Annotated in this window: 59 protein-coding genes, 1 rRNA gene and 1 riboswitch (1 of these 61 cut by a window edge); of the genes, 33 read left to right on the plus strand and 27 right to left on the minus strand. The window is 46.3% G+C overall.

Translation table 11 applies throughout. The features are described 5' to 3' along the window. Positions 1-147 (minus strand): 16S ribosomal RNA (locus tag QTO06_RS17240); the annotation flags it as partial. Between the two features lie 483 nt (positions 148-630). Then, positions 631-1,155, minus strand: a complete 525-nt coding sequence (locus QTO06_RS17245; protein ID WP_045414954.1) for a DUF3087 domain-containing protein — start codon at positions 1,153-1,155, stop codon at positions 631-633. A 158-nt stretch (positions 1,156-1,313) separates the two neighbouring features. Between QTO06_RS17245 and trmY the strand changes: the two genes are divergently transcribed. Beyond that, a complete protein-coding gene (gene trmY / locus QTO06_RS17250; RefSeq protein ID WP_005374282.1) occupies positions 1,314-1,913 on the plus strand; it encodes a tRNA (pseudouridine(54)-N(1))-methyltransferase TrmY in 600 nt (199 codons plus the stop codon). Between the two features lie 77 nt (positions 1,914-1,990). Here trmY and QTO06_RS17255 read toward each other — a convergent pair whose 3' ends face one another. Both QTO06_RS17255 and QTO06_RS17260 read right to left on the minus strand, forming a co-directional pair. Further along, positions 1,991-3,334, minus strand: coding sequence for a TldD/PmbA family protein (locus QTO06_RS17255; protein WP_331409091.1), 1,344 nt, complete (start codon positions 3,332-3,334; stop codon positions 1,991-1,993). Next, the gene (locus tag QTO06_RS17260; protein ID WP_331409093.1) at positions 3,334-4,719 is read right to left on the minus strand and encodes a TldD/PmbA family protein; all 1,386 of its coding nucleotides are present in this window, start codon (positions 4,717-4,719) and stop codon (positions 3,334-3,336) included. The genes QTO06_RS17255 and QTO06_RS17260 overlap by 1 nt, the downstream gene beginning before the upstream one ends. Positions 4,720-5,075: 356 nt before the next feature. Further along, positions 5,076-5,186, plus strand: a riboswitch (TPP riboswitch). A 104-nt stretch (positions 5,187-5,290) separates the two neighbouring features. Here QTO06_RS17260 and thiD point away from each other — a divergent pair. From thiD to QTO06_RS17310, 10 genes are all read left to right on the plus strand, one after another. Beyond that, entirely contained in the window at positions 5,291-6,178 is an 888-nt protein-coding gene (gene thiD, locus QTO06_RS17265; RefSeq protein ID WP_331409094.1) for a bifunctional hydroxymethylpyrimidine kinase/phosphomethylpyrimidine kinase, read from the plus strand. Next, positions 6,168-6,923, plus strand: coding sequence for an ABC transporter ATP-binding protein (locus QTO06_RS17270; RefSeq protein WP_331409095.1), 756 nt, complete (start codon positions 6,168-6,170; stop codon positions 6,921-6,923). Before thiD ends, QTO06_RS17270 begins: the two co-directional genes overlap by 11 nt. Further along, entirely contained in the window at positions 6,916-7,716 is an 801-nt protein-coding gene (locus tag QTO06_RS17275; protein ID WP_038894371.1) for an ABC transporter permease, read from the plus strand. Before QTO06_RS17270 ends, QTO06_RS17275 begins: the two co-directional genes overlap by 8 nt. A 47-nt stretch (positions 7,717-7,763) precedes the next feature. Continuing rightward, positions 7,764-8,714 (plus strand): ABC transporter substrate-binding protein, encoded by a 951-nt coding sequence (locus tag QTO06_RS17280; protein WP_331409096.1) that lies wholly within the window; start codon positions 7,764-7,766, stop codon positions 8,712-8,714. 54 nt (positions 8,715-8,768) lie between these two features. Then, positions 8,769-9,437 carry a thiaminase II gene (gene tenA / locus QTO06_RS17285; RefSeq protein WP_331409097.1) on the plus strand — a complete coding sequence of 223 codons (669 nt, stop codon included), beginning with the start codon at positions 8,769-8,771 and terminating at the stop codon, positions 9,435-9,437. A gap of 12 nt (positions 9,438-9,449) precedes the next feature. Further along, entirely contained in the window at positions 9,450-10,241 is a 792-nt protein-coding gene (gene thiM / locus QTO06_RS17290) for a hydroxyethylthiazole kinase (RefSeq protein WP_331409098.1), read from the plus strand. Between the two features lie 61 nt (positions 10,242-10,302). Then, positions 10,303-10,917 (plus strand): thiamine phosphate synthase, encoded by a 615-nt coding sequence (gene thiE, locus QTO06_RS17295; protein WP_331409099.1) that lies wholly within the window; start codon positions 10,303-10,305, stop codon positions 10,915-10,917. 260 nt (positions 10,918-11,177) lie between these two features. Next, positions 11,178-13,316, plus strand: coding sequence for a glycoside hydrolase family 3 protein (locus QTO06_RS17300; protein WP_331409100.1), 2,139 nt, complete (start codon positions 11,178-11,180; stop codon positions 13,314-13,316). 69 nt (positions 13,317-13,385) lie between these two features. Then, positions 13,386-14,414 (plus strand): helix-turn-helix domain-containing protein, encoded by a 1,029-nt coding sequence (locus QTO06_RS17305; RefSeq protein WP_331409101.1) that lies wholly within the window; start codon positions 13,386-13,388, stop codon positions 14,412-14,414. Between the two features lie 62 nt (positions 14,415-14,476). Further along, positions 14,477-15,202, plus strand: a complete 726-nt coding sequence (locus QTO06_RS17310; protein WP_331409102.1) for a phosphatase PAP2 family protein — start codon at positions 14,477-14,479, stop codon at positions 15,200-15,202. 77 nt (positions 15,203-15,279) lie between these two features. Here the strand turns inward: QTO06_RS17310 and QTO06_RS17315 are convergent, their stop codons facing one another. Then, positions 15,280-17,727 carry a molybdopterin guanine dinucleotide-containing S/N-oxide reductase gene (locus QTO06_RS17315; protein WP_274291713.1) on the minus strand — a complete coding sequence of 816 codons (2,448 nt, stop codon included), beginning with the start codon at positions 17,725-17,727 and terminating at the stop codon, positions 15,280-15,282. A 23-nt stretch (positions 17,728-17,750) separates the two neighbouring features. Continuing rightward, the gene (locus QTO06_RS17320) at positions 17,751-18,845 is read right to left on the minus strand and encodes a NapC/NirT family cytochrome c (protein WP_009706835.1); all 1,095 of its coding nucleotides are present in this window, start codon (positions 18,843-18,845) and stop codon (positions 17,751-17,753) included. Between the two features lie 264 nt (positions 18,846-19,109). Here QTO06_RS17320 and QTO06_RS17325 point away from each other — a divergent pair, with 264 nt between their 5' ends. From QTO06_RS17325 to QTO06_RS17350, 6 genes are all read left to right on the plus strand, one after another. Then, on the plus strand, positions 19,110-19,628 hold the full coding sequence (locus QTO06_RS17325) for a GNAT family N-acetyltransferase (protein ID WP_331409106.1): 519 nt from the start codon (positions 19,110-19,112) through the stop codon (positions 19,626-19,628). A gap of 28 nt (positions 19,629-19,656) precedes the next feature. Beyond that, positions 19,657-20,388, plus strand: a complete 732-nt coding sequence (locus tag QTO06_RS17330) for an SDR family oxidoreductase (RefSeq protein WP_331409107.1) — start codon at positions 19,657-19,659, stop codon at positions 20,386-20,388. Positions 20,389-20,397: 9 nt separating this feature from the next. Further along, positions 20,398-20,862, plus strand: a complete 465-nt coding sequence (locus QTO06_RS17335; RefSeq protein ID WP_331409108.1) for a GNAT family N-acetyltransferase — start codon at positions 20,398-20,400, stop codon at positions 20,860-20,862. A 169-nt stretch (positions 20,863-21,031) separates the two neighbouring features. Then, positions 21,032-21,502 carry an HAD family hydrolase gene (locus tag QTO06_RS17340; RefSeq protein WP_331409109.1) on the plus strand — a complete coding sequence of 157 codons (471 nt, stop codon included), beginning with the start codon at positions 21,032-21,034 and terminating at the stop codon, positions 21,500-21,502. A 60-nt stretch (positions 21,503-21,562) separates the two neighbouring features. Next, entirely contained in the window at positions 21,563-22,063 is a 501-nt protein-coding gene (locus QTO06_RS17345) for a GNAT family N-acetyltransferase (RefSeq protein WP_122069258.1), read from the plus strand. 74 nt (positions 22,064-22,137) lie between these two features. Then, positions 22,138-22,587 carry a GNAT family N-acetyltransferase gene (locus tag QTO06_RS17350; protein WP_331409110.1) on the plus strand — a complete coding sequence of 150 codons (450 nt, stop codon included), beginning with the start codon at positions 22,138-22,140 and terminating at the stop codon, positions 22,585-22,587. Between the two features lie 14 nt (positions 22,588-22,601). Here the strand turns inward: QTO06_RS17350 and QTO06_RS17355 are convergent, their stop codons facing one another. Together QTO06_RS17355 and QTO06_RS17360 are read right to left on the minus strand one after the other, a co-directional pair. Beyond that, on the minus strand, positions 22,602-23,261 hold the full coding sequence (locus tag QTO06_RS17355; protein ID WP_331409111.1) for a hypothetical protein: 660 nt from the start codon (positions 23,259-23,261) through the stop codon (positions 22,602-22,604). A gap of 69 nt (positions 23,262-23,330) precedes the next feature. Next, positions 23,331-23,774 (minus strand): c-type cytochrome, encoded by a 444-nt coding sequence (locus QTO06_RS17360; protein ID WP_020195147.1) that lies wholly within the window; start codon positions 23,772-23,774, stop codon positions 23,331-23,333. A 132-nt stretch (positions 23,775-23,906) separates the two neighbouring features. Here QTO06_RS17360 and QTO06_RS17365 point away from each other — a divergent pair, with 132 nt between their 5' ends. Beyond that, positions 23,907-24,548, plus strand: a complete 642-nt coding sequence (locus QTO06_RS17365) for a cytochrome b/b6 domain-containing protein (protein ID WP_331409112.1) — start codon at positions 23,907-23,909, stop codon at positions 24,546-24,548. Positions 24,549-24,558: 10 nt separating this feature from the next. Then, positions 24,559-24,987: a MarR family winged helix-turn-helix transcriptional regulator gene (locus QTO06_RS17370; RefSeq protein WP_005435347.1), complete on the plus strand. Its 429-nt coding sequence runs from the start codon at positions 24,559-24,561 to the stop codon at positions 24,985-24,987. A 96-nt stretch (positions 24,988-25,083) separates the two neighbouring features. Here the strand turns inward: QTO06_RS17370 and QTO06_RS17375 are convergent, their stop codons facing one another. The 3 genes from QTO06_RS17375 to QTO06_RS17385 form a co-directional block, all read right to left on the minus strand. Beyond that, positions 25,084-25,611 carry a hypothetical protein gene (locus tag QTO06_RS17375; RefSeq protein WP_038891027.1) on the minus strand — a complete coding sequence of 176 codons (528 nt, stop codon included), beginning with the start codon at positions 25,609-25,611 and terminating at the stop codon, positions 25,084-25,086. Between the two features lie 338 nt (positions 25,612-25,949). Further along, entirely contained in the window at positions 25,950-26,237 is a 288-nt protein-coding gene (locus QTO06_RS17380) for a hypothetical protein (protein ID WP_331409151.1), read from the minus strand. A gap of 62 nt (positions 26,238-26,299) precedes the next feature. Next, on the minus strand, positions 26,300-27,217 hold the full coding sequence (locus tag QTO06_RS17385; RefSeq protein WP_331409113.1) for a DMT family transporter: 918 nt from the start codon (positions 27,215-27,217) through the stop codon (positions 26,300-26,302). Positions 27,218-27,327: 110 nt separating this feature from the next. Here QTO06_RS17385 and QTO06_RS17390 point away from each other — a divergent pair, with 110 nt between their 5' ends. Continuing rightward, positions 27,328-28,764, plus strand: coding sequence for an aminotransferase-like domain-containing protein (locus tag QTO06_RS17390; protein WP_331409114.1), 1,437 nt, complete (start codon positions 27,328-27,330; stop codon positions 28,762-28,764). 112 nt (positions 28,765-28,876) lie between these two features. Here QTO06_RS17390 and QTO06_RS17395 read toward each other — a convergent pair whose 3' ends face one another. Together QTO06_RS17395 and QTO06_RS17400 are read right to left on the minus strand one after the other, a co-directional pair. Further along, complete coding sequence (locus QTO06_RS17395) at positions 28,877-30,010, minus strand: glycerate kinase (protein WP_331409115.1); 1,134 nt, start codon at positions 30,008-30,010, stop codon at positions 28,877-28,879. A gap of 148 nt (positions 30,011-30,158) precedes the next feature. Then, positions 30,159-31,292: a sugar diacid recognition domain-containing protein gene (locus QTO06_RS17400; protein ID WP_331409116.1), complete on the minus strand. Its 1,134-nt coding sequence runs from the start codon at positions 31,290-31,292 to the stop codon at positions 30,159-30,161. 237 nt (positions 31,293-31,529) lie between these two features. On the opposite strand from QTO06_RS17400, the gene QTO06_RS17405 reads away from it, so the two are divergent. Next, positions 31,530-31,703, plus strand: coding sequence for a hypothetical protein (locus QTO06_RS17405; RefSeq protein WP_009706819.1), 174 nt, complete (start codon positions 31,530-31,532; stop codon positions 31,701-31,703). Positions 31,704-31,761: 58 nt separating this feature from the next. On the opposite strand, the gene QTO06_RS17410 is transcribed toward QTO06_RS17405, so the two are convergent. Further along, on the minus strand, positions 31,762-33,450 hold the full coding sequence (locus QTO06_RS17410; protein WP_331409117.1) for an amidohydrolase: 1,689 nt from the start codon (positions 33,448-33,450) through the stop codon (positions 31,762-31,764). A gap of 130 nt (positions 33,451-33,580) precedes the next feature. Between QTO06_RS17410 and QTO06_RS17415 the strand changes: the two genes are divergently transcribed. Then, the gene (locus QTO06_RS17415) at positions 33,581-33,715 is read left to right on the plus strand and encodes a hypothetical protein (protein WP_258070912.1); all 135 of its coding nucleotides are present in this window, start codon (positions 33,581-33,583) and stop codon (positions 33,713-33,715) included. A gap of 10 nt (positions 33,716-33,725) precedes the next feature. Here the strand turns inward: QTO06_RS17415 and QTO06_RS17420 are convergent, their stop codons facing one another. Continuing rightward, entirely contained in the window at positions 33,726-34,097 is a 372-nt protein-coding gene (locus QTO06_RS17420; protein ID WP_331409118.1) for a hypothetical protein, read from the minus strand. 242 nt (positions 34,098-34,339) lie between these two features. Here QTO06_RS17420 and QTO06_RS17425 point away from each other — a divergent pair, with 242 nt between their 5' ends. The 5 genes from QTO06_RS17425 to QTO06_RS17445 all read left to right on the plus strand — a co-directional run bounded on the left by QTO06_RS17425 (position 34,340) and on the right by QTO06_RS17445 (position 39,050). Then, entirely contained in the window at positions 34,340-36,187 is a 1,848-nt protein-coding gene (locus QTO06_RS17425; protein ID WP_331409119.1) for a M3 family metallopeptidase, read from the plus strand. 61 nt (positions 36,188-36,248) lie between these two features. Beyond that, positions 36,249-36,785, plus strand: a complete 537-nt coding sequence (locus QTO06_RS17430) for a DUF924 family protein (RefSeq protein WP_331409120.1) — start codon at positions 36,249-36,251, stop codon at positions 36,783-36,785. Positions 36,786-36,934: 149 nt separating this feature from the next. Continuing rightward, complete coding sequence (locus tag QTO06_RS17435) at positions 36,935-37,252, plus strand: DUF4144 family protein (RefSeq protein ID WP_331409121.1); 318 nt, start codon at positions 36,935-36,937, stop codon at positions 37,250-37,252. A 212-nt stretch (positions 37,253-37,464) separates the two neighbouring features. Further along, on the plus strand, positions 37,465-38,403 hold the full coding sequence (locus QTO06_RS17440) for a LysR family transcriptional regulator (protein WP_331409122.1): 939 nt from the start codon (positions 37,465-37,467) through the stop codon (positions 38,401-38,403). Between the two features lie 155 nt (positions 38,404-38,558). Further along, entirely contained in the window at positions 38,559-39,050 is a 492-nt protein-coding gene (locus QTO06_RS17445) for a VOC family protein (RefSeq protein ID WP_005428296.1), read from the plus strand. A gap of 410 nt (positions 39,051-39,460) precedes the next feature. On the opposite strand, the gene QTO06_RS17450 is transcribed toward QTO06_RS17445, so the two are convergent. Together QTO06_RS17450 and QTO06_RS17455 are read right to left on the minus strand one after the other, a co-directional pair. Continuing rightward, positions 39,461-39,769 (minus strand): MliC family protein, encoded by a 309-nt coding sequence (locus QTO06_RS17450; protein ID WP_039974345.1) that lies wholly within the window; start codon positions 39,767-39,769, stop codon positions 39,461-39,463. Next, positions 39,766-40,227, minus strand: coding sequence for an ecotin family protein (locus QTO06_RS17455; RefSeq protein ID WP_038891045.1), 462 nt, complete (start codon positions 40,225-40,227; stop codon positions 39,766-39,768). Before QTO06_RS17455 ends, QTO06_RS17450 begins: the two co-directional genes overlap by 4 nt. Before the next feature lie 200 nt (positions 40,228-40,427). Here QTO06_RS17455 and QTO06_RS17460 point away from each other — a divergent pair, with 200 nt between their 5' ends. Together QTO06_RS17460 and QTO06_RS17465 are read left to right on the plus strand one after the other, a co-directional pair. Continuing rightward, positions 40,428-40,847: a VOC family protein gene (locus QTO06_RS17460; RefSeq protein ID WP_331409123.1), complete on the plus strand. Its 420-nt coding sequence runs from the start codon at positions 40,428-40,430 to the stop codon at positions 40,845-40,847. Positions 40,848-40,976: 129 nt separating this feature from the next. Further along, the gene (locus QTO06_RS17465) at positions 40,977-41,228 is read left to right on the plus strand and encodes a TIGR03643 family protein (protein WP_331409124.1); all 252 of its coding nucleotides are present in this window, start codon (positions 40,977-40,979) and stop codon (positions 41,226-41,228) included. A 30-nt stretch (positions 41,229-41,258) separates the two neighbouring features. Here QTO06_RS17465 and QTO06_RS17470 read toward each other — a convergent pair whose 3' ends face one another. From QTO06_RS17470 to QTO06_RS17485, 4 genes are all read right to left on the minus strand, one after another. Continuing rightward, positions 41,259-41,978 (minus strand): hypothetical protein, encoded by a 720-nt coding sequence (locus tag QTO06_RS17470; RefSeq protein ID WP_009706801.1) that lies wholly within the window; start codon positions 41,976-41,978, stop codon positions 41,259-41,261. Positions 41,979-42,500: 522 nt separating this feature from the next. After that, positions 42,501-45,191, minus strand: coding sequence for an alpha-glucosidase (gene ygjK / locus QTO06_RS17475; protein WP_331409126.1), 2,691 nt, complete (start codon positions 45,189-45,191; stop codon positions 42,501-42,503). 260 nt (positions 45,192-45,451) lie between these two features. Further along, on the minus strand, positions 45,452-46,219 hold the full coding sequence (locus QTO06_RS17480; RefSeq protein WP_032802841.1) for a transcriptional regulator: 768 nt from the start codon (positions 46,217-46,219) through the stop codon (positions 45,452-45,454). Between the two features lie 456 nt (positions 46,220-46,675). Beyond that, the gene (locus tag QTO06_RS17485) at positions 46,676-47,809 is read right to left on the minus strand and encodes an MBL fold metallo-hydrolase (RefSeq protein WP_331409127.1); all 1,134 of its coding nucleotides are present in this window, start codon (positions 47,807-47,809) and stop codon (positions 46,676-46,678) included. A 157-nt stretch (positions 47,810-47,966) separates the two neighbouring features. Between QTO06_RS17485 and QTO06_RS17490 the strand changes: the two genes are divergently transcribed. After that, a complete protein-coding gene (locus tag QTO06_RS17490; protein WP_331409128.1) occupies positions 47,967-48,212 on the plus strand; it encodes a Rho-binding antiterminator in 246 nt (81 codons plus the stop codon). An 86-nt stretch (positions 48,213-48,298) separates the two neighbouring features. Here the strand turns inward: QTO06_RS17490 and QTO06_RS17495 are convergent, their stop codons facing one another. The 3 genes from QTO06_RS17495 to ompW form a co-directional block, all read right to left on the minus strand. After that, entirely contained in the window at positions 48,299-49,786 is a 1,488-nt protein-coding gene (locus QTO06_RS17495; protein WP_005434843.1) for an MDR family MFS transporter, read from the minus strand. Then, positions 49,783-50,808: an HlyD family secretion protein gene (locus QTO06_RS17500; protein ID WP_331409129.1), complete on the minus strand. Its 1,026-nt coding sequence runs from the start codon at positions 50,806-50,808 to the stop codon at positions 49,783-49,785. Before QTO06_RS17500 ends, QTO06_RS17495 begins: the two co-directional genes overlap by 4 nt. A 295-nt stretch (positions 50,809-51,103) precedes the next feature. Continuing rightward, a complete protein-coding gene (gene ompW, locus QTO06_RS17505) occupies positions 51,104-51,748 on the minus strand; it encodes an outer membrane protein OmpW (RefSeq protein ID WP_255942963.1) in 645 nt (214 codons plus the stop codon). Positions 51,749-52,180: 432 nt separating this feature from the next. On the opposite strand from ompW, the gene QTO06_RS17510 reads away from it, so the two are divergent. Further along, the gene (locus tag QTO06_RS17510; protein ID WP_331409130.1) at positions 52,181-52,831 is read left to right on the plus strand and encodes a Qnr family pentapeptide repeat protein; all 651 of its coding nucleotides are present in this window, start codon (positions 52,181-52,183) and stop codon (positions 52,829-52,831) included. A gap of 8 nt (positions 52,832-52,839) precedes the next feature. Next, the gene (locus QTO06_RS17515; protein ID WP_045422009.1) at positions 52,840-53,151 is read left to right on the plus strand and encodes a cupin domain-containing protein; all 312 of its coding nucleotides are present in this window, start codon (positions 52,840-52,842) and stop codon (positions 53,149-53,151) included. Between the two features lie 111 nt (positions 53,152-53,262). Here the strand turns inward: QTO06_RS17515 and QTO06_RS17520 are convergent, their stop codons facing one another. Together QTO06_RS17520 and QTO06_RS17525 are read right to left on the minus strand one after the other, a co-directional pair. After that, entirely contained in the window at positions 53,263-53,493 is a 231-nt protein-coding gene (locus QTO06_RS17520) for a hypothetical protein (protein ID WP_038869716.1), read from the minus strand. A 5-nt stretch (positions 53,494-53,498) separates the two neighbouring features. Then, entirely contained in the window at positions 53,499-54,893 is a 1,395-nt protein-coding gene (locus QTO06_RS17525; protein ID WP_331409132.1) for an MATE family efflux transporter, read from the minus strand. A 105-nt stretch (positions 54,894-54,998) separates the two neighbouring features. On the opposite strand from QTO06_RS17525, the gene QTO06_RS17530 reads away from it, so the two are divergent. Continuing rightward, complete coding sequence (locus QTO06_RS17530; protein ID WP_331409133.1) at positions 54,999-55,889, plus strand: LysR family transcriptional regulator; 891 nt, start codon at positions 54,999-55,001, stop codon at positions 55,887-55,889. Between the two features lie 158 nt (positions 55,890-56,047). Here the strand turns inward: QTO06_RS17530 and QTO06_RS17535 are convergent, their stop codons facing one another. Then, positions 56,048-56,500, minus strand: the 3' portion of a protein-coding gene (locus QTO06_RS17535; RefSeq protein WP_331409135.1) for a hypothetical protein. The gene runs 294 nt beyond the window's last position; only the last 453 of its 747 coding nucleotides appear in the window; its start codon lies off the right edge, out of view; the stop codon is at positions 56,048-56,050.

A 56,500-nucleotide genomic window follows, 5' to 3' on the forward strand; every position in this document is an offset into this window, starting at 1 on the left:
GGGCAATTTCCTAGGCATTACTCACCCGTCCGCCGCTCGACGCCGTTATCGTTCCCCGAAGGTTCAGATAACTCGTTTCCGCTCGACTTGCATGTGTTAGGCCTGCCGCCAGCGTTCAATCTGAGCCATGATCAAACTCTTCAATTTAAGATTTTGTCGGCCCAATGAATACTGAACATTACATAAGTAATGTTTGAATTGACTGTGCTGAATCTTTCGATTCAATGGTCACTTCGTTTCATTGAAACCTAATTTGATACCGCTTTCCGTTAAGAAAGAAACATCTAATTGGATTATCATCAACGAGTGCCCACACAGATTGATAGGTCTATATTGTTAAAGAGCTTGCTTCGTAAGCTTTGCTATCGAAGCGGAGGCGTATTCTAAGGAATTAATTCTTAGTGTCAAACACTTTTTTAAATTAATTTTTAGAAGCTTTTCTTTCGCCTCATTGCCAACCGCTTTTGCGTTTCCGCTTTGCCATGACAACGGAGGCGCATTATAGGGAGATGATTTTTCTTGGCAACCCTTTTTTAGAAAAAAACTAAAAAAAAAGCGTCGAGTGATGAAATCTCACTCAAACGCTTATTTTTAGCACTTAGTTGTTAACTTAACGTAGCAAATAGGCAATCAATATGTGTCTATCCAAGCCTCTTCAAAGCTCGCGATATCCAGATCCAGTGATTGCGCCGCTTCTATTTGTTCAATTGCCTCTAATTCTTTATTTACACTGCTCATCGTCAATGTGTTGTTGTCTAACTCAAACACCTGACTTTGAGTCGTGTAGTAGAACTTAAGGATCGTCAGCGCTTTTACATCGTGCTCAGCAGAAGCAGCTTTAATGCTTTTTAGTTTGCGAAAGATCTTGTTGTGCAGCTGCTTGAGTTTCCAAACATACAACACTTCTTCCATATAAGGGCGTGTTTTGAATTGGTTCAGCAAAGACAGTGAAGTAGCTAAGGCAAGCACAACACCAATTAAGTTCCAGTGAAAGTTCCCCGTCGACTGTTCAGGTACTACATCTGTATTACCGAACAAAACGATCAATAGCGTACTAAAAGCAAGAGAAGAGATAGCAAGCAAGGCAACAAAGCCACCAATCACTAGGTTGACCTTCTTTCTATAGACTTGTTTGTTTATTTTTTTGATTTCCATATACCGCTCCTAACAGGTTGCCTCTATTCTAACCAGCACACTCCGCACGACAATCGAAGCTTTGTAAGTAAGTTCACATTTGCTATTAAACTCGCATCCCTTCCCTGCTTGGGTATATACTTCCGCGCATTCACTCTTCCTATATAGAGGCTAAATTCATGCGCTCTTTTGTTTTACGAGCTCGCGCGGCGCCAACCACCAGCAAAGCACTGTTAGAAGGTGTTGGTAATGAAGCGCATACAGAGATTCTTGCTCATACCATGATGAACACTATGTTCGTTGCTCAATCACACCGTGAAGATGTGGTTGTTCACTTGGTTTTAGAAAGCACAAAAGACTTCTCACGCACCATTACTATTCGCTCCAATGACATCACCAACATTGGCGGCTTCCATGAGTCAACCTTGATTGCAGCAGTGGCTCGCGCTTTGGATGCATCGGTTGGTATGGGCAAAGAGCAACTTCGTGAAGTCGAACCTGGTATCACCGTTCGTACTGTCAGCTTTGAACGCCTAGTGCAAGAACTGGCAGAAGATCACCAACTATATATGTTGGATAAAAAAGGCGAATTTGTTCGTGATGCAGAAATCGGTGGAAACCCATGTTTCTTGCTAACCGACCATATTCCGATGCCGAAGAAGTCTTTTAACAGCTTGAAGCGCCTTGGCACAGAGAAAATCAGCTTAGGTCCTAAGATGCTTTTCGCTTCTCAGTGTGTGGTATTGATCCACAATGAGTTGGACATTCGCGAATTTTAATTCTCGCGAGTTAATCATTCGATAAAAGAAAGAGGACTCCATTGAGTCCTCTTTTTGTTTCTATAGGAATGCTAAGTTTACTTACCACCAATGCTCAAGCGTGCAAAGCGAACGTCTGGCGAGAAGAAAGTTCGGCTATCGTTAATCAGCTGAGTATCACCTACTGCCTCAACTTCTTGCAGCATCTTGTAGAAGTTACCCGCTACTGTAATACCACGTACAGGTTGAATGCGCTCACCATCACGACATAAGAAGCCACTCGCACCAAATGAGAAATCACCACTCACTGCATCCGCCCCAGAATGGACACCTTGAAGTTCGACTAACTCTAGGTACTCACCCGCTTTTACTTCTGACGCATTGCTGTTACCTGTCGCAATCACTTTGTGATTCGCTGATACGTCTAGGCTCGATTTTGCACCGCGAGCGGCACTTGCTGTCGAGACCGCGCCCAAGTAACTTGCGGTCTGGCTGTTGTGTAGCAAGGTTTTCAACTCACCATTAGCAATCATCACGTTGTCTTGAGTAGCAAAGCCTTCACTATCAAAACTCGCGATTGCCATACCATTTGGCATGTAAGCCGTATCAGTAAAGGTAATCAAATCACTCGCAACACGTTGACCAAGCTTGTCACCCAGTGGCGTAATGCCTTTCATCGCGCTTACACCAGAGAAAGCACTGCCAAAAGCTCCGAATAAACTTGCTAGCGCATTGATGTGGAAAATAGCAGGGTAGTTACCTGTCGCAACCGGAGCGCCTTCCAGAAGATCACGAGCAAGGTTGTAGCCACCTTCTATACAGTAAGCTGGATTCAACTCATCAAAACGGCGACCAAGTGACATTCTCCCCGCCATTGACTGTTTGCCATCTTTTTCAAACAAGGTATACGCGTAACAGGTGAACGAGCGCTCGAAGTGTTGACACAATGTGCCTTGAGTATTGGCAATGATTAGTTGTGTTTCGCCATCGCTGTAACCATTGTAAGGTGCGCTAGAAGCGTGAGGCAGAGCGACTACGCCTTGCTCAAGTGCGAGAGACAGTTCAATTTTGTCATCAACAGAAGTTGTATCTTCTTGTGAAATCTCAGCAACATCAGTCGCGATTTCGCTGTTCACGCAACTAATCGTCTGATGTTCATCTTGCTTGGAAAAGCGAGCGCTTTGCAGTGCGTTGGTCAGCATCAAATCTAAGCTTGGTTGCTCTAACGACTCAGAATAGCTTGTTGCAACGCGCGCATCTTTCACAACACGAACACCCAGAACTTGGCTTGAGCTTACTTTGTACTCATCTAGCTTTCCTTGGTTCGCTTTCAGAGAAAAGCTGCTGTTGCGGTTTACAATGACGTCCGCTTCTGCGCCTTGGCGTTTTGCTTCTGATAGGACGTAATCAACCGCATTAAGAAGTTGTTGTTCTTGGCTCATTAGTTACCGCCTCCTACCAGAATGTTATCTACTTTCAGCGTTGGCTGACCGACTGTTGTTGGCACTGAACCACTCACGGAACCACACATGCCCGGCGCAAGCGCCATGTCTTTGCCGACCATGCTGATTTCTTTCAACACTTTTGGACCCGTGCTGATCAGCGTTGCTGTTTTCAGAGGTTTGGTGATTTTGCCATTTTCAATAAGGTAAGCTTCACGAACAGCAAAGTTAAACTCACCCGTACCTGGTTGAACCGAGCCACCGCCCATCTTCTTCGCATAGATACCACGTTCGATGCCTGCCAGCATGTCATCAAGTGAATGCTCGCCTTCTTCGATAAAGGTGTTACGCATGCGTGAGGTTGGTGCGAACTTATAGTTTTGGCGACGACCAGACCCCGTAGACTCATAACCTGTCTTCATGCCACCCATTTTATCAACCATAAAGCTGGTTAGCTTACCGTCTTTGATCAATTGAGTGCGCTGAGTCTTCATGCCTTCGTCATCAACGTGAATCGAGCCCCATTCGTTGGTCATGGTGCCATCATCTACTGCATTCACCGCGGTGTGAGCAACCATTTCGCCCATCTTGTCGTGGAATACGGACGCCTTCTTCGCAACTGAAGTGGTTTCTAGCAAGTGGCCACAAGCTTCGTGGAAGATTACGCCACCAAAGCCGTTACCAATTACCACTGGCATTTCACCCGATGGACAAGCATCTGCGCCAAGTTTTACCAACGCTTGTTGCGCGATAGTTTGACCTAGCTCTTTCGCATCAAGCTGTTCACTGAACTCCCAACCAGCAAGAGCGCCAGGACCTTCCATACCAGAAGACTGCTCATTACCTTTTTGAGCGACAGTATTACCAGCAACTCGTATGTAGTGACGGGTATCGTCAACGTGTAGACCTTCTGAGTTGAAGATAGACACTTGTTGTTCACGCTGAAGCACACTGCCAATGAACTGGCTGATATGTTCACTCTCAGCACGAGCGGCTTGGTCAACTTGCAATAGGAAAGCGATTTTAGAATCTAGGTTAGCGTCTTTGCCAAGTGGCATACGACAACCATGTTGAATTGGGTAGCGGTTCAGATTGAGAGAACCTGCTGACGCGATTTGCTCACGCTTATCTTTTGCAGCAAGCAGTGAGGTTACGCGTTTAAGTTCGGTTTCATCTGTGCTGTTGGTGTAACCGTAAAGCACTTTATGACCGAAGAAGAGACGAATACCGATACCAAAATCGATACCCGAGTTAACCTTGTCCACCTCACCAGAAGCGATCTGGACAGTGTTGGTTTGATGGTGTTCAACGAATAGCTCAGCGAAATCAGCCCCTAAAAAGAGGGCATGATCGATCACCGCTTTCGCTGTTACAGAATTAAGCATGAAATCTCCTTGCTCGTTGATCGTCCTAGCCTTCCCCACCTTTGAGTTAGACTCTGTTTATAACAGTCATAACCTAAATTAGATGACTCAAAAGCATATTGGCAACGCGTTAAATATTAACACTTTTTTAACCTTGTTTTATGCTAATCCTTGCTAAGTCAAAGAACGATTCGTTACGTATTATGTCGACATCTCACTATTAGATAGTGTCTTGAACTGCCAGTTTCAATGCAGCACGTTATTTACGCTAAATTCTGGTCTCTCGTTACTGCTCTCAAGTCTCATATTTAATCGATTGCCCCCTCTTGGCCGGAAAAAACACGTGCACCGTAACTGAGTGAACTGCTATTATCTTGACGAAATAGTCGGGGGGCCCATGCAGTGAATGCGTCGGCTGAGATCGAAATTCGAGACCCGTTGAACCTGATTCAGTTAGCACTGACGTAGGGAACTATCATCACTTTGCCACTAGCCTGCTTCAAGTCTGTATCGACGCAGCTAGCCTCAACGGATCCATACACCGATCTTCAATGGCTAAGTCAGTTCCTTTACGTCTGTAATAGGAGCGACCATGGCGCAGCAGTCAAGCCAAGAAAAACCATCAACACAGCCACAAGCAGCAACTTCAACAGACACACCGATTGTGTTGACGATTGCAGGTTCTGATAGTGGCGGCGGCGCAGGCATTCAAGCCGACATCAAAGCAATGTCCGCAACCGGCAGTTTTGCTTGCTCGGTAATCACGGCGATTACTTCGCAAAATACCCAAGGCGTTTCTGCGATTTTCCCCATTCCTCTCGACCATGTAGAGAGCCAACTCGATGCGGTATTTACCGACCTCAACATCGTTGCAGTCAAAGTAGGCATGCTGGCAGATTCCAACATCATCAAAGTTGTTGCCAACAAAATTAAACAATACCAGCCAAAACACCTCGTGATTGACCCTGTAATGGTGGCCACCAGCGGTGATCTATTACTGGAACAGTCGGCAATCAGCACTTTAAAAGAAGAATTGATTCCGCTTGCAGACATCATTACCCCTAACCTACCCGAAGGCGCAGCATTGACGGGTAAGGCAGTGCCTCAATCAGAATCTGAAATGAACGATATGATTGCTGACTTGCGCGCATTAGGGGCAAAAGCGGTGCTGTTAAAAGGCGGTCATCTGGAAAAGGACGAAAACAGCAACGATCTACTGATCATGCCAGACAGCTCTGAACTGATTAGCGCTAAACGCTTTCCAACCAAAAACACCCATGGCACAGGCTGCACACTGTCTTCTGCTATCGCGTCTTACCTTGGTCAAGGCAACAACCTGCACAAAGCGGTGCACCTTGGTAAGCAGTACATCAGCCAAGCTATCGCACACGCTGACGAATTGGATGTCGGTAAAGGTCATGGTCCTGTGAACCATTTTTTTGCAGGTCCTAATTTTGGGAAAAGTAAAGATGTGCGCTAATGCACTCGGCATTCAGCTTACCGAAGCAAGTCTGCAATACAAAGACAGCCAAACACCAACATTAGCAGGGTTGAGTATGACCATCCCTGCCAATCGATGGACTGTGTTACTTGGTCGCAGTGGTTGCGGAAAAACGACAATCCTTCGTTATCTAGCCGGGTTGTTAGACGACAAAGTCGAATGGCATGGTGAATTAACTACCACGGATGGTATCGCCCTACACGAACGTATCGCCTACATGGCACAACAAGACTTGTTGTTGCCGTGGTTAAATGTGTTAGACAACGTCTGCCTCAGTTCTCGATTTTCTCAAGACCAATCACCAGAGCAAAATAAACAACGCGCACTGACTTTACTACACCAAGTAGGACTCGCCGATTACGCTGATGCTAAGCCTGCTCAGCTCTCTGGGGGCATGAGACAGCGCGTTGCCCTTGCTCGCACTCTGATGCAAGACAAGCCTCTGGTTCTGATGGATGAGCCTTTCTCTGCGTTGGACGCGGTTACTCGCCATAAGTTGCAAACCTTGTCTGCCGAATTACTGAAAGATAAGACGGTTGTTCTGATTACCCACGACCCACAAGAAGCGGTGCGATTAGCTCACCAACTCTATGTACTGCAAGGTACACCTGCGCAAGCTCAGCACTTGGTTGTTCCAGACTCCAAGCCGCCACGAGTTCTCGATGGAGAATGCGCGGCGCTACAACAAGCGATTTTGGATCAACTGGAGAAAGACTATGAGTGATATGACTCAGTACAACTCCGTTTCGGCACGTATTGGTAAAAAAGAACGCGTGACACATCCGGCTCTGCGCTTGGTCATCAGCACTGCGGTGATCTTGGGATTGTGGCAGTTGGTCGTGGTGATATTCGATATGCCAAGCTTCATCTTACCTTCACCAATTGAAGTGCTGGATAGATTGGTCACTCGTTACGATGTCCTGCTCAAACATACTTGGGTTACTGCGCAAGAGATCTTACTTGGTTTGGCGCTTGGGTTATCGATGGGTTTGCTGTTCGCATTGCAAATGCTGATGTTCGAGCCGCTGAAGCGTTGGTTACTGCCAATTCTGATTGCTAGCCAAGCGATCCCTGTGTTCGCCATCGCGCCAGTGCTCATGCTTTGGTTGGGTTACGGCATTGCTTCAAAAGTTGTTATGGCGGCAATCATTATCTTTTTCCCCGTCACGACATGTTGCTACGACGGCTTGCGCAATACACCAACAGGTTACCTCGACCTTGCCAAGACCATGGGTGCGTCTAAATGGCAGTTACTTCGTCATATTCAATTGCCAGCCGCCCTACCAACTTTAGCTTCAGGTATTCGTGTTGCCGTCGTTATTGCGCCAATTGGAGCAGTGGTCGGTGAGTGGGTAGGTTCAAGTGAAGGCTTGGGTTATCTGATGCTCCAAGCTAATGCTCGCATGATCATTGATGAGATGTTTGCGGCGCTGTTTATCCTCGCCGTGCTGTCTATCTCACTCTACTTCATCACCGATAAATTATTGAAAAAAGCCATCCCTTGGGAAAGCAAATAATTGCAAAAAATAACCGAAGGAAATTGGGAAACAAAAGGAAGAACCTCGTGAATAAAAACAAACTTATGAGCGCTGCTGCTCTACTCGCTTCAGTGGTATCAACCAACGTGCTTGCCGCTGAAAAAGAGATGACACTGATGTTGGATTGGTTCGTCAATCCAAACCATGGTCCTATCGTGATTGCCAAAGAGCGTGGTTACTTCAAAGAGCAAGGTTTGAAGGTCAACATTCAAGAGCCTGCAGATCCAAGTACACCTCCTAAGTTGGTCGCTGCTGGCAAGGTCGACATGGCGATTTCTTACCAACCAAGCCTGACCATCGATGTCGCGGCTGGTTTGCCACTAATCCGCTCTGCGACTTTGATTGCTACGCCACTCAACACGCTGATGGTGCTGGATAACGGTAAGAATGAAAACCTTGGCGACTTGAAAGGCAAGAAGATCGGTATTGCGATCGCAGGCAACGAAGAAGCGACAATCGGCACAATGCTAGCTCAAGAGAACGTGAAGTTTTCTGACGTACAAATCATCAACGTAGGTTGGGCGCTGTCTTCGTCTCTTGCGTCTGGCAAAGTGGATGCGATTTGGGGCGGTCTACGTAACTTCGAAACCAACCAACTGGCACTAGAAGGTTATAAAGCTAAGGCCTTCTTCCCTGAAGAACACGGCGTGCCAGCGTATGACGAGTTGGTCTTCGTAGCCAATGCAAAAACCTACGACAAACAAGCCATCAAGGCATTCAACAAAGCACTAGAGCAAGCAACCACTTACATCGTTAACCATCCAAAAGAGTCGTGGAAAGAGTTCGTGGCTTATTCACCAGACACCCTCAACAACGAGCTTAACCAACGCGCTTGGAATGACACGCTAACTCGTTTCGCTCTTCGTCCATCTGCAGTAGATCTGAAACGCTACGATGATTATGCGCAGTTCATGTATTCACAAAACATCATCGAGACACTGCCAAAAGCGAAAGATTACGTACCGAGCTTTGACTAATTCTACTGACCTTAGGCTCAAAGCCTAAGGTCTTTTGATAACGAGATACCCATAATGAAATACCAAGATTTGATCGACGCTTGCCGCCAAGATTGGCAAGAATACACTGAGCATGCTTTCGTGCAGCAATTGGCGCAAGGCACTCTGGCTCAGCCTTGTTTTCTGCACTATCTAAAGCAGGATTTTCTGTTCCTAAAGCAGTACGCACGAGCTTACGCATTAGCGATCTACAAAGCGCGTACTTTGGATGACATGCGCCGTGCTCTCCCAAGCGTACATGCATTGCTCGATTCTGAAATCGCCCACCATGTGACTTACTGTGAGCAATGGGGGCTGACAGAATCCGACTTAGAAAACGAGCCAGAAGATTTCGGCACTGTGGCTTACACCCGCTACGTATTAGATGCTGGCATGACGGGCGATCTTGTTGATCTATACGCGGCACTAGCGCCATGCTCTATCGGTTATGCCGTAATCGGTAAGATGCTGATTGAAGATGAAAAGACAGTAATCGAAGGCAATCCATACGCAAGTTGGATCAACCTCTACGGTGGTGAGGAATTCCAATCTGGTGTCGCAAAAGGTGCAGAACACTTTAATCAGTTATTAGCGGAAATCGATATCAATAGCCAGCGCGGTCAAAACCTGATTCAGGTATTCAAAACTGCAACGCGTATGGAAGCGGCATTCTGGCAACAAGGCCTGAACGCTCAGCAAGATTAATCGGAGAGTCTCATGCTAATTGAACAAATCACCCAAGCATTAACCGCAGTGCGCCAGCAAAAGCCATTAGTCGTCAACATCACTAACTACGTGGTGATGAACAACACGGCAAACGCTCTATTGGCGATCGGCGCTTCTCCAATCATGGCGCACTCCAAGCAAGAAATGGTAGAGGTGATGTCGTTCGCTGGCGCACTGGTTATCAACATTGGAACCCTAGACAGCGTTTGGACACCGCGTATGAGCTATGCCGTAGAACAAGCCAATGCCAATGGTAAAATCGTTGTACTCGACCCTGTCGGTTGCGGAGCAAGCTCACTACGTACAGAGACATCACGTGAGATCGCACGCCTTGCAGACAAACTCATCATTCGTGGTAACGCCTCAGAAATCATTGCACTCGCTGGCGAGCAAGCACAAAGCAAAGGCGTCGATGCGTTAGACAGCAGCGACACAGCACTTGGCGCTGCCAACTTCTTAGTCGCAGAGTATGGTGCAAGTGTGGTGATTTCTGGCGAGACTGATTACATCGTCACGAAGGAACAAACCGTGCGACTGAACAATGGTCACGAGATGATGCCATATGTAACCGGAATGGGCTGTACATTAACGGCTCTAACAGGCGCTTTTGCTGCTGTTGGTGATGATACCGGACTTGCTGCAGCGGCGGTACTGGGCGTTGTTGGCGAGATTGCAGCGGAACAAGCTCGCGGCCCAGGTAGCCTGCAAATGAATCTGTTGGATGAGCTTTACCAGTTGGACGAAGAAACGCTGGCAAAACGCCTAAAACTCCAAGTGAGTTAAGCTTTCTCTAACGAGTACCGGCCTCTCATTCCATCTGGATGGGAGGCTAAAAGGAAACAAAATGAACGCCTATCGTTTATATTTGGTCACCGATGACCAACAAGATTTAGCCACACTAAAGCGTGTTGTGAGAAAAGCCGTGGAAGGTGGCGTGACCATGGTACAAGTCCGCGAAAAACACGGCGATGTGCGTGCGTTTATCGAACGCGCTCAAGCCGTGAAAGACATCCTTAAAGATACCGATGTGCCTTTGATCATCAATGACCGCGTTGATGTTGCACTGGCAGTTGATGCTGATGGGGTTCACCTCGGGCAATCAGATATGCCAGCAACCGTTGCTCGTGAGTTGATTGGACCAAACAAAATTCTCGGCTTATCCATCGAAAATGAAGAGCAGCTTGCAGAAGCGGACTCTCTTCCGATTGATTACATCGGTTTGAGTGCGATATTCGCAACGCCAACCAAAACCAACACCCAAAAACATTGGGGTATTGATGGTTTGAAGATGGCGTTAGAGACCACTTCGTTACCGATTGTTGCTATTGGCGGTATTAATGAGAGTAACATTCCTCAGCTAAGCGCAACTGGTGTTCATGGCTTGGCTTTGGTTTCAGCAATTTGCCACGCGGAAGATCCAAAAGCCGCATCGAAATATCTGTTAGGGTTGATGCGCTAACCCTGCTCACTCCAGAACAAAGCGCTTATGGATGAGCACTTTGGTCTCTGTATTTCACTGCTCTAAAAGACCGATTGAAAACCAAAGAAGAAGTGGACTCTTCCCTTGCACCGAGATATTCATCATACTAATCATTCTGACAGAATCTCACACTTTCCCTATTCTGCACCTGAACGCCAAAACCTTGCTCCCTAAAGGAAATACTTTCCTTCACCTCCAGAGTCATACTGCGCCAAACAACAAAATAAAAGGCAATAACGATGAAAACCTCTGGAAAAAACCTCTTAGTCTTTGCGCTGCCTACCCTACTCATTAGCGGTTGTGGATCAGATTCAGAACAACTCACCATACCAACATTGGAAACCAAAACGCTCAATCTTCTCACGGTCGATGGGCTAACCTTTAAGGATCATAATAAGAATGGCGAATTAGACGCTTATGAGGATTGGCGACTGAGCCCAAAACAACGCGCAGAGAATCTTACTCAACAGATGAACAACGCCGAAAAGGCAGGCTTGATGATGCACGGTACATTCGTGCTCAGCAGCGATAGCTCAAGACTAGTTTTTAAAGGCGATGGCATAACCAACACCACATTAATTCAAGAACGTTTCCTCAATACCTTTATAACTCGCCAAGAAGGCGATGCCACTCTTATGGCAGAAGATAATAATCATGCTCAAGAATTGGCGGAACACACTCGCTTAGGAATTCCCGTTTCTATTTCAACCGACCCACGTAACCACTTTAATGCCGCATTAGGAACTTCAGTCTCTTCCGGCGATTTTTCACAATGGTCGGAGACACTCGGCTTAGCCGCGATTGGCGATGCTGAGTTCACTAAAACCTTCGCCGATGTCATTCGTCAAGAATACCTAGCCGTCGGCATCAACCAAGCACTCCACCCAACCGCTGATCTCGCTACCGAACCAAGATGGGGGCGAGTGAACAGTACATTCGGTGAAAACGCTGAGTTATCACGAGAAATGACCAAAGCCTATGTCCAAGGTTTACAACACAACAATACCGAGCTGACGAAAGATGGAGTCTGGGCGGTCGTAAAACATTTTGCAGGTGGCGGTCCACAAGAAAATGGCGCGGATGCACACTATTTCGCTGGCCGCTATCAGGTTTATCCGGGCAATAACTTTGACTACCACCGCATTCCATTTAAAGGCGCTTTTGAAGCTGGCGTTGCGGGCGTGATGCCTTATTACGGAATTCCTTATGAACAACTGCCGGAAAGTGAAGGTAATGTTGGCTTTGGTTACAGCAAATACATCATGACCGATATTCTTCGAGGCGAAGAAAACTTCGATGGCGTGTTGCTATCAGATTGGTTAGTCGCTAACGATTGTGTCGATACATGTCGAACTGGGATCATCACACATGAAGATGCAGAGAAGAATCCGTTCACTTACTTAGGTATGCCTTGGGGTAAAGAAGACGAAGATTCAACAGAGCGTTTCGCTGCTTCTGTCGATGCGGGTATTGACCAATTTGGGGGTATCGATGACCCAGCTTTATTGCTTGCGAATATTGAGAGCGGGCGTCTTACCCAAGAGCGCATCGACTTATCAGTAAATCGAATCCTGACGAATAAGTTCAAACAAGGTTTGTTTGAAGCCCCATTTGTTGATGTCGCCAAGGTCAATGATGTGGTCGGTAAAACAGAGTTCCAAGAGCTGGGTATCGAATCTCAAGGACGCTCCGTTACCTTGTTGAAAAACGACAACAACACATTGCCTTTATCGGTAGAGGAGTTAGGTAAAGTGTATGTCTACGCCAACTATGGTGGTACAGAACAACCAAGCATTGTCGACAACGCACAACAATACGGCTTAAACGTCGTAGAAAACATGGCAGATGCTGACACTATCATTATTCGTACGCAAACCCCCGCCACTCTCGCCACGGCATGGTTCCCATTTGGGGTCGCTATGCCGTCTGGCGAGCTTGGTTTTATAGCACAGGAAGACTTCCAATTGCGTCCTTACGAAACGCAACCTGACCGTGAACCGGGAGAATCTGCACAACTTTGTTATGAGGGTTTGACCGATAACCTAGGAGCTTGTATTTACAATAGTGGCAATGTCTACAGTGTCATTAATCAGGCTATCAACTCAGGTAAGCGAGTAATTTTTGATGTATTCATGATTCGTCCAGCAGCCCTCGGTAATATCAACGATCAGCTGCCAATCATCTTGGCGAACTTCGGTACATCGGACTCTGTCTTTTTTGATGTCATCACCGGTAAAGTGAAACCAGAGGGTAAGTTACCTTTCGGCCTTCCAAAATCGACCGATGAGGTGGTTGCCAAAGGTAAAGAAGATGTTCCTTCTTATGAAGAAGATCCGTCAATCACACTATACCCATTTGGATATGGTCTCAGCTATTAACAAACCTAGCTACGCTAGTTAGCAATTCAATAAATCAGCATGGTTTGTACACCGATTGGCTACCAAACCATGCTGAATAAAACTTCGATGAAATATATCCACCAGCACGTTTATACACGGCTTTACACCTACCTCGCACAACACCGTCACATAAAGGGGTTAGGCGAAGAGTTATCTAAGTTAAATCATCGCTTAGATAAGGTCGCACACGTCTCAGAAAAGCACTTTCAAGAGCTTTGTTATATCGTTGCAAAATACGAGATCCCTTTACCTGCGCACGATATTTCCACGTCCGAGTTATTGGAAGCTTATCCAGAATTTGCCTACGTACTAAATGCACCAAATGCGACAGAAGCTATTCACCGTCACGTTCAGTTCAAGCCGATTATGGGCTCACGTGACCGCTTGTATTATCGGATAGCACCGCAAGGTGATGTTGTTGTCCATTACGTACAAGATGAAGGGGTTGTCGATATTTATGGCCCTATACTTAACTTGTGTTTTGTTGCTAAAGCACTCACTACTTTGTCTCTTCCTCCTGATTCAATGCGAATTCAGTCCAATAAATTTATTCCGAATATCAAAGATTTTGAGCAAACGAGCGGTGTCACTATTGAAGCTGGAGAGCAAAACCAACTTATTCTAAAAGCCCCTTATGCACAGCATCAGCTTAAAACGAATAATCCTCTTCTAGACCAGCACCTTAAACAGCGCTTGTTAACTTCACTGGCCCAGTTAGAGTCCTTAAATGATCTAAATACCACTGAGTTAGTGATGCTGACCTTAGAACGCTTATACCATCATGATTCGCTCATGCATGCTTCAAATAAAATCCTAAATCAAATGGGATTCTCTCGCTGGACGCTTGCTCGAAAGCTTAAACAAGAGGGGCAAACCTTTGATCAATTGCTCAATCAATTTAAACAAAAGAAATGCTACGAAGTTTTGTCATACACATCGATTCCTCTTGTCGCATTGTCAGAGCGTTTAGGTTTTCAATCTCAGTCCTCACTCAATCGCTTTACTATTCGCACTTTTGGGCTTTCTCCAATGGAGATTCGCAGCAAAATAAACAAGACCGAATTGACAGAGCGTTGATAAGTTTTTCACATCGATTGTCGTAAGATAGCCGCCTATTTTCGACTGCTGTATGACTTTTCATGAAAACTAAAAAATATGGTTTGATGATGCTCGCCTTGTTCACTCTTGGCATCATCCCACTTTCGCTGTTTGCCTCGTATCACGATCTTACTTCTCACGTTTCTGACGGCACTGGTATTCTCTTTACTCTGCTAACTGATTCTGCGGGCAGTAAAGGCTTTTTGATCACTCTGACGCTGTTGGTATTGTCGCTTTACCGCTTCAAACCAAGTCAGTCTGATTGGATGCAAAAACTGTCCATGCTGGGGTTGTTATTGGTGATTGGCTTTGCCAGCAAAACAGGCTTAAAGCTTATGACAGAAAGCCCGCGTCCTTACACAGAATTATTAGCAGCGGAGCAGTTAGTTGAAACTCCAGAAGCGTTTTATCAACTAGAAACTGCTCAGCAAGCGAATGTGATTGGGCAGATTTCTAAGAAAGTTAGCGAATGGCGCACTCGTCACTGGCAAGGTGAAAAAGACTATTCCTTCCCATCTGGTCATACGATTTTCGTTTCTATCTGTTTAGCCTTCTTTGGTGGGTTATTTTTGCAGAATAAGTGCTATTTCTCTGCCGCTACTCTATGGGTCTGGGCCATGGGCGTGGCGTACAGTCGCTTATGGCTAGGCATGCACCGGATTGAGGATTTGATTGGTTCAGTGGTATTTGTAGCCATCGTGTTTACTTTGCTGCCGACATTTCAAATTACTAAAAAAGCGCCTTTCGTTGCCTTAACGACCAAGTAAAGATCTGAAAAACAGATAAAAAAGAAGCCAGCAAGTTGCTGGCTTTTTTAGTTTTGTATCTTAGGTTCTGACTGAGCTTAACCGTTCTTAGGCGGTGTGAATGCCGTTAGCTCTAGCACTGGGCCTTCGTACTTCTCGATACGAACCAATGCTGAGTTCGCCGCACAACCGTTCGCAAGGCGAGAGGTTGGAATATCGAGCGTTAGAACGTTACAACCACCGTTTTTACAGATGCCTGTTTTCGGGTCTAGATCTGGCCAGCCACCTTCGTGGATACATACTGAGCCTTGCTTGATGCCATCAGTCACCAATGCACCAACCAGAACTTGACCACGGCCATTGAAAGCACGAACAAGATCGCCGGTCTTAATGCCACGCGCTTTTGCGTCTTCTGGGTGGATAGAAATCGGCTCACGGTCAGCAATCGCGTACTCTTCACGAATCTTCGCGTAGTTGAACTGGCTGTGTAGACGATGCGCCGCGTGCGCTGTCATTAGCTGAAGTTCACCATCCGTTGCGTTACCCGTGTACTCTGTTGGCTCCATCCATGTTGGGTGTGGAGGACAGTCTTCTAGCTGGTAACCTTCAATCGTCTTAGAGAAGATCTCGAACTTACCACTTGGCGTACCTAGTGGGCTCATAATTGGGTTTTCACGGAATTCAGCGTAACGAACGAACTGCGCGTTCTTCTCGTTCCACTTCATTTCGATCAACTGGTTATCTTCCCAGAACTTGCTGAAGTTTGGCATTGCGATGCGTTGACCACGGCCGCCTTGCTGCGCTACTTTGTAGAAGCCGTACAACCATTCCATTTCCGTTTTGCCTTCGGTGTAAACATCACGACCACCCGGAGCAAGTAGCTCAGCCATGTCCGCGAATACATCGAAGTCGTTACGAGCTTCACCTTGAGGCTCAACCACTTGCTTCATTGGCACTAGGTGTTGGTTACTGTAGTCACCTGTCATGGTCATATCGTTACGCTCGAACGATGTAGTGATAGGTAGAACAATATCCGCGTGCTTCGCTGCCGCTGTCCAGTATGGTTCAGAGATAACGATAAGCTCTGGTTTTTGCCACGCTTTGATCAGACGGTTAGTGTCTTGGTGGTGAGTAAAGTTCGCACCGCCTGCCCACCAAATCATCTTGATCTCAGGGAACGTTAACTCATGACCATTGTGGTGGTAGCTCATGCCTGGGTTTTCTAGTGCTTCAACAATACGTGCCACTGGGAACGCGTTAACCGAACCAGAAACCGCCCAGTCGTTACCTGCAGAAGAGCCGCCGCCAAGAGACGCAGAAATAGCAGGAAGTACACCCGCATCACGTGAAGGGTTACCGCCATTTGAGTAGTGGTAAGAGAAACCAAAACCACCACCCGGCAGACCAACTTGACCCAGCATAGTTGCTAGCGTTACCAGCATCCAGTGACGTTGCTCACCGTATTGCTGACGCTGCATACCCCAGCCCGCCATAAGCATTGTGCGGTTTTTGCTGAAGATGTCTGCAAGCAGTTCAAGTTGCTTAACTGGCACGCCACAAATCTTAGATGCCCATTCTGCAGATTTCTCAACGCCGTCTTCTTTACCCATTAGGTAAGCTTCGAATACGTCGTAACCTGTGGTGTATTTTGCTAGGAATTCTTTGTCATGCTTACCTTGTTTCACAAGCGTATGCGCGATACCCATCATCATCGCCACGTCCGTCATTGGATGCGGAGCAATCCACTGTGCGTTGTCACCGAAGAACTCAATGGTTTCTGACCGCATTGGGTCGATAGCGATAACCGTCTTACCTGACTTCTTAAGCTGATGGAAGAACTCAAGGCCCGCACAGTCTGTAGAGCTCCAAGCGATTTTCAGTGTGTTGATTGGGTTAAGACCCCAAAGCACCACAACGTCACTGTGCTCAAGAACCACAGGGTAAGTCGTTTGCTGTTCGTAAACTTCAATAGAACCTACCACGTGCGGCATGATGACCTGTGCAGCACCTGTAGAGTAATCACCAAGGTGACCTGAGTAACCGCCCGCCATACTCATGTAACGTTGTAGAAGCGTTTGAGCTTTGTGCAACACACCACTTGAACGCCAGCCGTAAGAACCAGCAAACACAGATTCAGCGCCGTGTTCTTTACGAATACGCATGTGTTGTTCGTGAATCAGTTTGTAAACTTCATCCCAAGACACGCGAACGAATTCATCGCTACCACGCACGCCTTCTGGCGCAGATGGGTTTGCCAAGTAGCCTTTACGTACCATTGGGTACTTAACACGAGCTTTCGTATGAACTTGGTCAGGGCCCGTAGTTTGAAGACTGTTTGGTACCGTTTGTGGCAATGCGTTTGTGGTTGAAACCAGCTTACCGTCTTTTACTTCACACAGCATTGGGCCCATGCGACCCGCTGTAAGTACACCTGAACCACGCTTATCAGATGCTAGCGCGCTCATTGGCGTCAATGAAGTGAAAGCCAGAGCACCAGCAGTTAGACCAGTGCCTTTTAGAAATCCGCGACGAGTTAAATTAGTCATAATCTTATCCTTCTATTTATCTATTAGTGACCAACCACATCTTTCGCGTGGTGCTGGAAGAACTTAGTCAAAATTTCTAGGTTTTCTGCTGAAATATCAGTGCGATCACCCATACTCTTCGCTACAGGACCCCATGCGTTCACCGTAAAGTGATTTGAAGGAATTTTCGCGTGACAAGTTGCACAGTAAACGTTGTCCAACTCTTCTGCGTATGACCAAACCGGCTCTAGCGTATCAACCACTGGAGAATCGATCGTTGCCGTTAGAGAAACAGGACGCCACTCGTTGCCGTATACGTCTGCTTTGAACTCGCCAGCTTCAACTGCTTGTTGGCCTTGTTCAGATAGTGTTGCAACAATCGCGCGTTGACCTTCACCCATGTAAAGCACTTGCTCTGCGCCTTTCATTTGGAATGCATTGATCTTCACAGTGCGGTTGTCACCTTCCGCTTTCACAACGTTCAGTTTGGTTGTTGGGTTCACTGTACCAAAATCACCCATGCTGATAGACGTCACTGGGTAAACCACTTTCGCGTCAGCTGCTGTTTTGGTTGTGAAGCTCATCAGTGTTTCAAACGCCTTGCTATCAAGTTCCGCTTCTGGAGCAAAGTGCGCTACGCCTTTGTGACAGTCGATACACGTTTGGTCATTCGCTTTGCCGTATGCGTGCATCTTCGCCGCATCACGTGATTGCTCGAACTCTTCCATTGCATCGAAGTCGTGACAAGAACGACAGGTTGCCGAATCGTTTTCACGGAACTGCTCCCAAACCATCTCTGCAAGTTCAGTACGGTGTGCTTCGTACTTCTCTGGCGTGTCGATCTTACCTGTTACAAACTCATGGTAGATGTCTTTTGAAGCTCGGATCTTAGTGACCAAGTAATCCATTGGCTCTTTCGGAATGTGACAGTCCGAACATTCTGCGCGAATACCTTTGGCGTTACTGAAGTGCACTGAGCCTTGATACTCTTTGTAAGGGATTTCCATAGAGTGACAAGAGAGACAGAACTCAGTGTCCGATGTGTAATGCATCACTGCTGCGGTGCCACCTAGAGTTAGCCAGCCCACACCAATACCCACTGCCACCATTGCGGCGATATAACGTTTTTTAATTGACATAATTAGAAATAAATACTCACAAATTCACATGCTTTGTCGCATATTTACCTCTTTAGTAGTATCTGGTAATTGATCTGAGTCATACGTACACCCTAGGTGGTGACTTATTTTTCGTTATTGAGAGACTCCTTGGCATATTCCATTTTTCTAAAAAATCTTTCTTGACCGAACCCATTCGCCATAACGATAGATATTGTTTATCAAAGCACTTTTGATATGTTTGTGTGAGATATGAAAACTCGATCACATGGAGGCGATTAAAACGTGTTATCTCTACCCATTTCCACCCCAAGAACTGAGCTTAAACCGCTAACGAAAAGTGATTGGGATCTGTATCGCCGCTTGAGTAGCGAACCACAAATCATTGCACTTTGTTTTGACCCGCCGACCGAAGACGAAATGCGCCAAAAGTTCGAATCACGGTTACCTGCATGGACACCGCAAAGCGAGCATTGGTTATGTTTGGTGATTTATGAAAAACAAAGCACACGACCAATCGGCATCACTGGCTTTGTGTTGCAAGATGGCATTGCAGAAGTCGGGTATTTGTTACTGCCAGAATTTTATGGCCAACAGTTTGGTACGGAATCCCTTACCGGTGTGATTGAGTGGGCGTTTGAGCAACACAAGATTTATCAGTTTTCCGCCACGGTCACAGGGGGCAATATTGGCTCTGAGCGAGTGCTGGAAAAATGTGGCTTCAAACTCACCGAGACCATCCCCGAAGCCTATGAAATAGGCGGGAAAAAGTACGCAGATAAGCTCTATTCATTACAAAAATAATATTCACGACAAACAATAAGGACGTGTTTTGCAGAAAGTAGTCATTATCACAGGCGCAAGCCGAGGCATCGGAGCCGCAACCGCCAAATTACTCGCCAAACAAGGCTATGCCGTATGCGTTAACTATCGCGCACAAGCCGAGGCTGCCGCGCAAGTTGTTCGTGAGATTGAGGAGGTTGGCGGTAAAGCCATCGCCATCAAAACGGATGTTTCCGATGAGCAGCAGGTGCTCTCATTGTTTGAACAAACCGAACAAGCACTCGGAAAGGTCACTCATCTCGTCAACAACGTGGGCATCTTATTCACCCAGTCTCGTCTTGCGGACATGAGCCTTGAGCGATTCCAAACTGTTATGAACGCTAATGTGACGAGCTGCTTTCTTTGTTGTAGAGAAGCAGCAAAACGATTTGAATCTGGCAATGCGATCGTTAATGTTTCTTCTGCCGCATCCCGCTCTGGTGCACCATTTGAATACGTTGATTACGCCGCCTCAAAAGGTGCAATGGATTCGCTCACCAAGGGGCTATCGTTAGAGTTGGCGGAACAAAACATCCGTGTAAACGGTGTTCGCCCAGGCTGCATTTATACCGACATCCATGCCGATGGCGGCGAGCCGAATCGAGTCGACAGGCTCAGTGAGAAAATCCCTCTCAAACGAGGAGGCACGGTAGACGAAGTGGCCAATGCCATCGCGTGGCTACTCAGTGATGAAGCGTCTTATGTCACAGGTTCGTTTATCGATCTAGCTGGCGGAAATTAAGGAACAGTAATGAAAATCAGATCAGCGACACCCGACGATCTCAATTCGCTCCTTGTATTAAACACGCAAATTAGCGAACTTCACTTTCGTCATGCGCCACATACTTTTGTTCCGCCTTCTGAAGAAGACAGAGCCTTTCTCGCAGATGCGCTGGCCGATGATGCTCGATTGGTGCTCATAGCCGAAGAAGGTCAACAAGCACTTGGCTTTATCACTGCGACCATTACCCAAAATGAAACTATCAGCTTTTTAATCAAAGACCCGATTTGCCGCATTGGCACCATCGTCGTCGATGAAAATCAGAAGTCAAAAGGCGTTGGACGAGCCTTAATGACGGCCGTTGAGCAATGGGCACGCGAGTCAGGTGCAACTCAAGTCCGCTTAGAAGTCATGGAGTTTAACCACAATGCGCAACAGTTTTACGACAAACTGGGCTTTGCTCCCAACTCCCGTCTTATGATGAAATGTTTGTAACGATCACGACATTTAAGCGAATTTCAGCGTTAAAGCTAACGTGAATCGCATTTATCTTTCGCGCTTTCCTTCCCTTTTCGAAAAGACGATATGATGTACGGATATACCCAAGTGACTTCAAGATGCAGGATTCAGAGCGAGTTGACTTGGGTATAAAGGAGATTCGAACATGATTTATCTTTTCGATTGGGGAAACACCTTGATGGTCGATTTTCCTCACGCACAAGGAAAAATGTGCGATTGGGAACACGTTGAAACCGTTCCTCAAGCCAAAGAGACTCTGGCTCAACTCACACTACATCACCAAGTTTATATCGCGACCAGCGCATCAGATTCCGCGATGGAAGATGTGCAAAAAGCCTTTCAACGAGTCGGGCTCGACCAATACCTTTCTGGCTACTTTTGCTTTGCAAACCTTGGGATTGCCAAGAATCAGCCTGATTTTTATCTTGCGGTCGCAAAACAATTGGGCGTTGAGGCGAGCCAACTTACCATGGTTGGCGACTTACCAGAAAAAGACATTTACCCAGCAATGGACGCAGGGTTAAACGTCGTTTGGTTCAATCCTCATGACCTCCCTGCGCCAAGCAACCCCATCCCAAATCAAATACGTTGTTTGTCTGAGTTGCTAAGCACCTGACCAACGTACGCACAAATGCACTTGAGCCACTAAACTTTATGCACCAATCAAGGAAGATGAATGCAGATTAGACCGATTACCGTCAACGACATTGACCACTTTATTTCGCTCTGGAATCGCGTTTATGAGGAAGGAGAATACTTACGCTCGCCAGCGCCAGACAAAACGATGCTGAGGGAGGTAATCACTCGTGTGGAAAAAGAATCCATTCCCCAATTTGTGGCCTTCGATGAAAAACGCCTAGTTGGCAGTATCGAAATCTTCCCGGCCGAAATGTGTGGCTACGAAGGAGGTGAGTTCGCTAAAACGGGCATTCTCGGCATTCATATTGACCGCCACTATCGAAACCAAGGGTTAGGAAAAAAGCTACTCACCACCGCCATTCAAAGCGGTTGGCAATATGGCTATGACACTATTGCTTTGAATGTTTACAAAACCAACCACCCTGCGATTGCTTTATATGAGAAGTTTGGCTTCAAGCATTGTGGCGAGTTAGGTGAAGTGCTATTGCCTAACGGCAAATATCTGATGAGTCAGAAAATGGTCTTAAAGCATCCGTAAGTTGATTCTAGTAGCAAGACCACATTGCCTTTGCGATATACTGATCGGAACCCAATATTTACCGCGTACTTGTGATGATTGAATATAAACCCTTATCGCCAAATCAAATCCCGATGGCTTTGCTATTAGAAGCAGATCCAGACCAAGACAACGTTAATCGCTATCTTGCAAACTCATTGAGTTTTGTTGCGGTGGAAGAGAACCAGATCGTCGGAGCATGCCTGGTGCTTCCGCTTTCAGAAACGCAGGCTGAAATCATGAACGTCTCAGTCGCACCTACGCATCAACAACGCGGTATTGGCTCAGATTTATTGCAATTTGCCATTGAACAGTTAAAAGACCAATCTTTTCAAAAGTTGATATTAGGAACGGGGACGTTTGGTTACCAACTGACTTACTATCAACGCTTGGGTTTCAGGGTAGAGAGCGTGGATAAAGATCACTTCTTACTCCACTACCCAGAACCAATTTGGGAGAACGGTATCCAGCACAAAGACATGCTACGTCTGTATCTAGACCTTTAAACATAAAGGCTTAGTTAGCTTTTCATATCCAACTTTTTACCCAAGAATTCAATTTCAAAAGTCGCATACCCAAGCTGTACCGCTTCAAAAGAGTACATCAGGTTTTGCGCCTGTTGGGCATCTTTCGCCAATACGGCGACGGAGTAAATCGGACGCTCAACACCATTCTCCAACACTTGGGTATTGATGTAAGACGACGTGACTAAGCCGGAGTTGTTCAAGCTGATCACTCGCTGCAGATCGACACCCAATACACGATCCATTTCTAACGCCTCAATGCCCTCTTTCCAACGCAACGTCACACTGTAGTTATCACTTTCTGGCGTGTTGTCTAACCATTTGGCGCCTAGTGGTTGAATGCTCGCGATCTTCACCAAATCTTGCTGATACATAGGTAAGTCCTGCAATTTAGTCGCAACTTCCGCCTCGTTATCTGCCGACAATACGAAACGCAGAATCTGTACTGGTTTACCATCAATACTGCTTGGTAAAACAAACATGTCTTTCACATCACCTTGTTCGATCAGTTGGCTAAAGGCCGCTTTCTGCTCTGGCAGTGTTTTGAGAACCTGTTCCGAATCATTGGTGTTCCAAGCCAGTTCCACACCGTAATCAGCAGCAAAGCTAGAGAAAGAAGCCACAGTCAACGTACTTAATAGAATGAGTTTTTTCATAAGGTTACCTTTTCAATTAACGATTTTCTTTTTTGCTTCAATATAAATTCAATGTTGTGGATCGCTTGATTACCAACGACTGCGGTATGCACGATGACAGCTTCGGCAAGTACTCTGAGCTTGCTTAAGTCCTGCCTCAGCCGATGAAACTTGTTGGTTCTGCGCAGCTTGATACAACTGTGCAAACCCTTCATCCATTTGAAGCATCAAGCGATTGAAGTTATCTGGTTTGCTCCACACTTCTTTCTTCGCTTTGCTCTCAGCTTGGCTTCCCTCTGGAAACGCTTGTTGCAGTTGTGCGCTGTGGCGAGTGAGCTCAACACCAATCTGCTCTAGCGCGTGCCAATCGGTATTGCTGCCTTTCAATGTTTTATCGGCTTGTTTCGACAGGGACTCTATTTGCTCAAATGCATTCTGACGCGTTTCGATTTGAGCGCTGAAATCTTGGGCAAACACTGTTGTTGATACAAAGATGGTCGGTAAAAGTGCAATCAGTGCCAAAGTCTTTTTCATTTCGTTCTCCTGGTTTTTCGTTATTGCTGTGTGGTTGCAAATAAATTTACACAACAACCATTGCGTACGCAACCATTGTTGTGTAAATTACCGTAAAGAAGATCATCACACCGAGAAAAGATCGAGGTAATTATGAAAATTTGGGATTTAGCAACGCGACTTTATCACTGGGCTCAAGCCCTACTGTTTATAGCCTTGATGGCGTCTGGATTGTCTAGCAAGGGCCCCCATGTTCAATTGGGATTAGCGTTATTCACTTTGTTGTTATGGCGATTGACTTGGGGAGTTATCGGCAGCGAAACCAGTTTGTTTCGACAGTTTCTCCGCTCACCTAAAGGTGTCATTACTTACTTAAAAGGTAAATCGGCGGCGACTGTGGGTCATAATCCTGCAGGCGGCTGGATGGTGGCGGCATTACTAACGACATTGCTGCTTCAATGTATCTCGGGAATGGCGCTTGGCGGGTTATTCGATACGTGGCCATATTCCGATGTTTGGCTTAACGACAACGTGTTTGCAGGGCTTGAGTGGTTACACCTGACCTTGGCCGATCTTTTGCCTTTACTGATCGCCTTACATCTTGGTGCGATCCTTTTCTATAAACTAAGAGGTAAACCCTTGTTGAAAGCGATGATCACAGGTAAACAAACCCTAATGAACAAGCAAGCGCTCATCACGGAACAGAAAATTGTCTATCTCGCGCCGCAAAGCCGTGCTTTAGGGGTGCTAGTTGCTGCAACATTGGTTACCATGGCAATCGTTGCTTTATCATAAGAGTAAGAAAATGAGCGAACAGTTTGACAGACAAGACAGCTTTGGCTGGATGATCAATGTCGTTGCACACGATGCAGCGAAGCGATTTGAAGCCGAGCTCAAAAAGCACGGACTTACCGTTGCACTTTGGCCGACCATGATGTGTTTGTGGGAAGAAGAAGGCGTGACGCAGCGCGATATCGCAGCGAAATCTAAGGTAGAAAACTCAACCACGACTCGTACCTTAGACAAGTTGGAGAAGTTAGGTTTGGTAGAGCGCCATCCCGATCCAAACAGCCGCCGCTCGTTCCGTATTTATCTAACGGAAGAGGGACGAAGCCTCAAAGAAACCTTGGTGCCAATTCCACTGGCTGTTAATAAAGAGCTGATGAGCCCGCTAGAGCCAGCAGAACAAAAAGAGATGCTTCGCTTGCTAAAAAAGTTGGTCGCAGAGATTTAGCGCTTCGCTAAGTTTTTCCAACCTAAGAATAAACAAAGCCCCAAGTTCTGCACTTGGGGCTTTGTACTTTTCTACTCACGTCAGTTTACTTGATGTCTAGCAACCTTCTGTAACATGCCCTCTTACCACCGAGCGAGTCGACGCTTGATTAACGTAATAGAAATAGCACGCTTCACGTTCCAAGGTGTACCCTTGCGGCCAAATATACACCACACGATCTAATCCCGAATGATCAGCGAACTGATACTCCGGAATCGTGACAAAATGGGCACTGTTTGGGAATTGATTCCCCATAATACAGAAGTCGCTGCCTTTACATGGCTTATCAATGGGTGAGTTGCCTTTGGCAGGCAGACCAATCTCTAACAACGCTCGTATGCTATTTGCACTTGCTTCTGGCATCCCACTTAACATGTTCACTTGATGATCAATATACGTCATTTGTCGACGTTCCTGCGCATCATCAATCATCACTTTGGCATGGAAGAACTTAAGAGACGTCCCCAGAGAAGACTGCGAACTGTGCAGCATAGAAACATAAGCTTGACGGTTAATATCGAGCAGAATTGGCAAGGCGGCGAGAGCAATGGAACCCAAGGTTGCTAAGACGATGGTGATTTCCATCAACGTAAATCCTTTTGTTTTCACTTTTGACTCTCAGCATACAGACAGATGATAGGGGGTCGCTCCCACATCCATGTGAGAACCGAGCCAATATATCGCTGAAATTACGCAGAGAAACGCGCAAATGATAAGAAAAAACGAGGGAATCGAGAACTTGAGAGTGACCGCCAAATTACATTGAAACAAGCAGTAGAAGCGGCGTAAAAATTCGACTGAATTCAAAGCCTTGACGCAGGCCAAAGACCTGTAAGCGACTATTTCTAAAATAAGAATTGATATTAGTTAGTACTTTTGATGTATTTAAAAATATCGTTTACTTCACTTTTATTCCGATTGGATTAGGCGTTGAGCAGCGGCACGTTATTGCGGATTAAGCCTCGGCGTACGCTAGTGCACATTTTGCCGAATCGACGGATTTCATCAAACTGAGGCGTAATACCGCGATCCATTGCAGATTCCCAATAGCTCAGTTCAGAATCTACCATTTCCAACAATTTTTTAGGGCAACCAATGCATTGTCCCTCTGGCCCGCAAACAAAGGTCTCCGATTCATAAATCGGCAATTCTGCTTTCACTTGTTCAATGATATTGCGCATCGCGCTCATTCGATCTGGCTTGACGGTCATCATCCGACTCCACAAACATGTAAGGAGCCGGATTGTACTCTCTGGCACGCAAATGTCCCTACCTAATTTAGGTATATTTTACGTTTCTGCTTTGCAACCTTTGATTTAAACATTGGTAGCTCAGGCTTTTTCACCACTAAGTAGACCGCCGTCGCCGCTAATACAAAGCCAATAATGCCCATCCAATCAAACGACTCACCGAAGGCAAACCAAGCTTGAAGCGCCGTGGTCGGAGGCACAAGGTAGAACACCGAAGCAACACTCGATGCCGCGCCATTCTTCACCATGTACAGCAGCAACAGAATCGCCACACAGGACAGCACAACCACGAGCCAGATTAAGGTAAGAATGAATTCCGTCGTCCATTGCACCTGCATGGTTTCAAACTGCATCGCGATTGGCAGGAACATGGCCAATGCAGCTAAATACTGCACGGTCGCGCCGCCTACCATATCCACTTGTTGACAATATTTCTTTTGATACAAAGTGCCAAGCGTAATACCAAACAGCGACGACAAGCACACACCAATCGCTAAGGTTTTGTGCAAATCGGATTGCCACTCCATCTTACCCATAAGCACCATAGCGATACCGACAAAACCCAAGGACAAACCAATCCACTGTGATGGTTTGAACTGCTCAGAAGCGAACGCCACCAGCAATACGGCCGTTAAAATAGGTTGTATCCCGACTAATAGCGAACTTAAGCCCGCTGGCATCCCTAAACTGATAGCAAAGTACGTCCCACCGAGGTAAAAGCCGTGAATCAATATCCCGACAACGCAGCTGTGCCAAAAGTCTTTTCCCGTTGGAATACGACGGCGCAGAAAGGCCATAATCACCAGGAACAGCAGGACATTGAACGACATGCGAATCGACAACAAGGTCGCAGGCTCGGCGTACTGCAAACCAAATCGTGCACCAACAAATCCAGAAGCCCAAAGGATCACAAATACAAAAGGAATGGCTCTGATTAACATGATTCACCCTCACTCTACTTATTTTTAAATCTTGAATGTTTTTAAATCTCGAATGTTGCTAATGTAGTTAGGTACAGTGTTTTCAAAAAGTGACAGATGGAAGTGTTTTTATGGGTACAGATTTAGCAAGTACACTTGATGCCAATAAGTATTTGATCGTCGAGAAGCATCTCAAACAAGCGATCAGCAATGGGGTTTATCAGCCAGACGACAAGTTGCCTTCCATCCGTCAATTGAGCACTGAACTCAAGGTAAGCAAGAACACGGTGATCCGCGCTTATCAGGAACTAGAAGCACAAAGCATGGTTTACTCGGTGCCAAAATCCGGTTATCGAGTAAAGCCAACTGAGCGACATGAAGCCAAGATCGCTAAGCCTACGCGCGTGGACTTGCTCTCGGTGTGCAAACAAATACTCACTTACCCCGAGTATCAAGAGCTGCTTCCGACAGGTTCAGCACACCCAAATATTGATGCGCCAGCCATCAAAAGTTTGTATGCCGAAATTGGCCGTCAGAGTCGCCAACAAAGTCATATTTCCAGCCATTATCAACTGCCACCGGGTGATGACTTATTGGTCAAACAACTGGCGAAGATCACCCAAGATCTGGGAACGCCGGCAAACGTGGATGATCTATTGGTCACCCATGGTGCACAGCAAGCGATCAGTCTTGCCCTTAGAGCAACAACACAGACTGGAGATATTGTGGCGGTGGAATCGCCCTGCTATTTCGGTAACTTGTTGATGCTCGAATCCCTCGGTTTACAGGTGGTCGAGATCCCTAGTTGCCCTCGTGATGGTATGGATCCAGATGCGTTAGAAAAAGCCATGGCAACGTGGGAGATCAAAGTCATTATTGTCACGCCAAACTTCACCAACCCAACTGGCTCAATGATGCCACTAGAAAGACGTGAACGATTGCTTAAGGTTTCTGGAGATATTCCAATCATTGAAGATGACGTGTTTGGTGCGTTGAGTTACGACAAACCCTTGCCAAGCTTACGCAAATTAGACGAGAAGCAACGAGTGATTTACGTCAACTCGTTATCGAAAACGCTCGATTCACGCCTTCGTATTGGTTGGATGCTAGCGGGACGTTATCGCGCTCAAGTCGAGCAATATCTGTTATGTGAAAACATGGGCAGTTTGAACTTGATGCAATCGGCGGTGGGCACTTTTCTAACCTCAGGCAAGTACCGCACTCACACCGCGCGTATGTGCCGTGTTTACCAAGCCAACGTGAGACGATATTTGCAGATGCTCAACCAATGCTTGGATGCGCACTTTGAGCTAAAGAACCGCTATCAAATCAATGCAGTACAAGGTTCATTCTTGCTTTGGTTACGTTTGCCGCCCAAGGCTGACAGCTATGCGCTTTATCAAGCCTGTAACGAACGCAAAATCAGTATTCTGCCCGGCTCGGTATTTGGCACGCAGGGGCAGTATCAAAACTGTATTCGTCTTAGCGTGGCGAACTTTGGAGCGGAGAAAAACTGGCTCCCCGCGATGGAAACGCTGGCAACACTGATTGCTCAACACGCCAAATAGTCGCTCTAGACGTTTCGTTCCAAGCATTCAGTACCAGAAACAACAAAGCCTCCGCAATTGGGAAGCTTTGATATGGGCTCTCTGAGCTAGCTGCTCAACCAAACACGGATTGTTAGCGAGGCAATTGCCACAATCTGGCTACGTTTTCGGCCAAGTTTGTAAGGTTCACATTCGCCTCTTGCAAAGCTTCTGGCAAACTCATTGCGCGTGGTACACATACAAATACAGCGTCAATGCCACACTCGTAGACGGCTTGGAAGTTATCACCTGTGCAGCCTGCCAGGGCAATGACAGGCAAACCATATTCTTTCGCCACTTTCGCCACACCCATTGGTGTCTTGCCATGCACAGTTTGGTGATCAATACGGCCTTCGCCAGTAAAGACAATATCAGCGTCTGCTACGTGCTCTGCGAGCTTTACGGTTTCTAGCACAATCTCAATACCCGGCTTAAGTCGTGCAGGTAGGTAACCAAGTAACGCCGCGCCCATACCACCGGCAGCGCCTGCGCCTTTTTGAGTCAGCACATGCTTGCCTGTCACTTGCTCTGTCAGTTCACCGTATTTGCTTAGAGCAGAATCTAACAGCTCCACATCCGCCGGCGTCGCACCCTTCTGTGGGCCAAAAATCGCTGACGCGCCTTTCTCGCCACACAATGGGTTGTCCACATCGCATGCCACCAGCACTTCGCAGTCCGCTAAGCGAGCGTCAAGCCCAGACACATCAATGCTTGCTAGCGCAACTAAACCGCCACCGTTAGGAGTGATTGGCTGACCTGCACTGTCTAGAAACTTAACACCTAAAGCCGCCAGCATACCCGTGCCACCGTCATTGGTTGCGCTGCCACCCAAGCCGATGATCAAGCGTTGAATACCGCGATCAAGCGCATTTAGAATTAACTGACCGGTACCAAAGCTGCTGGTGTTTTTCGGGTCACGTTGCTCACTTGGCACAAGGTGCAAACCACTTGCCTCTGCCATTTCGATTACTGCGGTTTCACCGTCACCTAGAATGCCATAAAACGCCTTCACATCATTGCCAAGTGGACCTTTTACGGTCACGAAAACCTGCTCGCCCTCAGTCGCATCAATCAAAGATTGAACTGTCCCTTCACCGCCATCAGCAACAGGTACCGTAACGAATTCTGCATCGTGCCAAACACGAGACAAACCGCTCTTGATCGCGTCACTCACTTGTTTGGCGGTCAAGCTCTCTTTAAACGAATCTGGGGCAATCACAACTTTCATTTCATTCTCCTGAAAACAGCACGCTGCGAGCGACAAGTCGCAGGTCATCAATGTGGCTATTCTCACTTAAAAACTTGGCATATTCTTTAGTCAAACATCCAAACAATACTGACTATGCTTGAATTATTTTGTGCATTTGCACAACTAGCTAATTTAGCTTTCTTAACTGGCTTGCGATATACAGCTCGGTCAATCCCGTAAAATCTTGCGTCGAGATGCCCGTCACTTCACTGATTCTATCCAGACGATATCTCAAGGTATTTCTATGAATATACAAAGCCTTAGCGCAGTCATTGGCGTTACCATTGGCTTGAAAATACGCCTCCAAAGTTTTTATCAACTGTCCAGACTTGTCTGCCGAAACCAAAGTCGCCATCGCTTGAGCGAGTTGTTCACCTTGCCAAGAATCGGCTAATGGGGCGAGTAACACAGGTAAGCGATATTCAGAGAAACCCAGCATGGTTTGTTCTGGATGAGAGCGACGACCAACAGCAAGCACCTGCTTGGCACTTTGGTAGGAGAGAGGAAGCTGCTGTGCGCGATCAAAACGTTGCCCGATCGCGAGACGGACATCATCAATCTGATTGGCCGTTAAGCGGCGCTGAATACCCTCAAGCACAATTTGGTCGCTATTCGAAGAAGAAGAACGTAAAGACTTGAGAACAACAATTTCATTCATCGACATGATCGCCACCAACGGCTTATCTTCAGAGCGATACAACACATCAACCACGCCGCGCACACTGTTCAAACTAACGGGAGCATTCTCTGCTTTAAGCTCGATCACGATAGCGACTCGTGGTGTTGTTAAATCGATGGAAAGACGCTGCGCCCAATCGTGCAACTCGGAGTCACTAAGTTGTTGGTTCAACCATGCTGAAACAAACTCTTCTTGATGGCGTCGATCCCATTGCAATTGCTCCACCAGCGAAGCTTGTTCAATCGTCAGTTCCGCTGTCATCTTCACTAACTGAGCAAACGCTCGGATTTGCTCAGGTTTGCCAGTGACACCCACCACGCCCACCACTTCACCTTTAAAGTGCAGCAGCATATTGATGCCCGGTTTCACGCCTTGCAGTGATTGGCAACTTTGCTCATCCAACTCTAACGAGTCACCATGATTCAGCGCCAGCACTGCACCATCGTGCTTTTGACCAATACGCTCAGCATCGCCGCTGCCAATAATGGTTCCTGCCGCGTTCATCACATTGATGTTATGACCAATGATCGACATGGTGCGATCGACGATTTGCTGCGCGAGTGTGTGGTCGAGAATCACCATTTCCGTTCCTAAAATCTCCACGATTGAGACGTCAATAAATCACACTTTGTCTTCTATCGCCATGATATTGAACCGGTATCGAAGCCAAAGTGTTATACCGACCAATTAACCTTAAATAAATTATGGCTATTAACCGATAAAATCCTTCATCACTGCTTATACTTATAACCGAGCCACCCAAGTTTTTATGCTTGGCGCGACTTGAACCGACAACCAAACAGTGACCGGAGGGAAGCCATGGAACTGCGGAACAAGGCGGGCGACATTGCCAAAATTGCTGACAACCTCACCCTGAAAGAAATAACCGAAATGGGCTACACCGTTGATCTATGCGATGAAGCCTTTGACCCAGGCGAGCATTGGAAAGCAGAAGGGCAAACGCAAGGTATGGGTGAATACCCTGAGCAATAGTCTCTAAATACGCTTCAACAAGACAATAACCTTTCAGCCGAGTGAGTTATCGCTCGGCTTATTCGTCATCCAGTTGCTCGTAGACCACTTCCCCTCTCAGCACCGTCATGAGGACGCGAGCTTGGGCGATGTCTTCCGCTTTCAGTTGGGTGATGTCTTGATCCAACACAGCAAAGTCTGCCGATTTCCCAATATCGATTGAGCCAATTTCCTTTTCTAAACCCAAGCTGTAAGCCGGATGAATCGTGTAGGCGTCAATCGCGGATGAGACGTTTGGCAATCCGGTTTCGCCCATCACCAAGCTATTGGAGATACCAACCAATGGGTTCAAATCATGCACATTCCAATCGCTGCTTAACGTCACGTTAGCTTCGGCATTATAAAGCGCGCGAAGGTTCATCAAGGCTCTGGCTCGCTTAGCACCCAAGAAGGCTTCTGCCCATTGGTGAGCATGATAAGCCACATAATCGGAACCAACTTGAAAGTCTGCCGTGACACCTAACTTGGCGAACCTTGGCACGTCTTTGCTGTTCACCAACTCGACATGCGTCAAAGTGTAACGTCGCTGATTGCCCAGACTGCGCACCTTCTCAATCGCATCGAGTGATTCACGAATACCACCGTCGCCGATAGCATGAATGTGAGCGCTGTAACCGAGTTTATCGAGCTTGCTTAGCCATTCGGGCATCGCTTGTGGCGAAATGTAATTCAGCCCATAAGGGGAATCAGGCAGGTAAGTATCAAGATAAGGCGCAAGCGTTTTGGCAGTACCATTGATGAAGATGCCATCACTGTACATTTTGACTTGGTTCACCAGCAATAAGCGAGAAGTATCGTCGGACTGAATACCTTTCAAATACGACAGCTGAGAGTCCATGCTGTCAGTCGGATAGATCCATGGTCGTAAAGAGACACGAGCGGTCAAATCGCCTCGTTTTTCACTCTCCTTCCACACTTCAAACCAACCTCGCTTCCAGTACATTCGCCCATCACCAATTGTGGTAATACCGTAAAGCGCAGCTTCTTCTAATCCAGTCAACAAACCTTGGTAGCTCACCGCAAATTGCGCACTCATGCTGTTCCAAGCCAGTTCCATCACTAAATCACCGGCGTTATCGAGCAAGATGCCATTCAACTCACCTGTATCCGGATCTTTGAGAATGCGACCACCTTCTGGATCGGGGGTGCTTTTATCAATGTTCGCCGCTTTCAGCGCAACCGAGTTAACCCACATAGAGTGAGAGGTTTGCTCCATTAACACCACCGGCGTATCAGAAAATACCTCATCGATCACTTCCAAAGGCGTGCGCTGGTTTTCTTCTGACAAGGTCGCATCAAGCGTAAAACCGTACCCCATCAACCATTCGCCATCTTGGACAAACTCTTTACAGTCTTGCAGTTGTGGGATTTGCTCATCCAACAAGGTGCCAGCTTGCAACAAGCACGTACCGCCTGCTTCGGAAGCCGCCTCAAACACATGATTGTGGTTATCGACAAAACCCGGCAACAAGTAGGTATCAGTCAAATCCACCACCTCAGTACCTTCACCAACCCACATTTGTACCTTGGCTTTATCGCCAACAAAAGCAATCCGCCCATCATGCACGGCAACAGCGTCTGCTTTTGGATGACCATAAATACCAGCGTTGATGTACACCACGTCTGCGGTTTGCTCAGCAGCATTCGCCCACGCGCCAAATACAGGCAGCAACGCAGCACCAAGAATCAGTCTATGAGGAGTTAACATGACACCTTCCGTTGTATTCGCTAACACATTGAGTATATGCAAATTGGTTTAGTTTGCTGTTGATGTCGTAATTTCTGTGGGGTTGGTTTAAAATTACAGAACAGTAGACCATATAATAAAAAGGTGGACAATGCGACGATACGACCAAGGCGATTTATGCCCTCATTGTGGTTTGATCATCATGATGCCAACCGACCTCTCAAACCAATGTTTAGGGTGTGGCAAAGAGATCAATCAGCATCAAGAATCGGATGAAGACGAGTAAGGCGCAGGTCTTACTCTGATTTGCTCGCTTGTGTTTCCTTCACAAATAAGTACATCTCTTCAAGGTAATTGCCATTTGCGCAGCCCCAGTCACTCACTTCAATAAATTCTTTGAGTAATTGATGACTCTCATCGCGAATCAGTTTTTGGCGAAATGAGTTCCATCGAGCCAATTCCAAACGGTTCTTATCAGAGACATAATGGTCGCCATAGCTTTCAATAAGCTTGTTGTAAGCGCTCCAACGTTCTTCTGACGTCACTCCTTCACTCATAATGACGGCGCAGTTTTCCTCGATATTAAAAACTTGGTCATTGGTTGGTATTGTCGCTGAACATCCCACCAAGGTTAGCCCCATTGTTAGAGCTGCGATTCTTGTTTTCATTATTGTTTTCCTTACTTTCAGCACCACTGCGAAAGACCGAATTTTATAAATAGAGAACGGCCATTACTAATCAAAAACGGAAAATTTTTGTGACTGACGTCTGCACATGTAAAAAGTGCGGTAAATTCCTGTTTACAAGCCATAAACATGGCAAATGGATTTCGCATTCCTTTCTGCTGCTTATGCATGCCATAATCAATGACGATAAAAACCTCAATAAAGCAAACATTTGAAGGATCAAAATGACTGCAACGGAATACCTAAACGACCTAAACCAACGTTACCTCGCTATCCATCGCACCAAAGAAGATTTCTTTTGGGAGACGTACATGGGCATCAGCGACGACCACGATGGTTCAACAAAAGCACAAACCGCTTGGACCAATTTCTTAAGTAACGCCGAGCAAATCTCAGCCATCAAAGCGCAACTTGAAGCGGCTGAAACAATTGCAGACCCACAAGAGAAACAGCAAACGCAAATTGGTCTGCAAGGCTGGTTGGCAACGTTTGAATCGCATGCAATTGAAGGCGAGCAAGCTCAAGCACAAAAGAATGCTCTGATTGCATTTGAAGCCGAGTTGTTCGAGAAAAAGCAAAATCACGTTCTGACGTTTACCAATGAAAACGGTGAACAAACCGAGGGCTCTTTGCCAGTATTGTCTTCGACCATTCGCGCCAATAATCACGAAGAAGTGCGTCAATCTGCGCACCAAACTCTGCTCGACCTTGAGCAATGGTTGCTGCAAAACGGCTTTATTGAGCTGATCAAACTGCGTAATCAATTCGCACGTTCTTTGGGCTACGAAACCTTCTTTGATTACTCAGTGAAGAAGACAGAAAAGATGAGCTCAGAACAACTGTTCAGCATCTTAGATGACTTTGAACAGCGCACGCGTGATGCCCACCTAAACAGCTTGGCAAACCTTGCTGACCAGAAAGGTCAAAGCGCACTGACTGGCTACAACTTTGTGTACTCGTTCGCGGGTGATGTCATGCGTGACCTTGACCCGTACGTGCCGTTCTCAAAGTCGCTACGTCGTTGGGTGGAATCATTCGGTCGTCTTAACATCGAATATGCAGGCGCAGAACTGACGCTAGACCTGCTTGATCGCAAAGGCAAATACCCGAACGGTTTCTGCCATGGTCCTATCCCATCGTTCTACAACCAAGGCGAATGGGTTGCCGCGCAGGTGAACTTCACCAGTAACGCTAAACCAGACCAAGTTGGCAGCGGCTACGATGGCATCAATACTCTGTTCCACGAAGGTGGTCACGCTGCGCACTTCGCTAACGTGAAGATGAACGCGCCGTGTTTCTCTCAAGAGTTCGCACCAACTTCCATGGCATACGCAGAAACACAATCCATGTTCTGTGACAGCCTGCTGACCGATGCCGATTGGCTAAAACAATACGCGTTGGACGCAGAAGGTAACCCAGTACCGGATGAGATCATCCAAGCGATGATCAACAGCCGCCAGCCATTCAAAGCGTACGAAGAGCGCAGCATTTTGGTTGTACCGTATTTTGAACGTGCGCTTTACCAATTAAGCGATGAAGAGCTGACGCCAGAACGCATCACTAAGCTGGCACGCGATTGTGAAAAGCAAATTCTTGGTTTGGAATGCAGCCCACGCCCATTGATGGCAATTCCACACCTTCTGTCTGATGAAGCAGCGTGTGCCTACCACGGTTACTTGCTAGCACACATGGCGGTTTACCAGACTCGCGCTTACTTCCTCGACAAGTTTGGCTACCTGACTGACAACCCAGAGATTGGTCCGCTACTGGCGAAACATTACTGGCATGCGGGTAACCACCTATCGCACAACGAGACTATCGTTAGCCTAACGGGTGAGGGCTTTAACGCTAAGTATCTAGCAGATGTGTGTAACCTATCGCCAGAACAAGCGTGGGAAGTTCAGCAGAAGAAAATTACCTCACTGCAAACTCGTGAACGTGCCCCAATGGCGTCTTTAAATGCCAGCATCAAAGTGGTGGATGGCAGCAAAGAGCTTGCAAGCAACTCAGTCTCAGACGAACAGATGTGTGAGCAGTTTGAGCGCTACATCCAAGAGACTTACGGTCGATAAGCCAAACCAAGAGCTGGGGGTATTATATACTCCTAGCTCTTTTTCTATCAGGGAAGCAACCATGTACAAAGATATCCTGACTTTCTGGTTTGAAGAACTGGAACCAAAAGACTGGTTTGTGAGTAACGCCGATGTCGATAAACAAATCGAAACCCGCTTTCTCACCACCTTAGAGCAAGCCGCTCAATCTGAATTGTTTGACTGGCGAGAGACGGTACAAGGTCGTCTGGCAGAGATCATCGTGCTCGACCAATTCTCTCGCAACGTTTACCGCAATACGCCAAAAGCGTTCGCTCAAGATGCTCTCGCGCTTGCCTTGGCACAAGAGGCAATTCGTCTAGGCTTAGACCAAGAATTGACCGACGTTGAACGCAGCTTTTTGTACATGCCATTTATGCACAGTGAATCTAAGCGAATTCATGAAGAGGCAGAGAAGCTGTTCAAAGCACTGGGGCGAGAATCGAACTACGAGTTCGAACTAAAGCATAAAGTGATCATCGATCGCTTTGGTCGCTACCCACACCGCAATGCGATTTTAGGCCGTGATAGCACCGTAGAAGAAGTGGAATTCTTACAGCAACCAGGTTCCAGATTTTAAGCAAGCACACCTGCCAACTAAAACGAACTATTGCACCATGCATAAAGCCTTTTGCTCTCTTAAGGCTTTGTGTATCGTACTTGCCTTATGCTGCTTGTTTAGCTCGAGCTCAACTTCAAATGACTCAATCCAAATATTAAGGTAACGCAATGATCACATGGCCTTGTTTGCTCAAACTCGATGGCGACGATGAACTGGTGTATTTAGCTTCACCAGAGCAGCTTAATGCAGAATGCCAAGCGTTGATTTGGGGTCAGGATGATATAGTGATTGATACGCAAGGTCATTGCTTTGCATTGAAAAATGGTGCTAATAACATGGTGGAATTGGACCTTTTGCCACAAACGTTGAACGTGCAAGAAGTGACAGAGCTGATTCAAAAACATGAGTTTGCCCAAGCACAGCGCTGCATCATCAAAATCCATTTTTTTTCTGTCCAACAAGCGGTTGAAGCATTGGCTGATTAAGGTCTAGAAAACTCAGTTACCGACACAGCATCATACCCACTGACTTCTTTTTCTCGCTGATTCTTAGTTGCACAGAAAAAGGGAAGCTACCGCGCCTCGGCCTTTGGATTCTTTAAAAAAACAGACTTTGCGATACTTCTAGCCAAAATAAGCTTGGTGATATTACTTCTGGCAATGTACCTTCCGTTATTGAGTTGAACGATAGGAATATCATGATAAATCTATCCCACTTAATCAAAAATGATATGAACCTGCTGATTTGTCTGTACGTCTTACTGCAAGAACGCAGCGTGAGCAGAACCGCAGAAAAGCTATTCTTATCTCAATCGGCCGTCAGTAAACAGCTTACTAAATTACGCCAAGAGTTTGATGACCCTTTATTCGAGCGAGAATCCAAAGGTTTATTGCCGACCCCAAAAGCGCTGGCATTAGAAAGCAAACTGCAACAAATCCTGATGCAAATTGATCAGCTTCGTGAACCTGAAGAGTTTGACCCAGAACGTTCGACTCGCGTTTTCAGTATCGATCTTATTGAAACCGCCTACTCCACGATTTACCCGCGTTTTCTGCCTCAAGCGTTGTCTAGTGCGCCAAAGATAACCATCAAAAGTGCAGATTGGAGTAACAGCAGCATTACTCGATTACAGAGAAGAGAGATCGATTTTGGTGTGGGCATCTTTGAGTTTGATGATCGTTCTAAAACCCATGTCGATACCATCCCTGACACTCTGAATTACGCAGAACTGATGCGTGACACTTCGGCGTGCATCTTGCGAAAAGGACACCCAGCATTAGAGGAAGAATGGAATCTCGACGCGTTCCTGAAGTACCGCCATATCCAAGTCATCACTGGCGGAGTGTCCAGCTGGTTATTACATGAGGTGCTCGACATACAACGCTTGCGCATCGACAACGCCGTCAATATGTCTGACATTTCCAGCGCGGTGAAACTGTGTGAGAAGAGCGACTTGATACTGACTTACCCTTACAAAAGCATCCGCGAGTTCGAAGGTAAATCGAACATTGTGATCAAACCGCTCCCAATAAAAATGGAACCAGGTGGGTTCTTCCTACTTTGGAACAAGCAACTCGACAATGACCCAAGCCACAAATGGCTAAGAGAGCTCATCGTCAGTCAGTCTTATGCCTAACTAAAATAAAACGAGTGATGCCCAAGAATTGATAATAACAAAAAATTATCAACTTAAAAATTATTGATAATTTCATGTAATCAAAATTTCTCCATATACTCACCTCCATCGAAACGAAACACGAATTAAACATCACAGTTTTTTGGAGCAGAATTATGAAAATGAATCACGTAGGCATCATGGTTGGCGATATGGACAAAGCAGTAGAGTTCTACACTAAAGCGCTTGGTCTTCGCATCGTAATGAACAACACAAAAGTTATCGAAGAGCGCGAATCAGCAATCGGTCGTATGTGTATCGCCGTATTCGGTGAAGGCTTCAAAGGCTTCAACATCGCTCACCTAGTGACGTCTGACGGCATCGGCGTTGAGCTATTTGAAATGAAAGAGCGTCAAGAGCGTCACGAAGTAGACTTCTCTCGCCTAGGCATCTTCCACTTCTGTCTACAAGTAGCGAAAGAGCAGTTCCCACAAACCATCAAACGTATTGAAGAGTTTGGCGGTAAAGCTCGCATGGACATCATGCGCTACCACCCAGAAGACGACAGCAAACAAGCTCAAATGATCTACATGGAAGACCCGTTTGGTAACCTATTCGAGCTTTACTCACACACTTACGAAGAAACTTACGCGTCTGATTACGAATAATTAAATGCTTAAGAATCAGAAAGGGTTGGCCTAGTGCCAACCCTTTTTTGTTTTGGATAGCTTTAATGAAACAACCCCTCCTAACCTCCCCTTGGTCTCAGCTTCGGCGTTCAAAATACATCGAGAGCAAAGGGAAGGAGCTGTCGGAGCGTGTTAAAGCGAGATTCCTGATGTCGCCTAGGCTCCTCGGAATGACGAGACAAATTGAGAGTGATTGAACCCGCCACTCCAAAGAAAACCCTCCCCCTTAGAAGCGGAACTTCAATGCCGAGCAAACCATGTCAATACAAGGGGGAGTTGGAGGGGGTTGTGAACACAGAACGGCAAACTAGCTAAACAAAACCAAAACAATCTTCAAACCGTGCATACAAAAAAGGCTTGGTATCATCCAAGCCTTTTGAATTTCACAATTACTTCGTCACGCGACATGCACTTTGGGATATCTCGTTGACGATCAAAATCGCTTCGTCACCTTTGGTGTGCAAAACTAGCATTTGGTCATCAGACATATATTTTGCGCCAGAGGCTGAACGAACTTGTTTGAGTTCAATCTCTCTCCCATCATCAACGGTGATCAGCGCTTTTTCCTGATCAAAGCTAGCAGCGAACTGATGGCCGTCGTCACACTGGTATTGATACTCCGGCGCGGTCGAGGCGCAACCACCAAGCGCAAGCAAACCACCTAATGTCAATGCGATTTTTGCCTGCTTAGCGATCATTCTTCAGGAGCCCAAACGCGAATGTTCACGTCCAAATCCGCTGGCGCGTAAACCACAACAGGAAGCTTGCTGTTGTAACGGTAAAGGTCGCGTGTTGGCATTTGAACGAAAGTCTCAACCTTCTCCATATCTTCAGGACAAGCCATAAGCGTAGAGATGCCACCCGCTGGAGAAGCGTCTACTTGGTAGTAAGTGTAGCCCCAGCCTTCTAGCGAATGCTCGCTTACACTGCCGCCAAGAGAAACACGGTTACAGTCTGTTTCCATCATTTTGCCTACCACAAGCTCAACGCGCTTATCTGCTTCGTTGCTTGCTGGGTCTACATAGAAAACGTGCTTCGTCATGTTCTCCATCTCTGGGAACATCTCTGCTGATGGGCGAGATACATCATTTGCTGAGTTCATTGCCGAACATCCGCTCAGTGCCAATGCACCTGCGGCCAACCAAACTGCTTTCATCGTTTTTTCCTTTTTCATATGGATAGGCATATTGTAATGGGGAATTCTGATTTAATGTGAGAGCACGGTAGGATTTAAGGCTGGCTCTCACAATTACGACGCTCTTAGCAAAATAAACGCGCGTAGTCATGCTGGCTCTGGCGATCAGCTTGCTGGTTTAGTGCGTATACTTTTCTCAATGCTCGAAAAAGGAACACGTCATGGCAAACCAGCGTAACCCCATTGAAATCAAAGCCCTCGACCATGTGGTATTGAGAACGGATAATCTCGATGGGATGCTCTGTTTCTATCGAGATCTATTGGGATGCCCTATCGAGCGGGAGTTGCCCGACTTAGGGCTTACACAGTTACGTGCTGGCACTGCCATCATTGATTTGGTGACGGTTGAAAGTGAACTCGGCAAGTTAGGTGGCAAATCGCCAAGCCAAGATGGACGCAACCTCGACCATTTCTGCCTGCAAATTGCGCCTTTTGAAGAGTCTGAGTTGCTTGAATATCTCCATCAACATAACGTCCACGTTGAAGAGTTTGCCGAACGATATGGCGCACAGGGCTTCGGTCGCTCCGTGTATTTAGAAGATCCAGAAGGCAATGTGGTCGAGCTTAAACCACAGAAATAACTCGTTGCTATTCCTAACTTTATCTCCTCATTTTATCGGCTAAAAACGGCTTCCAATTAAACCGTTTCGCCATTGATTACGTATGTGTGTTCCTAAGCTTAAATAGGCAACCCTGATTAGGAATACACCATGACACTCAGCGACGACGCACTATCCAGAATCATAGAAATGGCATGGGAAGACAGAACCCCGTTTGAAGCCATTGAGCATCAATTCGGCCTGAACGAAAATGGCGTTATCAGCCTGATGCGTCGTCACCTCAAACCCCGCAGTTTCAAGCTTTGGCGACAACGTGTAACTGGACGCAGCACCAAGCACTTAATACTGCGCTCACCAGACGTGAATAGAGGCTATTGCCCAACGCAGTACAAACAACGTTAAGCCTCTCGGCCAAGTTCAAGTGTTCTGTGCTTAAACCATAAAGTAAGGCGCACTGTCTCGCATGAATTCCGCCATAGAGGCAAGGTAGTCCCATGTTTCTCGGTAGGTGTGGCTCATGCATTGCGTGAAGGCTTGGCACAGTGACGGATCTTCTTCCAACCACTGGCTGACGTGTTGCGCCGTGTAGGAAACCTGCCTCACCTCATCATCTAAAATCTGCTGAATGGTCGGTCGCATCTCTTTCAAATACGGGATATCCGATTGGTCGATAAAACTCAGTTGAGAAACCAATAAACACCAAGAACGAAGTTCGACGGAGTGAGCACGGAAAAGGTGGATTTTAATGTCGTCGTAAAAGTTGCTCACATTGCTGAAATCACTCGACTTCTCTTCTTGATATACCTCGGTTTGGTAACCCGTTAATGGGATCAAACTGGCGTACATGGCTGAGTGGTTTCTGTCGTTTTGGCAGTGATGCATGATTTGCTGCTTCATTTCCCCTTGCGCATAACGATTGGCAATCATTTTGAGTCGCTCTGCGCCCTCTTCTTCGTTGATGGCATTGTGCAGCAAGTAATACGCCATGGTTTGTTTGCTCTGGAATATTTCTCCAGTGAGCTTGCCCATAGCTTGAGGTGTGAGTGAGGAATCGGAATGTAGGTAGCTTGCGATAGAGGCTTTGTACTCTTTAGAGGGCACAAAGTTATTGTCTTCTAGCAAGTTATAAAGGCTGGTCTGTAAACAGTTCATGTCACCTTCCTTGATGGTGCTGCATCGCAACACGTCATGCTTGACTACTAAGAAAGTGAGGTATTTATCAATACGCTCCTTAGAATGAGGTAGATTCAAGCGGAAGAGTAGAGTTTGGGAATGATTTCGGCTCGGAGCGGCTGGCCAGCGGCGAGGTTAGGACAACTCTTAATGCTTTCGTATGAATATCTAACGACCTCATTGGTTTATGAAGGATATATTTTGTTACAAAACAGTTAAATGATCACTTTATAAATGTTATGTGCCGAAAATAGACAGAACGAAATGCGGGGTGGTTAACCATTGGTTTTTAAAGGAAAGTGGCTTTGTAGCGCAATTTTTCTCGCCTACAAGTTTTAGAAAAGTGCCTAAAAGTAGTGTTTTAACTCTATAAAAACCGGACGGAGATCACCGTCCGGTTTGATCTCATTGAGCCTAATTTGAAGAGGATGAAGCGGTTACAGATGCTAGGGGGGTCATCTGCAACGCCCAAATCTTCTCGTTGTTAGTGACGAATTAGCCTTACTTGCCCACAAAGCCGTTGTACAACATGTAAAGGTGCGCAGCACTCCAAGAGAAGTTGTTTGCGCCCTGCACTGCACCCGTTTCAGGGTTGTAGTTTTCCTGAATTGGCGTTGTTTCTGTTAAGCCTTGTGCGTTCTTGAATAGCTTATCCACCATCTGACGCGCTTCCACACCGTAACCGTAGTTGTCCATACCACGTACGCCGAAGTAGAACTGATCGAGCCACACACGACCACGCCAGTAAATGTCAGGGCCGTAAGCTGGGTTATCCATCGACGCCGTGCCAAGTGGGATCATTGGTGAGTTAAACTTGCTGGTATCGAGCATGTTCTTCACTACTTTATCCGCGTGCTCTTGCGTTGCCGCGTTGTTGAATAGTGGAGACCAACCTTCTGGACCCATGCCGCGTTTCACCAACATTGGACCAGCACATTGGTTGCTCAAGCCACCAGGTACCACTTCGATGTCGTAGTAGAATCCGGTTGATTCATCGAACATACAGCGGTTGATGTACTCTTTGGTGTCTTCTGCTTTCTCTTTAAACTCAGCCGCTTTATCTGCTTTGCCCAGTACTTCTGCAATTTGCGATAGGAACAGGTTATCTGAGTACCAGTAAGACGCTTGGTCTACCGATTCTTGCATCAGCGAGTAGCCAGACAACTTGTTCGCTTCGTCAGTGTTCTCGTTGAACTTCACTTCCCAGTCTTTCTTCGCTAGAGCCAGTTTGTCCATGTTCTCTGGCGAATCATCACGGTAAGTCACCACCGAGCCATCTTCACCCATGGCCATGTCGTAGGTGTTGTCGAATCCATTGGTGTCGTGTGCGTAACGACCCATTTGATCAATCACTTTAGCTTCGTCTTGTGTCGGCAGTTCAGACATACCTTGTAGATTGTCGATGGTGTCGATAAAGCCAAATACACCCGCGTTGTCACGGCCAGATTCCCAACCCGCAGCTACTTTTGCAGGGATGCTCATCGCGGTGTAATCACCGGACGTTAGCAACTGGTTGTATTTCTCGATGCCAGTTTCTTTAATCCACTTGTCGGCATTCGCTTCGTCTTTGTACTGGAACTTCATGTCGTCTACAAACGCATCCGATCCCCAAGAACCATCATTCACATCATCTTCAAATACAGTGTGAATTGGGTCTTTTGCTGCACCGTATTCAGGGATACCGTTTTTGTTTGTATCGCGAGCACGTAGCCACCAATCGTGGAATGCCACCAACTTCGGATACATCTCTTCTAGCCACTGCTTCGCTTCTTCCGGACGGTTATGCTCGTCTTTCAGTGCGGTGTACACTTCCCATACTGCCCATGCAGCTAGAGATGGTTTGGTGTTGCGTTCGTTCCAGTTCAAACCGTCTGTAGCCAGTGGGAACACTTTTTTGTATTCCGCAGACATGCCTTCCCAACGTTCTGCTGGCAAGTTGTAAGTCACCACGTCAAGCAAGTAACCTTCGTCCCATGGGCGAACAGGATCGTCAGACTGAACTTGATATTGGAATACAGTACGAATGTTTTCCATCGCCACATCTGGGTTGAAGTGAGCCATTGCGTACGCTTGTTTCCATGTATCCCACGGCCAAGTCATGTTGCCAGAGAAGTAAGGTGCAGTTACCGATGGCGTTACTGTGTCGTGGTCAATGGCACCTGCTGCACCACGCCAGTTTGCGCTCAGTGTTTCCATCGCTTTTACTGCAACGAATTCATGCTCTTTTGAAGCGGCATCGTTGGTTAGACCGTTTTCTAGGTACTCTTCCCAACGCATTGCTGAATCGTGCATGTAGCCTTTCGGATCGGCCATCACGTCGTTTAACTTCGCAAACTCAGACGCTTGCTCTTCTGTGTTTTGCACGTGCGTGTAAGCCGTGTATAGCGTGATTTCTTCGCCATTACCCAGCTCTGCCGTTTGGACAAAGCCTTTCTTATCATCATCGATGGTAGACGTTTCTGGCTTGATAGAGCGTGTTACTTCAAACTTAGAATCGCCTGAAGTCAGTAAAGACCAAGAGTCGCGAACCGCACCAAAAGACACTTCTACGCCGTTTTCTGTCGCGGCGATTTCACGTGAGTAAGTAGGGTATGCATCTTCAACACTGCGAACGGTACTGTCGTTGTTTTTGTATAGTTCACCATCGTCAGCGCGGTAATCTTGCATCAACTCACCGTCCCATTCGCCTTGAAGAGCCAGCTTGTTCGGGTTCTTGATGGTGGTTTTAACAAGAGAGGTGCGGTCCGTCACAAAGCGCATTTCAAGTTCGGCAGTGATGCCGTTATCGCCCGTGTACTCTTGAATCAGTGCGCCTGGCTGCGAGTAAGCGTCTGTTAGCTCAAGCGGCATCGCTTCACCGTCAACCATCAGTGTTAGACGATCGAAACGTGCAGCCATGAATGACACGTATTCTTCCGTTAGCAACGCTGTACCACCTAGGGTGATTTCACCACCTTTGGTATCTAACGTGTGACCATGCCAAGAACCGTTATCGAACATAGGAATGTAGCGAAGATGACCACCATGAAGATCACGCAGTGCCACTGGCACACCTGCACGGTCAATGGTGTTGTGGAATTCAGCCGCTTTCAGTGGCGCTTCCACATTCGAGTCATTATCACTACTGTTGCATCCGCTAAGTGTTAGAGCAACCCCGACAGCAATCGCACATAAAGAAGTCTTAAAGTGCATGTTATATCCCTCATTTATTGGCTTTTGGTCCTGATCAGGCGAAAAAAGGTCGAGACGTGCCCTGCCGATTTTCGATGATGAAGATTCAGCCTTATTTATTTCACTTTTGGATTTGAGAAGAGATCGGTTAATTTGTCTCTTCTTCGTTTGACCTATTTAAATAACAGGTCATTAATTTTGGATAATAGTGGGTCTTTGATGCATTCATGATCAAACACACCCACTTAATATAAATTCTTTATTTTGTGATTAAATAGTCACTATTTTTCATTCGCCATCGAGATGGCTTTTAATAATTCACCGTCAATATTCGGAATCGTATCCGAAAGGAATATCTGATTGCCCGGCGTGTAAGTCATCAAGACGTTTCTCAGTCGCTTACTGCCTTCTCCGCTCTTGTTTTGCACATCAAACTCTATCAGTTTGTTGTACACCTCATTCGCCAGTTTCTCTTCCTGCTCTTCAGTGATAGCAATGCGTCCCATGCAAATCGGTGGTCGCACATCATGGCTAAACACTTCATCTCGAAAGCGCTTAGCAAACAAAGTATCGAGCTTGGAGCCTTCTTCGAAAATAAAACGACCTTGGTCTTTAAAGCGGTATTGGTCATCACCTTTTAGCTCGATGTAATCCATCATTTCCAATGCGCGGAAATAAAGGGTGATCGAGGTATGGGTCAACTGGTATTTACTCGCAATATCTTGCGGAGACCATTCCTTCCGACGTAATAAATACAAGAAATCAAACAGGTACGGATACTGGTGAAATATTTCACTGTTAATGTCGGTGATAAATTGCTCGTTTTCTTGTTGCAGCTGTTTACCACGCATGGACAATTCGACTAAGTCAGTATCTAAATGAGTGGCATACGAGAGTATTTTGTCCAACCCTAAAGACGTATTGTGTAACTGTCTCTTAATGGTTGATAGAGGAATCCCCATTCCAGCAGAGAGATCGGAATAACAAATCCCTTTCTCTTTAATTTTTTCTCGTAAAGCAGCAAGTAAATACGTTGCAGAATTATTCATCTAACAATGCCTGTTTTAATTTCTTCAGCATCCCTGATGATATATTCAAGAGAATCCTACTCTTGTGATACTGGTTCCAATTATTCCCAGCACTCTTTATCAATTAAATCGGTTTCAATGATGAGACTTTTACTTGTTGTTAACTGATCGAGTTTTACTCATTACGTTCACACTTTGACCAGCTATTTTAAGTCTTATCAGTATGGCGACGAGTATAATTGTTTTGATGCGTAAAATTAAGTTCACAAAGATTTTTAGTAAAAGTTTTCTCTCAGAAGGTTATTTTATTAGGTGAGAAGTATCAAAAAGTTGTACTCGGAGATTTATTATCGCGAGGGATCACAGAAAAATAGTGACTCACTGGTAATTTATTGAATCGATGACCAGTAAAAATCTTGTTATAAGGAGCAAGAAAGTTGGTTAAATTAACCGAGGTATTATTGAAGCGCCGTCATATTATACCCGTATTTTTCTAGCTTGCTCACATAATTTATTGGCTTGCCACCAAGGCTTATTTTTATATTCTTTTGCCACGTAAAAACTCTCTCCTGCCATCGGGGTTATCAGCTCAATGTGATCAGCTTGGCAATGTTCAATCAAGTCCTCAATGGGCTCATCCCATTTGTGCGTAAACAACTCATACGTTGCCCAGTGCACAGGTAGCAACTTCTTCGCTTGCAGATCTTTGAATGCTCGTACGGTGTGATGCGCTTGCATGTGTCCCCAGTTCTCAACCGGATAACCCTGGTTGCCTTTCACATCTGCTGCGACTTCCAAACAAGCGATATCAATCGGGCCACAGCGCTGAGCAATTTGTGCAAAGTGGCTATCGTACGCACTGTCGCCGCTGAAATAGAGGGTCTCTTGCTGACCTTTTACCACCCAAGATGCCCACAAGGTCGAATTCTTATCCAGATAAGTGCGCCCTGAGTTGTGATTAGCTGGCGTGCATATCAGCTCAACGTTGGCATAATGAACGCTCTCCCACCAATCAAATTCCACCACGTTATCAGGTTTAACGCCCCAACGAATCAGATGCTTACCGACACCTAACGGCACGTAAAATGTTACGGATTTATCAGAATAGTAACGTATGGTCGAAGCTTCGAGGTGATCGTAATGATCATGAGAGATCACGATAACATCCGGAATCGGCAAGCTATCACGTACGGCTGTATTGGGGATATTGCGCTCAAACCATGCCTTAGCAATCAAAGGCGACGCATAGTCGAATACAGGGTCAGTCAGAATGCGCACGCCATCGGTCTCAATCATCAAAGTGGAATGCCCTAGCCAAGTGACTCGCATCGCTTGCTGTCGCTGCTCAAACCGCGTCGGCTCTATCGATGAATAAGGCAACTGGTTATCGGGACTGAGCGGCGAACGTCCGCCCATGTAGGCCCAGCACATTTGCCAAAAAGACTGAGGGCTTGGCACGTTTGGCATCTTGTCTTTGACGCGTCCATGTTCAAATTGAGGTGAATGGTTAATGCGATGCGCCAACTGCGCGTAGTAAGTGTGAGGAGTAATCAGTGATTGCGTTGCGCGCTCACGAGCCAAGTACGTGTTTTTAAGTGTCGTTTCAGACATGTCCTATCTACGTCTTGTTCACTAAACTATGGTTTTAGTTAAGCCTGCTTGTATGTCTTTTTCATGACCAAAATAGGGCGTAAGATGAAGATTAGGTTTCAGAGAAGTATTTCTGTCCTTTATCGGTCTTGATAAGGAAGAGAGAAGGAGAAAAGTTATGGTGACCTGCAGCCAATACGATTTTATTGAAATCGCCTGTATGTTTAATCTGCCCGTGGAAATCACCCTCAAAAACGGTGAGAAACATCAAGGCAGCGCATTTGATACGGGCTACGATATTGAACGACAAGAGTGCTTATTTTTGGATATCGATGGCGAGCACATTTCGTTCCTAACCGAGCAATTGATTGCGATGAGAGCGCTCAAAGACAACCCGCATTTCAGTGAAGTGACCTTCGGTTAACTGCTCGAAAACCGATAGAAACGTCAGACATAAAAAAGCGCCCTTAACTGGCTGAGTTAAGGGCGCTTTTGTTTAGCTTTAGAGGTTTACCTTGAGCGGATAAATATCAGCATCGGCATCATGATAACGAACATCACCCCGACCAACTGGAAGGTGTGCACAAAGGCCACCATTTGCGATTGTTGATGGAGCATGTTCTGGTATTGCTCCAACGCCGCAGGATCGGTAATCGACAATCCCTGTTTCGCAGCCCAGTCATGCAACACTGGGTTATAAGGGTTAAAGCCTTCTCCCAAAGCGTGCCATTGCTGTTGGCTGTCGCGGTATTGGTATGTAGTCGCAATCGAGATACCAAACGAACTACCAATGGTGCGGAACAGGTTAAAAATACTCGCCCCTGCCACCGACTGCTCTTTTGGCAATGTCATATACGCCAGTGTCGATAAGGTCGAGAAGGTCAAACCTAAGCCCATACCTTGAATCATACTTGGCATCACGATCCAGAAGGTATCGATTTCCATGGAGTACAAGGTCATGAGGTAACTACCAATACCGATACAGGTTAGGCCAAAGACAATCTTCAACCTTGGATCGAATTGTGGGTTAATCACAATCACCAATATCAGCATACAGGCAGACGCCAGCCCCCGTGGTGCCATTAACATACCCGTAGTGGATACCGGGTAGTTCAATAAGCTTTCGAGCAACATTGGTTGTTGAGTGGTCAAGCCGAACATGGCCATCGACACCACCGCCATCATCAAGGAGGAGACCATGAGGTTTTTGTCCTTGAGGAGCCACAGAGGCGCAATGGGGCTCTTGGTCTTCCAACTGCGGTAGATCCACATGATTAAGCCCATGATCGCCAGCAGCACTGCGGTTTGGATAATGCGAGAGTTGAACCAGTCTTCGTCGTTACCTTTGTCGAGCACGAACTGCAACGCACCGACCCCGAGGGCCATATAACCAATGATCCACCAGTCGAAGTTTGGTTTGGATTTGTTGCTGATGTGGATGTAGCGATAAATCAGCGCAGTACACACCAAGCCAAATGGCAAGTTGACGTAGAAGATCCAACGCCAGTTGATGTTATCGGTAATCACACCGCCCACTACCGGGCCTAAAATCGGACCAAGCAAGATACCGATGGAGAAGATCGCCATCGCCTTGCCTTTTTGCTCGGAAGGGTAAATCTGAACCAATGTAGATTGCGCCAGTGGAATAACCGAGGCACCAAACGCACCTTGGATAATACGGAACACCACCATCTCTTCGAGTGAACCCGCTTGCCCACAGAAAGCACTGGCAATCACAAAGCCGATGACTGCCACCAGCATGACTTTGCGCTCACCAAATCGCGATACCCAGAAACTGGTCATCGGAATGAAGATCGCCTCAGCCATACTGTAGCCAGTTAGCACCCATGTGATTTGGTCTGCCGTTGCGCCCAACGCGCCCATCATGTGTGAAAGCGACACGTTAGCAACGGTCATGTCTATCAGCACCATGATGGCCGAAAGCATCACGGCGACGGTGGCTATTCCCCGTTTGTCGGCCGTAATCTCGTTACTCATTGTGCGTTACTTTTCAGATCAACAGTCACTTCAGAACTTGCACCCACACGTAATTGTGGCGCACCTTCGGGTACTTCAAGCGTCAAACGCACAGGGAAACGTTGTTTGATTTTCACCCAGTTACCGGTTGCGTTTTCTGGTGGCATTAGAGAGAAAGATGTACCACTTGCTGGCGACAGTTCTTCCACTTTCGCATCCCAAACTACGTCTGGGTACATGTCGATCACGACTTCAGCGTGCATGCCTGCTTTGATGTGTGTTAGGTCAGTTTCTTTAAAGTTTGCGCGTACCCAGTAGCTGTCTTTCACAATCACAGGGAACAGTGTTTGGCCAATGCCGACAATAGAACCAGTATGTGTGTTGATTTCACCCGCGATACCATCGACAGGAGAAGTGATGTCGGTGTAGCTAAGGTTCAATTCAGCTTGTGCAAGTTGCGCCGCCGCTTGTTGAACAACCGCTGCTTCTGCGCCTTCTTCACCGCGGTTTGCGATTGCTTTTTCAACCGTCGCACGTGCTTGTTCTAAGCTTGCTTGAGCGTTAGCGAGTTTGTTTTTCGCAGTATCCAAATCTTGGTCAGACGCTAATTTGCGTTTCACTAGCGAATTAGTACGTTTGTACTCCAACTGCGCTTCGGTCAGGTTCGAGCGTGCAGCGTCCAAGCCTGCCACTGCTTCGGTCACTTGTTTGTCAGCCACATCATGCTGTTGTACCGCCAATTGATAAGCCGCTTTGGCTTGTTTGACGGCAAGCAGATAGGGACGAGAATCAATCTTTAATAGCAGGTCGCCTTTGTTCACTACTTGGAAATCTTTGGCTTCTACTGAGATGACTTGACCTTGAACCTGAGGAGCGACAGACAGGATTTTAGCTCTTACATAGGCATCTTCCGTGCTCGGGTGACTGTCGGAATATTGCCAAGACCAGTACATCGCACCGAAGGCGATAGCACAAACGAGAAGGAAAAGGATTTTGGTCAGTTTGGATTTCGAAGAGGATTTCTTCGCGATATCGTCGCTCATTTATATTGTCCAAGTGTTCAATTATGTGATCAGTGTAGGATTTTTCAGCTTCTGAACAACAAGATGATCTGAAAGGTTAAGTTCCGATTTTGAGCGTTGATCATTTGTTCAAATGATGCGCAAAGACATTCACTCTCCAATCGTGCATAAAGTATAGAAGAGAGAAACCCAATGGGGTGCGATAGACAGAGTAGAAATGGTTCAGTAATAACAGACAAAAAAAGAGGGGCAATCCCCGCAACTGCCCCTAAAAGTCATGCCAATAATCTTATTGTTCTTTTACTACTGCTTTTACTTAGAACTTGTAACCGCCGCTGATCATGAATACCCAAGGGTTGATTTCAACGTCAGTTTTTTGCTTCGCGCCCCCCGCTTTGTAGGTCGCTTCTGTTTCAATGTTTGCGTACCACGCCGATGCGTTTAGGAACCATTTATCGTTGATCATGTAGTCCACACCAACGTTTGCAGCTAGACCGAATGAATCATCCAATTTCAGATCAGAAAGACCTGCACCTTTACCTGTACTGTTAAAGCCTTCATCGAAGAAGATGGTGTAGTTTAGACCAGCACCCACGTACGGGCGGAATTTGCTTTGTGAGTCACCAAAATAGTATTGAACCATTACTGTAGGTGGCAAGTGTTTGGTCTCACCGATATCACCAAGACCAAGTAGGTCAGTCGAAATATCATGGCTAAATGGTGTTGCAGCTAGAACCTCTAAGCTGATGTTGTCGGTGAACATGTAACCAAACGTCAAACCCAGCTGGGTGTTTGAATCCACTTTAAGCTCTTCTTGAGAGCCCAAGATCTTGTCACTGCTGTCGTTTGGTACAACCGATGCCGCACCAACACGTAGAATAAAGTCACCTTCACTGTGAGCGAAAACACTTGGAGACACTAACGCGGCAACCACTGCTAAACTGCTGATTGTTTTTTTCATTGTTATTTCCTTTGTAGGGCTTAATAGTTCTTATATTCTTGAGCTGCGCGCAATCTAGCACATAGAAACCCTACTATTTTGATGGAAATCAATTTGTGAAAAATATAGCTTTTCCGTATACAAAAACGCCATTTTGATCAACAAATTATGCAAATAGGACACAATCCTGTAATGCAAACTGTGCGTGTGAGAAGCGTGCGTCGCAGTTCTCATTCCGCTTCCTCTGTACGCCTCTGCATTCAACAAAACTTTTTTCTCGATATGCTCGGATTATTTTCAAAAGATACCCACTTTAAATCGCCAATTTGACCGCTTAAATTGGCGATTTTCGGCCTTTGTAAACCACTGAAATACAACAAGTTATATTTCTGGAAAATCAGTCACTTAGGGTGTTAGTCTGCTTCCAACCGAACAAAGAAAAGATAAAAAGCCATGATTAAGACCGATCTCACTTTCGAACAGGAAGACTTTTCTCACCAAGATTTGCAAAACGCCACCTTTGAAAACTGCCGCTTTTATCAGTGCAATTTCGACCATGCCAATCTGAGTGATGCAAAGTTTATTGATTGCCGCTTTATCCAATCGAGCGACATAGAAGGCTGCAGTTTCCGTTATGCAAAACTCAAAGACGCCAGCTTTAATAACTGCATTTTGGCCATGTCTCAGTTCAATGGTGCAGACTGCGTCGGCATCGAACTGCGCAAGTGTGATTTGAAAGGCGCAAACTTTCAAAGTGCCAACTTTGCTAATCGCGTCAGCAATACGGTTTTCTTTTGTATCGCCTACATTACGGGCTGCAACTTGGCTTACACCAATTTTGAACACGCACTACTAGAGAAATGTGATCTGTTTGAAAACCGATGGAACGGCGCCAGTTTGATGGGCGCGAGCTTTAAAGGCTCTGACTTATCGAGAGGAGAATTCAGTCGAGAACAATGGGGCAGCTTTAATATAGAAGAGAGCGATCTTACCCACGTCGATTTAGAAGGCTTGGACATTCGCCGCGTCTCTTTATACGGTGTTAAGATCTGCGACTGGCAGCAAGAACAACTGCTCGCACCATTTGGACTGATCGTTATTTAGGAAGCATTATGAATCTGTTTAAAGACCTACCCAGTGATCTGAGTGAAGAAGTGTTCGAAGATTTACTCACACATAAACAACTGCGCATCGAGCGTATTGTCTCAAAAGGGCAAACCACGCCAGAGGGCGAATGGTACGATCAAGAAGAACATGAGTGGGTGTTGGTGCTGCAAGGTGCAGGCGAACTGACTTATGAAGATGGATCGGTAAAACGTTTAGAAGCCGGTGACCATATCAACATTCCGGCGCATACAAAGCATCGCGTCAGTTGGACAGCCCCAGAACAAGAGACAATTTGGTTGGCAGTTTTTTATCAATAACCATCTATCATTTTAGAAATAAAAAAGGGGAAGGTATGCTCACCATTCCCCAAAAAGATACAAGTGGAATCGCTCTAGACTTGTATCAAAGCAGCCCCGATAAGAGCCTTCCTAGCTATTTTTTTCTTTTGACGTTGTTGTTTCCTTTTCATGCTTGTAACCCATGGTGCGGATGTGCTCTCCGTGAATGGTGTTCTTCATCAACTCCCAAAGCGCCGCAAGAAAGCGCTTGTGCATCGCATGGTGGCGAATGTATTTCACGTGAATAAATAAATAGATCATTACGAACACAAGCACGGCGATGGTCACACCATAAGCTTCATAAACACTGAGTAAGTTCATTACTATTACCCTTCTTTAACTAAACAATTCATCCACTTTCGACTGCGAAATCGGTGTAAACACGCCGCCCACTTAAACAGCGTCTCTAAAAAGAACATCGCGAACACGACCGGTGCAGAAAAGCTGAACACAAGAGCACCAAGAGCCGCTAATGGAATACCAAACAACCATTGAGTGCATAAGTCTTGGTAAAGGCAAAATTTAACATCCCCACCAGCTCGCAATACACCAACGACCATTAGCGTAGGCAAAGAACGCAACAAAATACCGACACACAAAATCATGTAAAACTGCTCTGCCATTCGTCTTGTTTCTGCAGATAACGCCGTAAACAGGTCTAACACCGAGGATTGCAGGAACCACAAAGAAATCGACACAACCAGAGTCACACCAATGGCAATAACAGTAAATCCTTTCGCTTGGGCATAGGCTAGTTCAGGCTTATTCGCTCCAAGTTGATTCCCAACGATGACGGCAGAAGCATTCGCAATACCCGTCAAAAAACTGAGAGAAAAAGCCTCTATCGGTGTAATCACAGAAAGCACCACCAAGCCTGCCTCTCCGGTTTGCCCCATAATGGCGGTATAAGCAAACAAACCACCTGACCACGCTAAGAAATTAAGTGTTGTCGGGGTTGATAAAGCGAAAAACGATCGAACATAGCGCCACTGAACTGCATCTTTGAGTGCTTGAGTGCCAAATCTTAGAGGATGCGCCTTAACCTTTAAGAACACATAAATCACCGCCACTTCCAGCATGGAGCTCAGGACCGTTGCTATCGCAGCACCTTTTAAGCCAAGCTGAGGAAAACCTAGGTGACCAAAAATCAGCACCCAGTTAAACAACACATTTAACGCAATGCCGAGGCCACTAAACCAGGTACTTAACGCAGCTTGGTGCATGGCTCGTAAACCAGCAGCAACACTACCGACAAAGGCGACAGCGATCAGGCTCCAACTCGATACCTGCAAGTACTGATGGCCCAACGCGATGATTTCCGGCGATTTAGTCGACAGCCCAATGATGTCATCACCATAAAAGTGAAAAGCAAACAATGGGATGAACGACGCCAATGTCGCCATTATCCAAGTCAATGCAGTACTTCGTGTCACTCCCTTCTGGTCTTTGGCTCCAAAATATTGCGCGGTCAGCATCGCTCCACCTGTGGTGACACCAGCTAAAAATATTGTTGCCACAAATAGTGCGCGACTCGCAACACCAATTGCTGCGATATTCTGCTCCGTTAGCTGCCCAATCATCACAAGGTCAATCAAGCTCTTACTTGAAAACAAAATGGTTTGCAGCGTAACGGGAATCGCCACCGTTAAGATGGCCTTAAACAAATCCACGCTGAACATCGAAGGCCGCTCTTTAGATTGAGACACAGAGGTTAGTGACATATCACTCGCAAAAATCATGATGAAATTTGCGTCAATTATGGGAGGAAAACTACTATCCTAAAAACCACTTATGTTGGGGTTTTACGTTCATAATAAGGAAGTCAGTTGCACTCACTCGATCAAATTTACGCCTTTGTTTCTGTTTTCGAGCACCACTCTTACAGCGCCGCTGGACGAAACTTACATAAAGATAGAACCACAGTACGTGAACTCGTTAAAGCGTATGAAGACGTATTAGGGTTTGAGCTTTTCACTATCGCAGGACGTAAAGTCAACCCAACCGAACGAGCGGTTCAGCTCTACCCTCAAGCAAAGTTAGTCCTTCGACAAAACGAAAAGTTACTCGAGTTCGGCAGTGCCATGTTTATGGAACCGAAAACCCAACTCCGGCTAGGATATGACATCGATTTTCCCGTTGAATTGATTGCAGAACTTGAGCGCCGATGCCTCGCTCAGTTCCCTCAGGTACGAGTTCAATGGATCGAAACGCATCGAGATGCTGCATTAAAGCTAGTCTCTGAGCGTGATTTAGATTTGGCTATCTTACCTGCTGTGGGAGGAGTCTCTCCTAAATACCCGCTTATCTTTAAGCACTTGGGCTACATCAGTTACGGATTATATGTCGGGGAGCAAAGCAAGCTTGCGAACAAAGCAGAGTTCACAATTGAAGATGCGCAATTAGAGGTTCAGTACCTGTCGAGTAACAACATGAACAGTGATGGGATGATACAGCCATTCTCATCTCATACCCGTGTTGTCAGCAGCCACACGTTAATGGTCAAAATGCTCCAAAATGAAGGCTGGGCACTACTGCCTTTACCCCTTGGGGAGTACTACGTACAGAAGCAGGCACTAAAAAAAATGCCAACCCCGCTGCTTGCGAATGATGTAAAAATGCCATTTAGCCTGTTTCATGCCATCGGAATGGATCAAGAGACAACCACACAAGCGCTAGTAGAATGGTGCACAAAATTAGCAAAGGACTATTTTCGATAGAAAAACGGGGGAAAGAAACCCTAACTTTCCCCATGTGCGCAATAAAGGGTCTAGGTGAGGCGCAAAAGAAATTGAAGTCATGACTCCGAGCCAGTCTCCCAACCGTTACTCAGAAATGAACCTAGTCATCACTTCAATATTCATAAGATAAAAACGTGTTATTGGAGTGAGAGTGTGTTTTGCTTGCGGTTGTATTCGAATCGATGGCTTTGCTCAACGCTGTCTTTGACTTCTAGCCCTTCTAGCGTCGTTGTGCCCCTCTCCAGTCGAACTTGATCACTGTTCAAGTCCACTATCAGCTCATCATATTGGCTTTTTTCACCATTATCGTCGTACTGCAAACGCACCTTGTACGTGCCTTTGCTTGCATCATATTCAGCTTGATAACCTTGGTTGAATGCCTCAATCGCAATGCCTTCTGGATACACCACCATGTCAATACGCGTTGGTGCTTCGGTGAACTTATAGGTTGAGATACCAAAACGGGTTTCGATGATGTCCACTTCATAAAAGAAGTGTTCTATCTCGTTTGATGAGCTGACCATCACCATTTCAGGTGTGAGCCGCATCAAGTGAAACTCAAAAATCAGAGAGGTTTTGTTGTCACCAAC

The organism is Vibrio sp. M260121 (assembly GCF_036533715.1).
Lineage (GTDB): Bacteria > Pseudomonadota > Gammaproteobacteria > Enterobacterales > Vibrionaceae > Vibrio.

What these genes read in the sequence shown, in the direction of transcription:
- QTO06_RS17410 (WP_331409117.1), bottom strand. Translation starts at nt 33,450, where the DNA reads ATGTTAACTCCTCATAGACTGATTCTTGGTGCTGCGTTGCTGCCTGTA.
- tenA (WP_331409097.1), top strand. Translation starts at nt 8,769, where the DNA reads ATGAAATACCAAGATTTGATCGACGCTTGCCGCCAAGATTGGCAAGAA.
- QTO06_RS17320 (WP_009706835.1), bottom strand. Translation starts at nt 18,845, where the DNA reads ATGTCAATTAAAAAACGTTATATCGCCGCAATGGTGGCAGTGGGTATT.
- QTO06_RS17300 (WP_331409100.1), top strand. Translation starts at nt 11,178, where the DNA reads ATGAAAACCTCTGGAAAAAACCTCTTAGTCTTTGCGCTGCCTACCCTA.
- QTO06_RS17450 (WP_039974345.1), bottom strand. Translation starts at nt 39,769, where the DNA reads ATGATCGCTAAGCAGGCAAAAATCGCATTGACATTAGGTGGTTTGCTT.
- QTO06_RS17430 (WP_331409120.1), top strand. Translation starts at nt 36,249, where the DNA reads ATGTACAAAGATATCCTGACTTTCTGGTTTGAAGAACTGGAACCAAAA.
- QTO06_RS17515 (WP_045422009.1), top strand. Translation starts at nt 52,840, where the DNA reads ATGAATCTGTTTAAAGACCTACCCAGTGATCTGAGTGAAGAAGTGTTC.
- QTO06_RS17525 (WP_331409132.1), bottom strand. Translation starts at nt 54,893, where the DNA reads ATGTCACTAACCTCTGTGTCTCAATCTAAAGAGCGGCCTTCGATGTTC.
- ompW (WP_255942963.1), bottom strand. Translation starts at nt 51,748, where the DNA reads ATGAAAAAAACAATCAGCAGTTTAGCAGTGGTTGCCGCGTTAGTGTCT.
- QTO06_RS17310 (WP_331409102.1), top strand. Translation starts at nt 14,477, where the DNA reads ATGAAAACTAAAAAATATGGTTTGATGATGCTCGCCTTGTTCACTCTT.
- QTO06_RS17340 (WP_331409109.1), top strand. Translation starts at nt 21,032, where the DNA reads ATGATTTATCTTTTCGATTGGGGAAACACCTTGATGGTCGATTTTCCT.
- QTO06_RS17440 (WP_331409122.1), top strand. Translation starts at nt 37,465, where the DNA reads ATGATAAATCTATCCCACTTAATCAAAAATGATATGAACCTGCTGATT.
- QTO06_RS17400 (WP_331409116.1), bottom strand. Translation starts at nt 31,292, where the DNA reads ATGGTGATTCTCGACCACACACTCGCGCAGCAAATCGTCGATCGCACC.
- QTO06_RS17375 (WP_038891027.1), bottom strand. Translation starts at nt 25,611, where the DNA reads ATGGAAATCACCATCGTCTTAGCAACCTTGGGTTCCATTGCTCTCGCC.
- ygjK (WP_331409126.1), bottom strand. Translation starts at nt 45,191, where the DNA reads ATGCACTTTAAGACTTCTTTATGTGCGATTGCTGTCGGGGTTGCTCTA.
- QTO06_RS17360 (WP_020195147.1), bottom strand. Translation starts at nt 23,774, where the DNA reads ATGAAAAAGACTTTGGCACTGATTGCACTTTTACCGACCATCTTTGTA.
- QTO06_RS17485 (WP_331409127.1), bottom strand. Translation starts at nt 47,809, where the DNA reads ATGTCTGAAACGACACTTAAAAACACGTACTTGGCTCGTGAGCGCGCA.
- QTO06_RS17305 (WP_331409101.1), top strand. Translation starts at nt 13,386, where the DNA reads ATGCTGAATAAAACTTCGATGAAATATATCCACCAGCACGTTTATACA.
- QTO06_RS17470 (WP_009706801.1), bottom strand. Translation starts at nt 41,978, where the DNA reads ATGAACTGTTTACAGACCAGCCTTTATAACTTGCTAGAAGACAATAAC.
- thiE (WP_331409099.1), top strand. Translation starts at nt 10,303, where the DNA reads ATGAACGCCTATCGTTTATATTTGGTCACCGATGACCAACAAGATTTA.
- QTO06_RS17465 (WP_331409124.1), top strand. Translation starts at nt 40,977, where the DNA reads ATGACACTCAGCGACGACGCACTATCCAGAATCATAGAAATGGCATGG.
- QTO06_RS17395 (WP_331409115.1), bottom strand. Translation starts at nt 30,010, where the DNA reads ATGAAAGTTGTGATTGCCCCAGATTCGTTTAAAGAGAGCTTGACCGCC.
- QTO06_RS17415 (WP_258070912.1), top strand. Translation starts at nt 33,581, where the DNA reads ATGCGACGATACGACCAAGGCGATTTATGCCCTCATTGTGGTTTGATC.
- QTO06_RS17380 (WP_331409151.1), bottom strand. Translation starts at nt 26,237, where the DNA reads ATGACCGTCAAGCCAGATCGAATGAGCGCGATGCGCAATATCATTGAA.
- QTO06_RS17490 (WP_331409128.1), top strand. Translation starts at nt 47,967, where the DNA reads ATGGTGACCTGCAGCCAATACGATTTTATTGAAATCGCCTGTATGTTT.
- QTO06_RS17255 (WP_331409091.1), bottom strand. Translation starts at nt 3,334, where the DNA reads ATGAGCCAAGAACAACAACTTCTTAATGCGGTTGATTACGTCCTATCA.
- QTO06_RS17480 (WP_032802841.1), bottom strand. Translation starts at nt 46,219, where the DNA reads ATGAATAATTCTGCAACGTATTTACTTGCTGCTTTACGAGAAAAAATT.
- QTO06_RS17405 (WP_009706819.1), top strand. Translation starts at nt 31,530, where the DNA reads ATGGAACTGCGGAACAAGGCGGGCGACATTGCCAAAATTGCTGACAAC.
- QTO06_RS17385 (WP_331409113.1), bottom strand. Translation starts at nt 27,217, where the DNA reads ATGTTAATCAGAGCCATTCCTTTTGTATTTGTGATCCTTTGGGCTTCT.
- QTO06_RS17390 (WP_331409114.1), top strand. Translation starts at nt 27,328, where the DNA reads ATGGGTACAGATTTAGCAAGTACACTTGATGCCAATAAGTATTTGATC.
- QTO06_RS17315 (WP_274291713.1), bottom strand. Translation starts at nt 17,727, where the DNA reads ATGACTAATTTAACTCGTCGCGGATTTCTAAAAGGCACTGGTCTAACT.
- thiM (WP_331409098.1), top strand. Translation starts at nt 9,450, where the DNA reads ATGCTAATTGAACAAATCACCCAAGCATTAACCGCAGTGCGCCAGCAA.
- QTO06_RS17510 (WP_331409130.1), top strand. Translation starts at nt 52,181, where the DNA reads ATGATTAAGACCGATCTCACTTTCGAACAGGAAGACTTTTCTCACCAA.
- QTO06_RS17445 (WP_005428296.1), top strand. Translation starts at nt 38,559, where the DNA reads ATGAAAATGAATCACGTAGGCATCATGGTTGGCGATATGGACAAAGCA.
- QTO06_RS17355 (WP_331409111.1), bottom strand. Translation starts at nt 23,261, where the DNA reads ATGAAAAAACTCATTCTATTAAGTACGTTGACTGTGGCTTCTTTCTCT.
- QTO06_RS17420 (WP_331409118.1), bottom strand. Translation starts at nt 34,097, where the DNA reads ATGAAAACAAGAATCGCAGCTCTAACAATGGGGCTAACCTTGGTGGGA.
- QTO06_RS17425 (WP_331409119.1), top strand. Translation starts at nt 34,340, where the DNA reads ATGACTGCAACGGAATACCTAAACGACCTAAACCAACGTTACCTCGCT.
- QTO06_RS17275 (WP_038894371.1), top strand. Translation starts at nt 6,916, where the DNA reads ATGAGTGATATGACTCAGTACAACTCCGTTTCGGCACGTATTGGTAAA.
- QTO06_RS17520 (WP_038869716.1), bottom strand. Translation starts at nt 53,493, where the DNA reads ATGAACTTACTCAGTGTTTATGAAGCTTATGGTGTGACCATCGCCGTG.
- thiD (WP_331409094.1), top strand. Translation starts at nt 5,291, where the DNA reads ATGGCGCAGCAGTCAAGCCAAGAAAAACCATCAACACAGCCACAAGCA.
- QTO06_RS17495 (WP_005434843.1), bottom strand. Translation starts at nt 49,786, where the DNA reads ATGAGTAACGAGATTACGGCCGACAAACGGGGAATAGCCACCGTCGCC.
- trmY (WP_005374282.1), top strand. Translation starts at nt 1,314, where the DNA reads ATGCGCTCTTTTGTTTTACGAGCTCGCGCGGCGCCAACCACCAGCAAA.
- QTO06_RS17345 (WP_122069258.1), top strand. Translation starts at nt 21,563, where the DNA reads ATGCAGATTAGACCGATTACCGTCAACGACATTGACCACTTTATTTCG.
- QTO06_RS17270 (WP_331409095.1), top strand. Translation starts at nt 6,168, where the DNA reads ATGTGCGCTAATGCACTCGGCATTCAGCTTACCGAAGCAAGTCTGCAA.
- QTO06_RS17335 (WP_331409108.1), top strand. Translation starts at nt 20,398, where the DNA reads ATGAAAATCAGATCAGCGACACCCGACGATCTCAATTCGCTCCTTGTA.
- QTO06_RS17350 (WP_331409110.1), top strand. Translation starts at nt 22,138, where the DNA reads ATGATTGAATATAAACCCTTATCGCCAAATCAAATCCCGATGGCTTTG.
- QTO06_RS17245 (WP_045414954.1), bottom strand. Translation starts at nt 1,155, where the DNA reads ATGGAAATCAAAAAAATAAACAAACAAGTCTATAGAAAGAAGGTCAAC.
- QTO06_RS17460 (WP_331409123.1), top strand. Translation starts at nt 40,428, where the DNA reads ATGGCAAACCAGCGTAACCCCATTGAAATCAAAGCCCTCGACCATGTG.
- QTO06_RS17500 (WP_331409129.1), bottom strand. Translation starts at nt 50,808, where the DNA reads ATGAGCGACGATATCGCGAAGAAATCCTCTTCGAAATCCAAACTGACC.
- QTO06_RS17455 (WP_038891045.1), bottom strand. Translation starts at nt 40,227, where the DNA reads ATGAAAGCAGTTTGGTTGGCCGCAGGTGCATTGGCACTGAGCGGATGT.
- QTO06_RS17260 (WP_331409093.1), bottom strand. Translation starts at nt 4,719, where the DNA reads ATGCTTAATTCTGTAACAGCGAAAGCGGTGATCGATCATGCCCTCTTT.
- QTO06_RS17365 (WP_331409112.1), top strand. Translation starts at nt 23,907, where the DNA reads ATGAAAATTTGGGATTTAGCAACGCGACTTTATCACTGGGCTCAAGCC.
- QTO06_RS17370 (WP_005435347.1), top strand. Translation starts at nt 24,559, where the DNA reads ATGAGCGAACAGTTTGACAGACAAGACAGCTTTGGCTGGATGATCAAT.
- QTO06_RS17435 (WP_331409121.1), top strand. Translation starts at nt 36,935, where the DNA reads ATGATCACATGGCCTTGTTTGCTCAAACTCGATGGCGACGATGAACTG.